General features: G+C 35.5%; 47 protein-coding genes, 1 other RNA gene and 1 pseudogene (1 of these 49 cut by a window edge). 11 read left to right on the forward strand and 38 right to left on the reverse strand.

Annotated elements, in window-relative coordinates:
* Nucleotides 1-156 precede the first annotated feature (156 nt).
* Nucleotides 157-1,845 (forward strand): Rqc2 family fibronectin-binding protein, encoded by a 1,689-nt coding sequence (locus tag DLD54_RS04390; RefSeq protein WP_109918369.1) that lies wholly within the window; start codon nucleotides 157-159, stop codon nucleotides 1,843-1,845.
* Between the two features lie 38 nt (nucleotides 1,846-1,883).
* Here the strand turns inward: DLD54_RS04390 and DLD54_RS04395 are convergent, their stop codons facing one another.
* The 10 genes from DLD54_RS04395 to DLD54_RS04445 all read right to left on the reverse strand — a co-directional run bounded on the left by DLD54_RS04395 (nucleotide 1,884) and on the right by DLD54_RS04445 (nucleotide 13,683).
* The gene (locus DLD54_RS04395; RefSeq protein WP_109918370.1) at nucleotides 1,884-5,060 is read right to left on the reverse strand and encodes a carbamoyl-phosphate synthase large subunit; all 3,177 of its coding nucleotides are present in this window, start codon (nucleotides 5,058-5,060) and stop codon (nucleotides 1,884-1,886) included.
* A 2-nt stretch (nucleotides 5,061-5,062) separates the two neighbouring features.
* On the reverse strand, nucleotides 5,063-6,118 hold the full coding sequence (locus tag DLD54_RS04400; RefSeq protein WP_038522593.1) for a carbamoyl phosphate synthase small subunit: 1,056 nt from the start codon (nucleotides 6,116-6,118) through the stop codon (nucleotides 5,063-5,065).
* Nucleotides 6,119-6,122: 4 nt separating this feature from the next.
* A complete protein-coding gene (locus DLD54_RS04405; RefSeq protein ID WP_109919005.1) occupies nucleotides 6,123-7,028 on the reverse strand; it encodes an RluA family pseudouridine synthase in 906 nt (301 codons plus the stop codon).
* Entirely contained in the window at nucleotides 7,021-7,485 is a 465-nt protein-coding gene (gene lspA, locus DLD54_RS04410; protein WP_109918371.1) for a signal peptidase II, read from the reverse strand. Before lspA ends, DLD54_RS04405 begins: the two co-directional genes overlap by 8 nt.
* A gap of 8 nt (nucleotides 7,486-7,493) precedes the next feature.
* On the reverse strand, nucleotides 7,494-9,170 hold the full coding sequence (locus DLD54_RS04415; RefSeq protein ID WP_109918372.1) for a formate--tetrahydrofolate ligase: 1,677 nt from the start codon (nucleotides 9,168-9,170) through the stop codon (nucleotides 7,494-7,496).
* A 557-nt stretch (nucleotides 9,171-9,727) separates the two neighbouring features.
* The gene (locus DLD54_RS04425; protein WP_109918374.1) at nucleotides 9,728-10,957 is read right to left on the reverse strand and encodes a metallophosphoesterase; all 1,230 of its coding nucleotides are present in this window, start codon (nucleotides 10,955-10,957) and stop codon (nucleotides 9,728-9,730) included.
* Nucleotides 10,944-12,077, reverse strand: coding sequence for a THUMP domain-containing class I SAM-dependent RNA methyltransferase (locus DLD54_RS04430; protein ID WP_109919006.1), 1,134 nt, complete (start codon nucleotides 12,075-12,077; stop codon nucleotides 10,944-10,946). The genes DLD54_RS04425 and DLD54_RS04430 overlap by 14 nt, the downstream gene beginning before the upstream one ends.
* A gap of 66 nt (nucleotides 12,078-12,143) precedes the next feature.
* An RNA gene (rnpB, locus tag DLD54_RS04435) (RNase P RNA component class B) lies at nucleotides 12,144-12,555 on the reverse strand.
* 26 nt (nucleotides 12,556-12,581) lie between these two features.
* On the reverse strand, nucleotides 12,582-13,022 hold the full coding sequence (locus DLD54_RS04440; RefSeq protein ID WP_109918375.1) for a DivIVA domain-containing protein: 441 nt from the start codon (nucleotides 13,020-13,022) through the stop codon (nucleotides 12,582-12,584).
* 94 nt (nucleotides 13,023-13,116) lie between these two features.
* Complete coding sequence (locus tag DLD54_RS04445) at nucleotides 13,117-13,683, reverse strand: SLOG family protein (RefSeq protein WP_109918376.1); 567 nt, start codon at nucleotides 13,681-13,683, stop codon at nucleotides 13,117-13,119.
* A gap of 69 nt (nucleotides 13,684-13,752) precedes the next feature.
* On the opposite strand from DLD54_RS04445, the gene recU reads away from it, so the two are divergent.
* Both recU and DLD54_RS04455 read left to right on the forward strand, forming a co-directional pair.
* On the forward strand, nucleotides 13,753-14,385 hold the full coding sequence (gene recU, locus DLD54_RS04450) for a Holliday junction resolvase RecU (protein ID WP_038522619.1): 633 nt from the start codon (nucleotides 13,753-13,755) through the stop codon (nucleotides 14,383-14,385).
* Nucleotides 14,375-16,750 carry a transglycosylase domain-containing protein gene (locus tag DLD54_RS04455; RefSeq protein ID WP_109918377.1) on the forward strand — a complete coding sequence of 792 codons (2,376 nt, stop codon included), beginning with the start codon at nucleotides 14,375-14,377 and terminating at the stop codon, nucleotides 16,748-16,750. Before recU ends, DLD54_RS04455 begins: the two co-directional genes overlap by 11 nt.
* Before the next feature lie 39 nt (nucleotides 16,751-16,789).
* On the opposite strand, the gene DLD54_RS04460 is transcribed toward DLD54_RS04455, so the two are convergent.
* The 8 genes from DLD54_RS04460 to DLD54_RS04495 form a co-directional block, all read right to left on the reverse strand.
* Nucleotides 16,790-16,990 (reverse strand): DUF3923 family protein, encoded by a 201-nt coding sequence (locus DLD54_RS04460; protein WP_038522621.1) that lies wholly within the window; start codon nucleotides 16,988-16,990, stop codon nucleotides 16,790-16,792.
* An 87-nt stretch (nucleotides 16,991-17,077) separates the two neighbouring features.
* Complete coding sequence (gene nth, locus DLD54_RS04465; protein WP_038522625.1) at nucleotides 17,078-17,707, reverse strand: endonuclease III; 630 nt, start codon at nucleotides 17,705-17,707, stop codon at nucleotides 17,078-17,080.
* Nucleotides 17,707-18,348, reverse strand: a complete 642-nt coding sequence (locus DLD54_RS04470; RefSeq protein ID WP_109918378.1) for a DnaD domain protein — start codon at nucleotides 18,346-18,348, stop codon at nucleotides 17,707-17,709. The genes nth and DLD54_RS04470 overlap by 1 nt, the downstream gene beginning before the upstream one ends.
* A gap of 73 nt (nucleotides 18,349-18,421) precedes the next feature.
* Nucleotides 18,422-19,720, reverse strand: a complete 1,299-nt coding sequence (gene asnS / locus DLD54_RS04475; RefSeq protein ID WP_046327125.1) for an asparagine--tRNA ligase — start codon at nucleotides 19,718-19,720, stop codon at nucleotides 18,422-18,424.
* A gap of 66 nt (nucleotides 19,721-19,786) precedes the next feature.
* Complete coding sequence (locus DLD54_RS04480) at nucleotides 19,787-20,269, reverse strand: hypothetical protein (protein WP_109918379.1); 483 nt, start codon at nucleotides 20,267-20,269, stop codon at nucleotides 19,787-19,789.
* On the reverse strand, nucleotides 20,259-23,045 hold the full coding sequence (locus DLD54_RS04485; RefSeq protein ID WP_109918380.1) for a helicase C-terminal domain-containing protein: 2,787 nt from the start codon (nucleotides 23,043-23,045) through the stop codon (nucleotides 20,259-20,261). The genes DLD54_RS04480 and DLD54_RS04485 overlap by 11 nt, the downstream gene beginning before the upstream one ends.
* A 24-nt stretch (nucleotides 23,046-23,069) precedes the next feature.
* Nucleotides 23,070-26,696: a helicase-exonuclease AddAB subunit AddA gene (gene addA, locus DLD54_RS04490; RefSeq protein WP_109918381.1), complete on the reverse strand. Its 3,627-nt coding sequence runs from the start codon at nucleotides 26,694-26,696 to the stop codon at nucleotides 23,070-23,072.
* Nucleotides 26,697-26,698: 2 nt separating this feature from the next.
* Nucleotides 26,699-30,178 carry a PD-(D/E)XK nuclease family protein gene (locus tag DLD54_RS04495; RefSeq protein WP_109918382.1) on the reverse strand — a complete coding sequence of 1,160 codons (3,480 nt, stop codon included), beginning with the start codon at nucleotides 30,176-30,178 and terminating at the stop codon, nucleotides 26,699-26,701.
* A 75-nt stretch (nucleotides 30,179-30,253) separates the two neighbouring features.
* Between DLD54_RS04495 and mvk the strand changes: the two genes are divergently transcribed.
* Genes mvk through fni form a run of 4 tightly spaced genes read left to right on the forward strand, consistent with a single transcriptional unit; the run spans nucleotide 30,254 to nucleotide 34,274 of the window.
* Complete coding sequence (gene mvk / locus DLD54_RS04500; protein WP_109918383.1) at nucleotides 30,254-31,162, forward strand: mevalonate kinase; 909 nt, start codon at nucleotides 30,254-30,256, stop codon at nucleotides 31,160-31,162.
* Nucleotides 31,163-31,166: 4 nt separating this feature from the next.
* Nucleotides 31,167-32,126, forward strand: a complete 960-nt coding sequence (mvaD, locus tag DLD54_RS04505; protein ID WP_109918384.1) for a diphosphomevalonate decarboxylase — start codon at nucleotides 31,167-31,169, stop codon at nucleotides 32,124-32,126.
* 36 nt (nucleotides 32,127-32,162) lie between these two features.
* Complete coding sequence (locus tag DLD54_RS04510) at nucleotides 32,163-33,245, forward strand: phosphomevalonate kinase (RefSeq protein WP_109918385.1); 1,083 nt, start codon at nucleotides 32,163-32,165, stop codon at nucleotides 33,243-33,245.
* A 15-nt stretch (nucleotides 33,246-33,260) separates the two neighbouring features.
* Nucleotides 33,261-34,274 (forward strand): type 2 isopentenyl-diphosphate Delta-isomerase, encoded by a 1,014-nt coding sequence (gene fni / locus DLD54_RS04515; RefSeq protein WP_109918386.1) that lies wholly within the window; start codon nucleotides 33,261-33,263, stop codon nucleotides 34,272-34,274.
* 50 nt (nucleotides 34,275-34,324) lie between these two features.
* Here the strand turns inward: fni and DLD54_RS04520 are convergent, their stop codons facing one another.
* The 4 genes from DLD54_RS04520 to DLD54_RS04535 are packed head-to-tail and all read right to left on the reverse strand — an operon-like array spanning nucleotide 34,325 to nucleotide 38,216.
* Entirely contained in the window at nucleotides 34,325-35,110 is a 786-nt protein-coding gene (locus DLD54_RS04520; protein ID WP_109918387.1) for a Cof-type HAD-IIB family hydrolase, read from the reverse strand.
* A 20-nt stretch (nucleotides 35,111-35,130) separates the two neighbouring features.
* Nucleotides 35,131-36,516: an RsmB/NOP family class I SAM-dependent RNA methyltransferase gene (locus tag DLD54_RS04525; RefSeq protein WP_109918388.1), complete on the reverse strand. Its 1,386-nt coding sequence runs from the start codon at nucleotides 36,514-36,516 to the stop codon at nucleotides 35,131-35,133.
* The gene (locus DLD54_RS04530; protein ID WP_109918389.1) at nucleotides 36,500-37,474 is read right to left on the reverse strand and encodes a hypothetical protein; all 975 of its coding nucleotides are present in this window, start codon (nucleotides 37,472-37,474) and stop codon (nucleotides 36,500-36,502) included. The genes DLD54_RS04525 and DLD54_RS04530 overlap by 17 nt, the downstream gene beginning before the upstream one ends.
* Nucleotides 37,464-38,216 (reverse strand): SAM-dependent methyltransferase, encoded by a 753-nt coding sequence (locus tag DLD54_RS04535; protein ID WP_109918390.1) that lies wholly within the window; start codon nucleotides 38,214-38,216, stop codon nucleotides 37,464-37,466. The genes DLD54_RS04530 and DLD54_RS04535 overlap by 11 nt, the downstream gene beginning before the upstream one ends.
* A gap of 84 nt (nucleotides 38,217-38,300) precedes the next feature.
* Here DLD54_RS04535 and lepB point away from each other — a divergent pair, with 84 nt between their 5' ends.
* Both lepB and DLD54_RS04545 read left to right on the forward strand, forming a co-directional pair.
* A complete protein-coding gene (gene lepB / locus DLD54_RS04540; RefSeq protein ID WP_109918391.1) occupies nucleotides 38,301-38,879 on the forward strand; it encodes a signal peptidase I in 579 nt (192 codons plus the stop codon).
* Between the two features lie 62 nt (nucleotides 38,880-38,941).
* Nucleotides 38,942-39,133: an LBP_cg2779 family protein gene (locus DLD54_RS04545; protein WP_038522674.1), complete on the forward strand. Its 192-nt coding sequence runs from the start codon at nucleotides 38,942-38,944 to the stop codon at nucleotides 39,131-39,133.
* Between the two features lie 312 nt (nucleotides 39,134-39,445).
* On the opposite strand, the gene DLD54_RS04550 is transcribed toward DLD54_RS04545, so the two are convergent.
* From DLD54_RS04550 to DLD54_RS04605, 12 genes and pseudogenes are all read right to left on the reverse strand, one after another.
* Nucleotides 39,446-40,285, reverse strand: coding sequence for a hypothetical protein (locus tag DLD54_RS04550; RefSeq protein WP_109918392.1), 840 nt, complete (start codon nucleotides 40,283-40,285; stop codon nucleotides 39,446-39,448).
* Nucleotides 40,285-40,992, reverse strand: a complete 708-nt coding sequence (locus tag DLD54_RS04555) for an ABC transporter ATP-binding protein (RefSeq protein ID WP_109918393.1) — start codon at nucleotides 40,990-40,992, stop codon at nucleotides 40,285-40,287. Before DLD54_RS04555 ends, DLD54_RS04550 begins: the two co-directional genes overlap by 1 nt.
* Nucleotides 40,985-41,356 carry a GntR family transcriptional regulator gene (locus DLD54_RS04560; protein ID WP_046327141.1) on the reverse strand — a complete coding sequence of 124 codons (372 nt, stop codon included), beginning with the start codon at nucleotides 41,354-41,356 and terminating at the stop codon, nucleotides 40,985-40,987. The genes DLD54_RS04555 and DLD54_RS04560 overlap by 8 nt, the downstream gene beginning before the upstream one ends.
* 124 nt (nucleotides 41,357-41,480) lie before the next feature.
* Entirely contained in the window at nucleotides 41,481-42,326 is an 846-nt protein-coding gene (locus DLD54_RS04565) for a hypothetical protein (RefSeq protein ID WP_109918394.1), read from the reverse strand.
* 73 nt (nucleotides 42,327-42,399) lie between these two features.
* A complete protein-coding gene (locus DLD54_RS04570; protein WP_109918395.1) occupies nucleotides 42,400-43,239 on the reverse strand; it encodes a hypothetical protein in 840 nt (279 codons plus the stop codon).
* Nucleotides 43,240-43,313: 74 nt separating this feature from the next.
* Nucleotides 43,314-44,135 carry a hypothetical protein gene (locus tag DLD54_RS04575; RefSeq protein WP_046327144.1) on the reverse strand — a complete coding sequence of 274 codons (822 nt, stop codon included), beginning with the start codon at nucleotides 44,133-44,135 and terminating at the stop codon, nucleotides 43,314-43,316.
* Nucleotides 44,135-44,839, reverse strand: coding sequence for an ABC transporter ATP-binding protein (locus tag DLD54_RS04580; protein ID WP_109918396.1), 705 nt, complete (start codon nucleotides 44,837-44,839; stop codon nucleotides 44,135-44,137). The genes DLD54_RS04575 and DLD54_RS04580 overlap by 1 nt, the downstream gene beginning before the upstream one ends.
* Nucleotides 44,840-44,848: 9 nt before the next feature.
* Nucleotides 44,849-45,201: pseudogene (locus tag DLD54_RS08985) on the reverse strand (GntR family transcriptional regulator).
* Between the two features lie 488 nt (nucleotides 45,202-45,689).
* Complete coding sequence (gene pepT, locus DLD54_RS04590) at nucleotides 45,690-46,931, reverse strand: peptidase T (protein ID WP_109918397.1); 1,242 nt, start codon at nucleotides 46,929-46,931, stop codon at nucleotides 45,690-45,692.
* Nucleotides 46,932-46,944: 13 nt separating this feature from the next.
* Nucleotides 46,945-47,742 (reverse strand): Nif3-like dinuclear metal center hexameric protein, encoded by a 798-nt coding sequence (locus DLD54_RS04595; protein ID WP_109918398.1) that lies wholly within the window; start codon nucleotides 47,740-47,742, stop codon nucleotides 46,945-46,947.
* Nucleotides 47,735-48,418, reverse strand: coding sequence for a tRNA (adenine(22)-N(1))-methyltransferase (locus DLD54_RS04600; RefSeq protein WP_109918399.1), 684 nt, complete (start codon nucleotides 48,416-48,418; stop codon nucleotides 47,735-47,737). Before DLD54_RS04600 ends, DLD54_RS04595 begins: the two co-directional genes overlap by 8 nt.
* Nucleotides 48,419-48,489: 71 nt before the next feature.
* Nucleotides 48,490-50,079, reverse strand: coding sequence for an ATP-binding cassette domain-containing protein (locus DLD54_RS04605; protein WP_109918400.1), 1,590 nt, complete (start codon nucleotides 50,077-50,079; stop codon nucleotides 48,490-48,492).
* Nucleotides 50,080-50,259: 180 nt separating this feature from the next.
* Between DLD54_RS04605 and DLD54_RS04610 the strand changes: the two genes are divergently transcribed.
* Together DLD54_RS04610 and DLD54_RS04615 are read left to right on the forward strand one after the other, a co-directional pair.
* Nucleotides 50,260-50,700 carry an 8-oxo-dGTP diphosphatase gene (locus tag DLD54_RS04610; RefSeq protein ID WP_109918401.1) on the forward strand — a complete coding sequence of 147 codons (441 nt, stop codon included), beginning with the start codon at nucleotides 50,260-50,262 and terminating at the stop codon, nucleotides 50,698-50,700.
* Nucleotides 50,701-50,712: 12 nt separating this feature from the next.
* On the forward strand, nucleotides 50,713-51,945 hold the full coding sequence (locus DLD54_RS04615) for a CPBP family intramembrane glutamic endopeptidase (RefSeq protein WP_109918402.1): 1,233 nt from the start codon (nucleotides 50,713-50,715) through the stop codon (nucleotides 51,943-51,945).
* Nucleotides 51,946-51,991: 46 nt separating this feature from the next.
* Here the strand turns inward: DLD54_RS04615 and rpoD are convergent, their stop codons facing one another.
* The 4 genes in view from rpoD to glyQ are tightly spaced (at most 14 nt apart) and all read right to left on the reverse strand, a layout consistent with a single transcriptional unit that may run on beyond the window.
* Nucleotides 51,992-53,113 carry an RNA polymerase sigma factor RpoD gene (gene rpoD / locus DLD54_RS04620; protein WP_038522729.1) on the reverse strand — a complete coding sequence of 374 codons (1,122 nt, stop codon included), beginning with the start codon at nucleotides 53,111-53,113 and terminating at the stop codon, nucleotides 51,992-51,994.
* A 13-nt stretch (nucleotides 53,114-53,126) separates the two neighbouring features.
* A complete protein-coding gene (gene dnaG / locus DLD54_RS04625) occupies nucleotides 53,127-54,935 on the reverse strand; it encodes a DNA primase (protein ID WP_109918403.1) in 1,809 nt (602 codons plus the stop codon).
* Nucleotides 54,936-54,949: 14 nt separating this feature from the next.
* On the reverse strand, nucleotides 54,950-57,016 hold the full coding sequence (gene glyS, locus DLD54_RS04630; protein ID WP_109918404.1) for a glycine--tRNA ligase subunit beta: 2,067 nt from the start codon (nucleotides 57,014-57,016) through the stop codon (nucleotides 54,950-54,952).
* On the reverse strand, nucleotides 57,009-57,671 hold the 3' portion of the coding sequence (glyQ, locus tag DLD54_RS04635) for a glycine--tRNA ligase subunit alpha (RefSeq protein WP_046327155.1). The gene runs 255 nt beyond the window's last position; 663 of the gene's 918 nt are visible here — the last part of the coding sequence; its start codon lies beyond the right edge, outside the window; the stop codon is at nucleotides 57,009-57,011. The genes glyS and glyQ overlap by 8 nt, the downstream gene beginning before the upstream one ends.

The following is a 57,671-nucleotide window of genomic DNA, read 5'->3' on the forward strand; positions in this document are numbered from 1 at the left end:
AATGTTTTCTTTTTTGATGCGTTATAAATTAATATATTAATAGCAGTACTCTATTTTAAGTTTGAGGCATTTTTGTAGTTTACAAAATGTAATTTGTCCCTTATACATATCAGCAAATAATTGGTATAATAGAAAACGTGTTTTGAGGTGATAATTATGGCTTATGATGGCTTATTCATACATAGTCTGTTAAATAGTGTTAGACCTTTAGTTGTAAACGGCAGGCTTTCAAAAATATACCAGCCTTTTGCCCAGGATTTAATATTAACTTTTAGAAAAGAACGCAAAAACATTCAACTCCTGCTTTCTGCTAATGCGCAATATCCACGTTTTTATGTGACGAAGCAGGCTATAGTTAATCCGGACAAGGCCCCTACTTTCGTAATGGTCTTACGCAAATACTTAGAAGGCTCTGTCTTGCAATCGATTGATCAGGTTGGCGTTGACCGTATCGTCAATTTTAATTTTAGTAATCGTAATGAACTTGGTGATCAAGTTCAACTGGTTTTATCGTTAGAGCTAATGGGTCGTCACAGCAATGTTATTTTGTATGATAAAAAAAGTGGACAGATAATAGATCTGCTAAAACGGGTTAATCCTGGTGAAAATCGGGTGCGCTTGTTGCTGCCTAAAGCAAAATATGAATTACCTCCTCTTATCCCGGGAATTAATGGTTTTAAGATTACCGAGGCAGAATTTAATTTAAAAGCGACTGGTACAGATCCTGCAACATTAGCCAAGCAATTTGGTGGCCTTGATCGTGATGATCGCCAAGAGCTTGAGGGCTATTTAGAAGATGATTTATCATTTTCATCTTTTAAAACTTTTATGGACCAGTTCGATAAAAAAGGTGCTTTTATATTAAAAACGCCGAAAAATAAACGAAAAATTTTCCCTTATTTGCCGTATCATTTGGACTTAACAAAAGAAGCTTCCGATCCTGATTTCAACCACGCGCTAGACGAATTTTATCAGTATCAGTCAAATCAGGACTGGGTCAAACAAAAATCTAGTCAAATTGAGCGTGTCATTAAAAATGAGCATAATAAACTGACCAAGAAAATTGTTAAGCTGAAAAAGCAGTTGGATCAAGCAGAAAATTCCGAAGGCTATAGGATTCGGGGTGAGATTCTTAATGCGAATTTAGCTCAAGTAAAACCAGGAATGAGTCAAATAGAATTACCTAATTATTACGACAATAACAAACCAATTAAAATTAAACTTGATACCGCACTCTCTCCTGCTCGTAATGGTCAAAAGTACTTTACTAGGTATAAAAAGCTACGTGATTCAATCAAGCATGTTAAGGAGCAAATCAGTATTGCCCAAACTAATTTAAACTATTTTGATACAATTCAAACAGCTATTGACAACGCGGAACCCCAAGATATTGACCAAATTACTGATGAATTAACGAGTCAAGGCTATTTGAAAAAGCCACAAAAACCGAAGCGCAAAAAGAAAATTACGGAAAAAAATCTTAATAAATTCCGCATTTCATCGGGCAAGACCGTTTTGGTCGGTAAAAATAATTTACAAAATGATTGGTTAACTTTGAAGAAAGCTAATAAAACTGATATTTGGTTCCATGTCAAAAATATTCCAGGATCACATGTCATATTACAATCTAGTGAAGCAACTGATGAAGACATTAAAGAAACTGCAGAGATTGCGGCCTATTTCTCCAAAGCTAAGAATTCAGCCCACGTTCAAGTAGATTACGTGACCGACAAGCGAGTTAAAAAACCTAATGGCGCAAAGCCGGGTTTTGTAATTTATACTGGGCAAAATTCAATCGAAGTTACTCCTGAAAAAGAACGTGTTTTAAGTAAAAGAATCAAATAAAAACGAGGATGAACAGATCATCCTCGTTTCTTTTTCTGTTAAATCGGTTGCGTTGTTAAAGACAGTGATTCTAAAACAGATAAAATGAGTTCGGAAGTTTCAATACTAGAAAATACAGGGATATTTTGATTGAGAGCTTCATCTCTTATTCTAATGGCATCATCACTGGCAGAATCTGATAAATTAGTAATGTTAATAACCATGTCAATTTTATGCTGTCTTATTTTACTTAATAGACTACTTGAACCACAGTTAATTTTTGATGCAATTCCCGTTGTGATACCAGCTTCAGCTAAGCAATTAGCCGTCCCCTCCGTCGCAATTATTTTAAAACCTAAACGGTAAAATCGTTGAGCCAATTCCGTCACTTTTTTCTTATCCTCGTCTCGAACTGAAATAAAGATCGTGCCAAAACTGGGAATACGTAAACCACTAGCTTCATAGCCTTTATACAAAGCTTTCGCTAGCTCAGTGTCTCGGCCCATAACTGATCCCGAAGACTTCATCTTTGAATCGAAGGTATTTTCACTTTGGTAGTCAATATATGAGAAAACGGGCATTTTGACAAAAATAAAATTATTTGAATGCCACAGGCTATTCTTAAATCCTAATTCGGGCAAATTACCACCAATAAGCACCTCTGTAGCACACTCAGTTATGTCTTGACCGAGTGCTTTAGAGAGAAAAGCGACGTTATGTCCCGCATAGGGCTTAATTTGAAGTAGATAAATTTTCTTTTCTACAATCAAAAAATGAAGTGTAAAAATGCCCCGCATTTTCAAACGTTTAACTAGCGCAATGGTAAAGTCGGTTAAGTGCTTTTTACCAGTTTTTGCTAGATTTTGTGGTTTAAAAACTGCAATGGAATCAGATGCATGAGATCCGGTTTGTTCTAAATGCTCAATAATACCGGGAATAGTTACATTCTGTTCATCGGATATAGCCGTAATCTCATATTTATTGCCTTCAATAAAATGGGATAAACTAACTTTAGAAAGCTGATTTTCGTGCAAATACTTTTTAAGAGCAGGTAAATCATAAACTACAGCAGACTTTTGTTTAACCCCCATATTGTTAAAACCGCCAATTAAGATTGGAAAACCATGCTCATTAATAAATTTTTTAGCCTCAGACTTATCTACTGTGGTTAAAAGCTTATTTTGGTTTAAGTTCTTTAACGGCTTATTAAGTATCTGTTCAATTCGATCTTTAGGATTAATATCACCGCTACCTATGATGTTCAATCCATTTTCAATCAATTTTTTACATAAAGCGTTAATTTCTTTTCCCGAAAATTGAATTAACACGTCTTGGATATGCTCTTTTTCGGCGATATGGAGAATACTTTCAACTGTAATTGGTTCAAAATAGACCTTGTCTGTCCTTTTATAACTAATAGCAACAGATTCGTCGTTATTTGATAGTAAAACAGTGTCATAATTATTTTTATGTAAAGTATCTAGAGCATGACTAATCATATAGTCGAATTCACTCGTAACTGAAACTTGTGAAGGCAGCATACCGACCACTAGCACCTTCTTGCGTGCTGTGAGTGGAATGCTTTCGTCTTGAACGCCAAAAGCACCGTAATATGCGTTTACCAAAGGCTTAATGGTTCCTGCTGTACCATCTATTTGCTGGTAGGCTGGCTTTAAGTGCAGTTTTTCCAGACGTTTTTTAATGGCACTAACACTGATATGAGCCACTTGAGATATTAAGACGTTGCGAAAACCCCTTTTTTTCGCTTCAAGCAATAAATTATCCGTTAATGCCTCATCGGCCAGTTTCTGAGCAATTTTAACTATATTTTCAAGCTTTTGAAAATATACTGGATGAATATGGATAATGTCCTGCAATTCATTGTAATTAAAGCCTTTAGCTATTGCGGCTAACAACTTAATTAAATGTAATTCATCGGGATGTCTTAAATCATCTATGATTTCTGACTTGTCTTTAGCTTTTTCACTGCGAAAGACGTTAATTGACATCTTGACGTTAACAGTTGAAGCTAAGCCTTTTAAAAAAGCTGATTCAAAGTTAGTACCTATTCCAATTGCTTCACCGCTGGCCTGCATCTTTGTTCCTAAAAGATAGTGATTACTACCTGATTGTGTTAGTGACCAGAAAGGCATTCTAATGGCTACTTTATCTAAAGTAGGTTCTACTGCAGCATTTAATCCTGATAACGGATCTGTAATTTCATCTAAACGATAACCTAGTGCGATTTTGCAGACAATGTAGCCTAAACTATATAGTCCTACTCTTTTGGACCAAATTGCACTGCGCGTTAATCTGGGTTTGATTGACAAAATTTTGACCGCAAACTTGGTACCCTCATGTTTAACAGCAAAATGAATATTTAAAATTCCCAAGATTTGAAGATTGTTAGCAATTTTTTTAGCAATTGTGCGAATTTGCTGTACTTGATCATTGTTGAGTGTCAAAGCCGGCATTACTGTTGCCGAGTCACCAGCATTAATGCCTACAGATTCAATAGTATCTGCTAAATTAGTAAAAAGAACATTGCCGGAACTGTCACGAATGACATTGGCAATGACTTCGCCCCAAGTAGAAAGGTCTTCAGATAAATGATAATTGCTATATGAAAAAAGCTCTTTTTGTTGCTCTTTCTTCAGGTAATTCAGCAAATCAACCAGATTTTCAAAAACAATTTGCTCATTATGAGATGACTGATTTTCTTTGATCAGCATGAGTGGGAATTGAACTTGTTCAGAAATTTGTTTTTCTAAGTTATCAGCTCTAAAGTCAGTTAAATTCCAATATTTGTTAACTTCAATATTATTAGCTGTTAAAAAAGCATTCATTTTCTGATGGTTGTCCATCATCAGAGTTTGGTTATTGAGAGTTAGCAACTTAACTCCCATTTGTTGTAATATACCGTCTTTAACCAATTCACGTGTTATTTTTAAACCTGTTGTAGAACCGTATGCCGAAATTATAGCATTAGGTTCTTCCATACGGATTATGCGCTTAAGAAATTCCAACGTCATTGGTTCAAGATAAACGGTTAATCCCGACTTTTTGTCAGTAGAAACAGTTGCTGGATTAGGATTAACTAAAACAATCTGAATGTCTTCTTCAAAAAGTGCTTTGATTGCGTCATTAACTAACAAGTCAGTTTCGGAAACCTTGCCAACTAAGGTTGGACCAGATCCAATAATTAACACTTTATCTAAATCATTTGCTAAAGGCATAATTACACCATCATCTTTACGAAGTTATCAAAAATTGGCAGAGCATCGAGACTGCCTGGAGCTCCTTCCGCATTAAAAGCAGTTCCAATCACCTTATTTGCTTTATTGCTAAAACCTGCCAGCAGTTCGCTGTGGAGATCATAAAATTCGTTTTCCATGGCGAATTGAACACTGCTAGGTAAAACTAACTGGTCAATATTCATAGCAACCTGCCAAATTTGATTTGAATTTTGCTCTATTACGGGAAAGTTAATTCCGTTATATACTTGCGGTAAATCAACTAATTCGAATTTCAAAAAATCACTTAATGCCAAGAAACCCAAGCCAATTCCCCATATAGGGATTTGACCATAAAAAGCATTCAAGATCGGTTCAAGATCTTCTCTAAGCTCGTCTACTCTGCCGGGTCCACCAGAAATGATTATACCCTGCGGACGTAAATTTTTAATGTCAGGAACTGACACATTATAAGGCAAGACGGTGGCGTTAACTTTACGCAAAGACAGCTCTCTGAGCATTGAATGTTTTAAACCCAAATCAATAATGGCCACGGTTTTGCCCACATTAGGAACAGCATAAGCATTTTTAGTAGAAACACTAGCTGATTTATTTTTTGGTAAAACCAATGCTCTTATTTGATCAAAGGCATGCTCATCATTGGTATCCATAATTGAAGCTTTGATAGTTTTCTCTTTATTTAAAAGATGAACTAAAGCCCTCGTATCCACGTTATAAATAGCAGGAATATTTTTTTCTTTTAAAAATGAGTCCAAATCTTGAAAATTTTCGCTATCAGAAATATTTTGAGCAACATCATTAGCAATGATACCTTTTACGGTCGGGTTAATACTTTCATAATCAATTGCATTAATGCCGTTTCCCCCAATCATTGGAGCAGTGTACACTAAAATCTTACCGGTATTGGTTGGATCTGTTAAAGCTTCCTGATAACCAAAATTACCTGTTTGAATGGCTAGTTCGCCGGTCGAAATAATCGAAGCTCCTAGCCCTTCTCCAGGGAAATAATTGCCATCTTCAAGAATTAAATATCTTTTCATTTAGTCACTTTTTTCTTAATTCCGTCAGTCTTTCTAAAAAGATTTGCGGAGGCTCAACCTTAAATTCGAGCCATTTACCTGAATGTGGTTGCTTAAAACCTAAAATTTGAGCATGCAAAAATTGTCCGTTGCCTTTTAAACTATGCTGAGGACCATATAGTGGATCACCAGCAACAGGATGACCAATGTATGAAAGGTGTACCCTGATTTGATGGGTACGGCCAGTCTCAAGGCGACACTCAATTAGACTATAATTTTGAAATTGTTCTAGAACAGTGAAATGTGTGACAGCCTCTTTACCATTTTCAACCACTGCCATCTTTTTACGGTTAAAGTGATCGCGTCCAATAGGAGCGTTTATTACCCCCGATTTTTCAGAAAAATTACCGTGAACAATTGCCAAATATAACCTTTTATTAGTTTTATGTGCTAATTGATTTTCTAAGCTCTCACGTGCAAAACTGTTTTTGGCTACCATTAATAAACCCGAAGTATCTTTGTCAATGCGATGAACAATTCCAGGACGAAAGCCTTCGGGACTCTGTGCTAAATTTTTGGTGTGAAATAGCAGCGCATTAACAAGCGTATGGTCTGGATGTCCAGCCGCAGGATGAACCACCATTCCCTGAGGTTTGTTAACCACAAGAACATCTTGATCTTCATATATAATATCGAGCGGTATATCTTCCGGTGTCATAGCTAGTGGTTTTAGTTGCGGAATAGTGACCGCAATTAAGTCATTTTTTTGTACTTTATAAGACGGTTTAACTACCTTATCATTTACCAAAATATTTTTATCACGCAATAATTCCTGGATTCTTGTTCGCGATAAGTTTGGAATTTTACTTGCAAGTAAACTGTCTAATCTACCATGTTCGTCTTGGATTATGAATTGGTATTTATCAGGCATTATTTTTTTCACTTTCATCCAAAAATAAGAGATAAATAAACACCATAATTATTCCAATCGTGATGGCAGAGTCAGCAATATTAAAAATGTTGAAATGAATAAAGTCGACTTGGATCATATCAATGACATACTTTAAGTGTATACGGTCAATTAGATTCCCGATAATACCACCTAAAACTAAGGCGACTCCAGAGCTGAAAATCTTGCTATTAAAATTTTTTCTTAGCAGATAATATAAACAAACCACAATGGCAATTGCACTAATCAGGTAAAAAAGTCCCATTTGACCAGGTAAAATATTCCAGGCAGCTCCCTCGTTTTGAATATATGTCAATGAAAAAATGTGCGGAATAACCTGATGAGTTTCTCCCAGTTGATAGTTATTGACTATAAAAAACTTTAAAGCTTGATCTGAAGCAACAACTAGTAATGAAATTAATAAATAAAAAAATTGCATTGATAAAATTAAAATAAACCGCTGATTTTACCATTATTGTCTACATCAATATCTAAAGCAGCTGGGTGTTTTGGTAAACCTGGCATGTCTAAAACATGCCCTGTCGTTATAACTATAAAACCAGCACCATTTTTCAAACTGGCTCCTTTGACATGCAAAGTAAAATCAGTCGGTGCACCCAACAATTTTTGGTTGTCAGTAAATGAATATTGAGTTTTGGCAATAATTACGGGTAATTTATCCTTTCCCATTTTTTCAAGCTCTTGAATATCTTTTTCTGCCTTTTCACTATATTCGACCTTTGAGGCATGATAGATTTTTTGAGCTATTTTTTCAATTTTAGTTTTTACATCATCATCTTTTTGATATGTAGGTATCAGTTTCCCAACGTCAGAATTTGCCAGTTTAACTACAGCTTTTGCGGCCTCTACTCCACCTTTTGAACCTTGTTCGTGGTAATCAACAACAACAGAATCAATTCCTTCATCTTTAATCAATTGCTGTAAGAGTGAAATTTCATTTTCACTATCTGTTGCAAAATGGTTAATTAGAACAATAACGGGAATGCCGTAATTTCGCATATTATTCATATGTCTCTTAAGATTTGCAAAACCGCTACGTAAAGCAGACAGATTTTCAGTACTTAAGCTATCTGTAGTACCTTCAGCTTGGTATTTTAAGGCACGTACGGTAGCAACCACTACACTGGCATCGGGCTTTTTATCTAAATGACCCGAAACAAAGTCCATGAACTTTTGCCCGCCCAAGTCGCTGCCAAATCCTGCCTCGGTCAATACATAATCACTTAAGTGCAAAGCCAAGTTAGTGGCAATGACAGTATTAGCGCCATGAGCAATATTAGCAAAAGGACCGCCGTGAACCAAAGCCGGTGTATGTTCAATAGTTTGCACAAGATTAGGTTTAAGTGCATTTGCAAGTAAAGCGGCAATCGCACCTTCAAAGCCAAGGTCACTAACGTAAACTGGTTTATCTTCCTTGGTATAACCAACCAACATCAAACCAATTCTTTTTTTCAAATCGTCAATATCGGTGGCCAAACATAAAATAGCCATTAACTCGTTAGCAACAGTAATTGCAAAACTTGATTTGTGCTCCACGCCGTTAAATTTGGAGCCTTGACCTACAGTAATGTTTCTTAAACTACGGTCATTAACGTCAATTCCGCGCTTTAATAAGATTCTATCAGGATCAAGACCGATTGCATTTCCTTGATAAATGTAGTTATCAACTAAAGCAGCCAATGTGTCAATAGCAGCTGTCAAAGCATGCATGTCACCCGTAAAGTGAAGGTTAATATCTTCCATAGGAATTACTTGCGCTTGTCCGCCGCCAGTTGCTCCGCCTTTTAAGCCGAAAACCGGTCCCATGGATGGTTCTCTTAAAGCAATCATGGTCTTTTCATGTAACTGGTTGTTGATGGCATCTGCTAGACCAATTGTCATAGTCGACTTACCTTCTCCTGCAGGAGTAGGTGAAATTGAAGTAACCAAAACAAGTTTACCCAAGTGCTTAGTTGCTAATGTCTTTTTAATTGCCTGCCAATTAATCTTAGCTTTATCATTGCCGTATGGCTCAATATCTGTGCTACTTAAACCAACTTTAGCAGCAATTTCGTTAATGGGTAATGCGTGTGCTTCTTGTGCAATTTGAATATCTGTTTTCATTGCGCATGCCTCTTTCTGTATATTTAAATTTTAAAATTATTTTTCCATTTTAAGTAATACTCTTTTCATATTAGAATTTAGGTCCCACCTTTTAATTAATCATTTCAATTATAACAAATATTGCATGATTTTTATTCATTACTAGCCATAAATTAAGAATAACGCTAACTTTCCTCTTAGAAAGTAAAAAAGCGGGCTAAAGCCCACTTTTTATTTTTCACATCTTAATAAGTAATATTGCCCTACTTCTGCAACTTTTATTTTATAAATTTTGAAACAATGCCATTGCAGCACAATCTGTGGTGTTGCCACCTTTTTTATCCGTGTGCGAAATGGTAATTTCAAAATGTTCTCATTCCAATAAGAATAAAAATATGTATAAAAAAGCAGCGTAACAAAGGCTAAGGCACAAATTAGTGCTGGCCAATTAAAGACTTTAGTACTTTCATATAACAAGATTAGGCTTAAAAGCAATACAATGAAAACCCAACTGAAATAAATCAAGCCGCACCGTCCCAAAATGACAAAATGTTTCTTTTTCATACGATCTTCTTTCCTCAATATTTAATTTTAGCTTTTAGGTTACTATGATCAGTGGTATCAAATAATGTCTTCATATACTTACTAAATCTTGGTCTTTGACTGATTAAAATTTTAAACTCAGGAGAATTGTAAAGCTTTTTAAGCTGCTTTTTTTCAATATGATTATGTCCAGTAAAGTACTGGTAGTTCATTTCAATAAAAAGATGGTTAACTTTTTGTAATAGCTGAGATTCTTCAATCTTTAAATGATCTTTTTTATTCGTGTTACCAGCTAAATTCCTAATCTGAATTTCTTTTAAATACGAATGAAAATGGGTTAACTCTTTATTTTGCCTCTCCTCTGCGGTCAAATAAGGACTCATATCAAAAGTTTTGCGTTCATAGCTAACACAATCGGGACTGACTTTTACATTGCCATAAGCCTGATCATAAGAACAGAAGCTTGAAGTTACTATTTCGGTTGCCGGAACTTTTTCCTTAGGACCAACAATGTTTTGCGCGTGAATATGCCCGGAAAAGACAATCTTAACATCATAATCTTGACACAAACGACCTAATAATTGGGCATTGTTTAAAACAAATCCGCGATTAACCGCTGGATTATGAACGTAAAGATTATGGTGCAAAAATAGCAGTGGCCGCAAGCTCTCTTTTTTTGCCTTCTCCAATTGTCTTTGAAACCATAAAATCTGTTCTTCCCCTAATTGCCCTTCTGTAGTTGGGGCACCACTTGCTTCGTGGGTACCATAAATATTGGAATCGAGTAAAAGCAAAAGATATTGGCTATTTAACTTAACGCTGTATGCTAATGAATTGGGGTCTTTACTGAGTGCACAATCGTAAGATTTTTTGAAAATATTTCGCCAATCTTCTGGACTTATTTGATGAGCATATAATTGATTATTCCCACGAAAAGATCTGGCCCAACCATCATAAATATCATGGTTACCAGGTAGCACCAGTAATTTTGTCTCTTTTAGCCTGTCAAATATTTCGGCAAACTTTTGCGCAGAAATAAGTTCACCATTGAATGTGACATCACCTGTGACTATAATAGCAGCAGGCTTTTTTTCGTTGGCATAATCAGAAAAAGCCCGCAAGGCAGTTTCCTGGTAATTTAAATCCTTACCTTGGCTGGTACCTTGGATAAGCTGAAATGCCTTACCATCATCATGTAAACTGTCAGCAATCAGATGTGTATCGGTAATAACCCAGAATTCTGTATTTGCTTTATTTGTGATCATTTTTCTTAGTCCAATATTGGTAAAAGTCAACTCTTAAATTACCGTTGAACAATTTCCGCTTTTTAGTTGCCTTTTTACCAAAAAATTCTTCAAACTTTGGATCTCCAACCAAATAATATTGACTGAAACTATCGTATTTTAAAAGCGTTTCTCCCATTTGTTGATAAAGATCTTCTGCTGATTTGCGGTCCTTTAATCTTTTTCCATAAGGTGGGTTGGCAATTATGACGCCATTTTCCAAATCTGTAGCAAAATCTTTCACAGCAACTTGCTTAAAATAAATATCCTGTAAAACACCAGCATTATTGGCATTTAATTTTGCTATTTCTAAGATAGATTGGTCAATATCACAAGCCCAAATTGGCTGTTCAAGAGGCTTGATTTGGCTTTTAGCTTCATTCACCATGTCTTGGTGCAGCGAATGATTAAACCAGTCAAAGCCATCAAATGCAAATTGGCGCCACATTCCAGGTGCGATATTCTTGCCAATTAAAGCCGCTTCAATTGCTAAAGTCCCAGAACCTGTCATAGGATCAATCAATGGATGAGTACCGTCATAAGGTGTAAGTTTGAGCAAACCAGCTGCGAAGTTTTCTTTAAGCGGGGCGCCGCCATGTTCTATTCTATAGCCTCTTTTAAATAAACTTGAACCGGTTGTATCAAGTGAAATTCTGGCAGTATCCTTATATATATGTATATCAAGTGGATATTCATTGCCACTTTCAGGCAAAAAGCCGCGCCGATGATATTGATCAGACATTTTATTGACAATTGCTTTTTTTACAATTGACTGTATTCCGGGCTCAGAATGCAATTTTGATCTAACGGAACGACCGCTAACTGGGAATTTAGCGTCAACTGGCAGCAATTCAGCCCAATCAATATCATAGACCTGGTTATAAAGCGTATCAAAGTCAGTGGCAGAAAATTCTTTAAGCAGAATTTTAACGCGGTCTGCTGCTCTCAACCACAAATTTGTCTTAACGATATCACTTTGATCACCATTAAAGAAAACACGACCGTTTTCAGTTCGCGTTTTATAACCCAGTGCTTGCAGTTCTTTAGCAACAACGCTCTCGAATCCAACACCCATTGTTGTATAAAGTTGATATTTTCCCATCTTCGACTCTTTCTTTTTAAAAAAAGCGTTGAGCCCTTTGAAAAGCTCAACGCTGCCAATGCAAATTTCTATAAGCCACGTTCTGTTCAGGTATTTGCGGCATAAATACCTTTAGCAGCCATCTATCTTTGTTAAATAATAACAATCCAATCTTTAGTTCAATTTCTTAGATTGAAACGCCCCCACCAAGTTTGGGTTGCACGCTCGCAGGGTTTACCTCGTTCCACCAAAAATGTTTTCATCTTTGCTTCGTCACTGTGGCACTTTTCAGAATATTCATGCATATCCTTAGTAGGACTTAGCATTTTTTTCGCCGTAATCTAAATTTTTAAGCTGTTAAATTTGTTATTTCTGCTCAAAATTGTAGATTCTTTAGCTTATTGGGCTAAATACGATCACTACAAGCATCGCAGCTTGTGCGTGCGTGGACTTTCCTCAGCTTGATCATTTACATGTCAAACCGCGACTGCTCAAAATTTGCACCATTAAAAATTATAACAAAGCTTATTCTTTTTGTAACCCATAAACTCGTTGTTCAAGGTTATAAACTTTGCGCTCAAGTGTAGAAATTCTCTGAATAATAGCCATGTTAGTGGAATTTTCAGCTTGAGAATTTTCTTCATTCATTGAACCGAAGTTTTGACTTGCTCGCTGCTGACTAGGTATATATGTGCGTACATTTTCAGAAGTGGAAGAAAGACTTTCTGTTCTGGTTCTTTGATTCTGAAGGGAGTTTTCTTTATGTTGGTCTTCCATCAGTTCACCCTGAAGTTTACCAATTTGACCATAAAGATCTTCAATTATTTGTTCAAAGGTATCATAATCAGCGATCACTTTATCTAAAAAAGCATCTACTTCATCTGGGTCTAAACCTTTAACTTTAGTTCTAAATTGTTTTTTTAATATATCCTTCGTGGATAGTTGAATATCATTTAAATCTGCCATGATAATATACAACTCCTTTTCCAATCCCCCTTATTCTAGCAAAAACTAATCACGCTTAAAACTAAAATGTTAACTTTTAAACAAAGTTATTTTTTTATTCATCGAATTTGTCTTCTTGATTTGCTTGATATTCTTCAGCTTCATCTTGCAGATCATAAAAATCAATTAATTCGAGGGGATAATCTGTCGTTTTTTGATAATCTCTGATTAAATTATAATCAAACTTAGGTTTACCAGGATTTTCCGTATCATATATCATTAAGGCACCGTCTGTATGCATTAACATGAAGTTTTGATAATTTCGCAGTTGCACTGGACTATGATACGGTTCTTTGGAAGTTGAGGCAAAGAAATCAACTTGACTTTTTAAGGTCAAAAACTTTTCTTGATTGTTTTCATTCCATCTGCTGGCAAATTCTTCATAGGGAATGATGATAGAAACACGCACAGGAAATTTATCACGTAATTCAATAGCAACTTCACTTGCCCACTGCTCGACTCCTAAATTTGCCCCAGTAATTATCCAATCAAGCTGACCATTTTCCAGCAAGTTAATCATATGCTTTTTTAAAACTAATTTAATGATTTTAATTTTAGGATCTTTATCACTATATGTATTTAATTCGTAATTGCGGTATCCAGTAATCCATAGTCTTTGCATAATGAAACAAATGGCTCCTTGTTCAAAAACTTTTTCTTTATTGCTATAATGCTAGCAGGAGTGAGATTGATGGTCAAATATCCAACCGGCAGCTCAGCTGCTTTTCGCAAAACAGATTATAAGTCTCAAAGTAAACGTCAAAAAAGAAAACATAAGAATATTAATTTTTCTGATCGAGGAATGAACCTTGAGCAAATGATTAATGAATCTAATAAGTATTACCGTGTTAAAGAAATAGCTGTAGTACACAAAAAGCCGACACCAGTTCAAATTGTGAAAGTTGATTATCCTAAAAGGTCACGGGCAGTGATCAAAGAAGCTTACTTTCGTCAAGAATCAACGACTGATTATAATGGTGTTTATAATGGCTACTATCTAGATTTTGAGGCTAAAGAAACTAAGAATAAGACCAACTTTCCTTTAAAAAACTTTCATGAACATCAAATAGTCCATTTAGCAGAATGCTTGAAGCAAAAAGGAATTTGCTTTACAATAATTGGATTTACGAGCTTAAATCGCTATTTTGTTACTCCGGCAAGTGCAATTATCAAAGCCTGGTGGACAAAAGATAAGAGCTCATTAACATTAAAAGAAGTTGAGGAATGGTCAATAGAGATTAAGAGCGGCTTTCAACCAACCCTTCCCTATTTGCAAGCTGTAGATCACTTTATCTCGGATAGGAAAATGAAAGATGACGAATAAAAACTTTAACTCAAATAATGGTCGTGAATCACGAAAGAATTATCGCCAGAATTTACCTAAACCATTATGGCGCAGAATACTCAAATGGGCTTTTTTAGGAATTTTTCTCCTATTAATTGCTGGTGTCGGGCTCTTTGCTTTCTATGCAAAAGATGCTCCTAATATCAGTAGAGCTGATTTAGAAAGCGGTGGTTCATCAGGTATTTATAATACTAATGGCAAATTCATCATGTCGCTTGGGACTGAAAAAAGGCTTTATGTTAAAGACAGCAAAGACTTACAGTTGTTGAAAGATGCTATTGTTTCAGTTGAAGACAAGCGCTTTTATAGGGATAACTTGGGTATCGACCCTATCCGTATAGTCGGATCGATGCTTACTAATGCTAAAAGTAAAAGTATTTCTGCTGGTGGTTCGACTATTACGCAGCAACTCGTTAAGCTAACCAAATTTTCAACTTCCGCATCACAGCGTACCCTGCGGCGCAAGGCACAGGAAGCTTGGCTGGCTATGAGGGTACAACGTGAATACAGTCATGATGAAATCTTAGAGTTTTATATTAATAAGGTTTATATGAATTACGGCAATACTGGTATTGGTACGGCTGCTAATTTCTATTATGGTAAAAAAATTGGCGATTTAGACTTGGCGCAAACAGCAATGTTAGCGGGAATGCCTAATAGACCAACCGTTTATAATCCTTATACTTATCCGCAATATGCCAAGTATCGCCGGGACATAGTCTTAAAGGCAATGTTAAACAATAAAAAGATTACCCAGGAGCAATACGATCAGGCAGTTAAAGAAAGCGTAAAAAAGGGGTTAAAACCTCATAACAAGCGTAAACAATCGAATTTACGTAAAATTAATGATCCTTATGTTAAGGAAGCAATTGCTGAAGTCAGGGCCAAAGGTTTTGATCCGTTTCGTGATAATTTAAAAATTACTATTAATATGGATCAAAAAGCGCAGAAAAAACTTTACGAATTGGCCAACAATGGTACTATTCCATTTACTAATGATAAAATGCAAATTGGTGCGTCAGTAGTTGACCCAAGCAATGGTCACGTAATTGCGATTTTAGGTGGCAGACACTTACCTTCTTCAGTTCAGTTAGGTTTGGATCGTGCCGTACAAACTTCGCGCTCAACGGGATCATCAATTAAGCCTGTGTTAGATTATGGCCCGGCAATTGAATATCTTAATTGGTCGACTGCTAAAATGCTGGACGACAGCAAATATGTCTATCCGGGCACTAATATTCAGTTATATGACTGGGACAATAAATATGATGGCGTCATGACTATGAGACACGCCTTGGAACAATCACGTAATGTTCCGGCAGTTAAAACTTTGAGGGATGTCGGCATTAAGCGCGCGGCTAAATTTGCCGGTAAAATGGATATTAATATTCCTAAAGACTCTGGTCTTTCTGTTGCTATCGGTGCTAATGCTTCTAGTCTACAAATGGCTGGTGCATTCAGTGCTTTCTCTACAATGGGCGTCTACCATAAGCCGCAATTTGTTTCGAAAATTGAAACGCCAGATGGGTTAACAAGAAATTACGATTCCGAAGGAATTCGAGTAATGAGTAAAGCCACAGCCTATATGATTACAGATATGCTTAAAGGTGTCATAAAGAACGGTTCTGGAAAGAATGCGCAAATTAAAGGATTGCACCAAGCTGGTAAAACCGGTTCTGTTAAATATTCTGAAGAAGAATTAGCCCGTTACCCTAATTACAGGTCAACTCCGAAAGATTCATGGTTTGTTGGTTACACTCAAAGCTATTCAATAGGAGTTTGGACTGGTTATGATAACTTAAAGGACGGTACAATTTCTGGTATCGGTCAACAATCTGCTCAATTGTTTTATAAGAATATGATGTCTTATTTAATGAAAAATAAAGAAAATGTTGACTGGCAAAAACCTGATTCTGTCATCAGAGCTAGAATTGCTCGCAATTCCAATCCGCCTGAAGTATCATCAATTGGCGACTGGCAATTATTCGTGCGGGGTCACTCTCCTATTGGTATTGTTGATGACAGTAGTGATTATGATGAAGATGATGAAAAAGCCGATAATAATAATTCTTCATCGACTACAAATACCCAAGAAAATAATTCAACTCGAAATGAGCAAAATGGTACCGCTAGACAATCAAATAAAAACCAAAGAAAGTCTAAAAGTAAGAAGGAAAATCAACAGTCTACTAACGGAAATGAAAATAACTCCGAGGATTCTGGTCAGAATAATAATCAAAATGATTCTAATTCTGGCAATTCCACCGAAAATGAGCAAAAGCCTAATAAACCAGGTGGTGACAATTCAAATTCATCTAATGGCGAAGGTAGCCATCATCACTGAGTAAAAAAAGAAACGTCGAAAAATTCCGACGTTTCTTTTTTATTTTCTTACTATCAAATAAACTAATAGTTCTACTAAAAGAATAAATATAAAGAAGACAATTAAAACAGCTAAGGAAACTAATTTAACATTCATGGTATTAACAGCGCCAGTTCCGTCATAAGGACGTAGCCAGAGAAATATTGCTGTGATTATGAAAAGGATTGTTAGAACTACGTTAGTTATGTGCCACTTATTCATCAAGTTTACCCCTCAAGCAAATTGTATTTGCTTAAAATAATATTATATTTTTCATAAAATTATACCATTATTTTCTAACAATTAATATTATTTACACTTTAAATATGAATAAGGATCGTTTTTATCGCGGGCTGTCATAGAATAACGTCCAAATAAGATCATCGCATGATGAGTATGAATCCATTCATCGCGAGGAAGAATTTCCTCCAGTCTTTTTTCAACCTGCAGCGGCTTAGCATCCTGCGGTACAATATGAAAACGTTTGGAAATACGAGACACATGAGTATCAACTGCAATAGCTGGAATGCCAAAGCCTTCAGCTAAAACAACGTTAGCCGTTTTCTCTCCTACCCCTGGCAAAGAAATTAATTCATCTTTATCTTGAGGGATTTGGCTATGATATTTTGTTACTAAGATTTCGGCAGTAGCTTTTAAATGCTTTGCTTTCGAATGGTACAACCCGATCTGTGAAATATGCTTCTCAATTGCACCAATAGTCGCTTGAGCTAAATCTTTAGGTTCAGGATAGTCTGCCATAAATTTGGGCATTACTTTATTAACCATTTTATCAGTAGTTTGCGCGCTCATTAACACGGCACACAGCAAATGAAAATTATTATCCCAAACTAATTCACCCTTGGCATCCGGATACATGTGGTTAATACATTCCAAAACTTTTCGTGCTTCTTTTGTAGTTAAAATTTTTTCTTGCGTCATTAGTGATTCCTTCTTAAAAATTTTTGTACTTCACTACTTGTTTTTAAATTATGTCTTTGCCAATTAAGCAAAACACGATCAACGTATTTTAAGCTATATGCTTGAGCTAGAACTGCTTCTCTCAAAGCCATTTTGATAAGTACCGGATCATAATGATCAACGTTTAGCCAAGAGGCAATTTCTTCACGTTCAATTGGACTTAAATAACGTCCAAATTCAATTTCAAATTGACGCACCAATTGTGTTAGTGGACTATTATCAACACTGGAAGTAGAGCTATTATTGCCGGCTTTTTTATTACCTGATTTAATTTTATCTTCCAGCAGCACGTCTAACTGATTATACAATTGGTCTAAATTATACTTATTGCCAATCTTGCCACTTTTGTCGGAAATTTGATCAATACTAAGAAAATTCTGTTCAATTAGCTTTTGAATTAGAGCCGTAATTTCGGAAACTGATAAATTAGTATTTGCTGCCAGTTGCTCATCAGTTGGGAAAAAGTTCCCCTTTTGAGCAAACATTTCCAACTGAATAATGACTATCATCTCAGCATCATCGATTTTAAGTTGCGGATAATATGCAAGCAGGCCATTTGAAAAAGTAGTCGTACCTAAAGCGCGGTAATCATTGTACTGCATGATAAATTCTCCTTTAAAAAAGTTGAACTAAATTAACTTTAGTTCAACTTTTAACTGTTTTATTAACTTTGAATTAAGGTTGCAAGCGATTAATCATTCTTGGAAATGGAATAGCTTCGCGGACGTGGTCTAATTTACAGATCCAGGCAATTACCCGTTCAAAGCCCATTCCGAAACCAGAATGAGGAACACTGCCATACTTACGCAAGTCTAGATACCAACCGTAATCTTCTTTGTTTAAGCCAGCTTCTTCTATCTGTTTAAGTATAGTATCGTAGTCACTTTCTCTTTCAGAACCGCCCATAATTTCGCCGTATCCTTCTGGAGCTAAAACATCTGCGCAGAGATATTCTTTTGGATTATCAGGGTTTTTCTTCATGTAAAATGGCTTAATTGCAGTTGGATAGTTGACAATGAAGAAAGGACGGTCAAATTTTTCAGAGATAAAGGCTTCATCAGGTGCGCCAAAGTCGTCGCCCCACTTGAAATCACGTCCGTCATCCTGCAACATTTTTACTGCATCGTCATAAGACAAACGGGTATAGTTTCCTTGAGCGGCAGGTTCTAATTTCTTAGGATCACGTCCTAATATTTCTAATTCATATTGACAATTTTGTAAAACCTGACCAGTAACGTAGGATAAAAACCGCTCTTGCAGATCAAGAGATTCATCTTGATGCATCCAAGCCATTTCAGGTTCCATCATCCAAAATTCCGTCAAGTGCCGTCTTGTTTTAGATTCTTCAGCTCTGAAAGTTGGACCAAAGGTAAAAATTTTACCGAATGCGGCGGCTCCTACTTCACCATAAAGTTGTCCAGATTGTGAGAGGTAGGCGTCACCACCAAAATACTCTGTATGGAATAATTCTGTGGTTCCCTCTGGAGCAGAATGCATGAAGATAGGGGCATCAAACTTTATAAAGCCTTCTTTTTCAAAAAAGTCAACAGTCGCCTTAAAAATTGTGTTTCTAATACGCATAATTGCAAAAGGACGTTTGCTTCTTAACCATAAATGGCGGTGGTCAAGTAAAAAGTCAATTCCGTGTTCCTTGTTGCCAATTGGGTAGCCTTCATTATTGGTAATAAGCTTTAGATCTGAGATTTGAATTTCATAACCAAAATGGGAACGTTCATCTTGGTGAACAGTACCGGTTATGTAAAAACTGGCTTCCTGATGTAACGATTTTGCAATCTCAAAAACTTCATTAGAAACCGCATTTTTACGCACTACACCCTGAAAAAATGCAGTACCATCACGTAATTGCAAGAACACAATTTTACCACTTGAACGCTTGTCAGTAAGCCAAACATGCATTTGGACTTCTTCGTCAACGTGTTTGCGGCAATCTTCAATTGAAATTAATTCTGTCATAAACTTTTATTCCACTTTCCTTATCATATCAAATTAATAATACCAAAGTTTTATCGATTTAGCGACTTAACCCACTAATTTTCCATTTTTAAATTCATATAGTTGGTAGTGATATTCACCTACTAAGTTTTTAGAACTGACTTCCCAAACAGCTTTTCCTTGATACCAGCCTAAGTTAACTTCGGTAATTTTCTCATCTGGTCTTTTAGATTCGTATTTATGACGAATCACTTCTTCGTTCACACCTTTATTTGCCGGATATAAATAAGCTTTTTTGGAGCCTGGAAGATAAATAAAATAGAAAGTTTTACGCTTCTTATCTAGACCTTTAAGCGCGTAGCTGTTTATACCGCGATCTAAGTGGTAGTTTTTTTCGGTATACTTAATTGGCGTTTTTTGTAAAGCAATTCTATTAAGTTCACGTATTTGTGTTCTTTCGGGATTTCCGGCTTTATAAAAAATTATAATGAAAGCAAAGTATAAAAATACTATCAATATTAAAATGTAGGTTAAAAACTTAAGGGTTTGTTTTGTATCATCATTTATCATAGTTATCTAACTTTTCTTCCAATTCGTTTAAATTTATTCTTTTGACTTTAACAGGGATAGCAGCTAAAAAGACTTGCCCATAATCTTTAGTCCAAAGCCGCGAATCTAAGATTAAAAACTGCCCTCTATCCTGTTCACCGCGAATTAATCTGCCCATTCCCTGCTTGAAACGAATAATTGCTCGCGGCATAGTGTCGGAATGAAAAACATCAACGCCGCTATCAACAAGTTGCTTTTGGCGCAATTTAACTTCTGGTAAATCTGGTGATTCAAATGGCAATTTAGTTGCTATTACGAGATCAACACCACATTCATGGAAATCAATCCCTTCCCAAAAACTGTCTGCTCCAAGGATAATAGCTTTTTTTGCTATTGCAAATCTTTTGATAATACGGTTATTTGAGCCGGAAACGCCTTGAGCTAAAATTTCAAAATCTCGTAAGTGCGGTGAGTTAATGATTGCACTGTAAACATTCTTTATTAACTCCAAATTAGTCATTAAAACTAAAACATGATTTTTGGTTTGCAAGTCATGCTCTAGAATTTGAATTAAAGTTTTTGCAAAAGCCGGTTCGTTGACATCAGGTAAATCATTAACGGATAAAACTTCCAGATGATCAGCGAGTTTAAAGGTGCTCGTGCCAACATATTCTTGTGGTGTCAGGTCTGTCAAACCCAGTTGCTTAACAATAAAATCAAACCCATTTTCACTAGTCAGTGTTGCACTAACAAACAGAATATGATCGAAACGATCATATATTTTACGTAATTCTGGAGTAGCATCGAGCATTAACCAGCTTAAGTTGGCACTCAATGGATCTTGGGGGTTGGTTAAAGAAACTATAAATCCTTCGAGATCAAGATAAGTCCTTTTCCGCAATAAATCTGATAATTGATAGCTTTTAGTAATGTAGTAGTCTAACTGATCTATTTGGGCAGAAATATCACTCAAAATAGCATCCCGATCAATATTAGAACTGTCAGTTTCATTATAAAGTTTAAATAAGATCTGGTTAGTTTGCTGCCTGACATTTTCTAATTTGCGCTGCAACTCAGCTAGTTTTACTAAAAATTGATTATTTTTCGGAAATAAATCTGTGCCTTTAAAGCTGAGAAGTAAGTTACCATTAGGCAAAACACTTTGACTGACGGCTTTTTTCTTTTTAGAGCATAACAAATGTTGCAAATGATTGATTACTTTAATTAAATCTAATATTTGGGGGTCTAACTTTTCCAGTAAAAAATTAAATTGGACATCATTGCCATATTGGTTAAACACACTGTCATCAGCGTAGAAAAGCAAATTACGCAAATGAGTTAGCGCTCCCCATAGGGATTCAAATTGAAAAGAATCATTGCGCGAAGTAATAACATTGTCAACAAAGCGATGTGCTTCGTCAATCACCAAATAGGGATTTTGTCCCCAAATAGTGTCATTATAATGGTTAGCTAAAAATGCGTGATTGGTTACTAGAATATCAGCTTGTTCTTGACGTTGTCTTGCCAGATTCCAAAAGTCCACTTTCGCAAAACTGCTCCCGACACGAGCATCCCCCGGATGAGCTATTTGCGCAAACAAAGGTGCTCGATAATTAGTTAACTGCAATTCATCCAAATCACCCGTATTCGTTTCAGTTAACCAAACCAAAATTCGCATCTGCAAAACCAGAGTTAATTTATTTGGTGTATCCTGGTATAAACTTTGATAAAAACCATCTAAATCAAGATAATGATTGCTGGCCTTAACTTCTTCTGCTTTTAAATCCAAGTTTGTCACATTTAATAACTGAGGTATCTCTTTATTAATAATTTGTCTTTGCAAAACTTTAGTCGGTGTGGCAATTACTAATTTTCTACTGGTATAAAGCTGATAAGAATATGCGCATAAATATGAAAATGTCTTTCCGGTACCGTTTGGTGCTTCAACTAGCAAAGCTTTTTGGTCAGGAGTATTAATGAATTGCTCAATCCGGTTAATCAGATCAACTTGAGGCTGCCTATAATTGATTTTCTTTTTAAAAAGCTTTCTTTTTGCCTGATCACTTTGAGGAAAAGTAGTTGAATGCTCTTGCTCATTATTAGCTACGCTTTTTTGTTTTCTCAAAATTATTTGACGTACCTGCTGATATTTGGCAGGTAAAGGACGCTTTTCTTTGCGAGCGTCATCAGCGATCGTGGTAAAAATCCATGACGTATCACGAATTAACCCGTGTGCTAATGAACTAAGTGTGTTAAGAGTTGCTTGCGGTAATTTTTCCAAGCGGCGAATAATTTTTATTAGCAGCACAGCAGTTCCGTAAGCATCAGAATCAGCCTTGTGCGGATTTAAGTGTTCAATCTGTAATTGGGCAGTCAAATCACTCAACTTATAGGATGGTTCGGTGGGAAAAGCTATTTTAGCCAGCTCCACCGTATCAATTGCCCGGTTAGTAAGAGGCTCGTAGCCATGCTCTACCAATTCATAATTTAAGAAAGGCAAATCAAAGTTGACGTTATGAGCTACAAAAACTGTATCTTTGAGAATCTTAATAATTTGAGGAGCATAATATGAAAAATCCTTCTGGTGAGCAACATCTTTATCATGTATGTGCGTTAAGTTTTGAACAGCTATAGGAATTTCACGGTGAGGATTAATCAAAAAAGAATATGTTTTTACAACTTTTAGATTTTTTATTATGGCACAACCAAACTGAATAATATGATTGTTATCTTCACGCTGTGTCCCGGTAGTTTCCAAATCTACTACAGCAAAAACAGTATTGGCAAATGACTTCATTTTTTAACTTGACCCTCCTTTCATCTATTTCACTTCTACAACTTTTTGAGCATCTAATAAAATCAAATATTTGCTTTTAACTTTGGCATTAGCAAAGGAATTCAATGCCCTTTCATAAAGGCGCAATTGTCCCCGGTATTTCTGCTTAATATTTTTGATTGCCAGATCTAAATGTGTAGGATCAATGTGGTCAGTTTTATAGTCGAATAATATTATGCCATCTTTTTCAATAAAGTAACCATCAATTGTTCCGTGAATTAAAATTTTAGCATTTGGATCGTCAAAATGCTCAAAAAGAATACTAGCAGGCAATAAACTGGAAAATTCAATTTCACGTTTTAAATTTTGTGGTTGTTGCCAAAACTTGGCAGCAAAGTCACTGTGAACAAACCAATTAATTTGGTTCAGGTCAAGACTCGAAACCAGATTACTGTTCAATTTGTTTTGCTTAACTAGTTGTTGAACTTCTTCTTCAACCTTCTGCGGCTTTCCCTGACCGTGATAGTCATAATATTGCAAAATTAAGTGCATTGCCGTACCGATTTCGGCACCAGTAAACTTAGTTTTGAATAAAAAATTAGGCTTGGTATCAATCGGTTGCAAATACCTATTTGTTGATGAGAGTAAGTGGGCATTTTCAAGTTCATTGTCAAGTGGATCATTAAAAGCCTTTTTTATTTCAGAAACTGATTGGTAGGCTGTTGTTTTACTTGCATCCTTAAAAGGATAATCAAGCCCATACAAATCTTTAATTCTTGATAGTAAATAGGAGTTTTCTGTATCTGCTTGTTCTTGAACCTGAGTTTCCGTAACATTGATTGTTTCACCTTGATAGTCAATGTATAACAATTCTTGACCAGTTTCAGAAGCAAAATTAATATCAGAAATTTTTTGTGCGATCAATTCGTCAAATTTAATAGATGGTCCAATTAGATCCATTGGGTTTGTAGAATTTAGCTTACTATTAAGAGAAAGTTGGTTTTGCCATTTTTGCAATGTTTTCTGTAAATCATTGATATCCGCTACTAAAATTAGTTTTTGCCTTGCACGGGTCATTCCTACATACAAAATCCGTGCTTCTTCTTCTAGAAGCTGCCTTCTTTTGGCGACGTTATCAAATGCTTTAATTAAAGTATCGGCACGATAATGCTTACATCTAATAGTTAAACCAACTGAATCAGAGCTGATAATATAATTATTGCTTAGGTCACGCAGCTGAAACCGGTGTTCTAGTCCAAGATAAAAAACTATTGGAAATTCTAACCCTTTAGAGCCGTGAACTGTCATAAGACGGACGGAATTACCAGCTTCTTTAGTTAATAAGGGCTGGGCTAAATCTTTTTGGCTGCGTCTCATGCGCTCAATGAAATTGATAAATTGATATAAGCCTTTAAAGCCGGCGCTCTCATATGAAGCCGCTCTTTCATACAAAGCTTCGAGATTAATTCTGCGTTGCTTGCCATTTGGCAAAGACGTCATAATTTCCAAAAGACTGGTTTTTTCATAAATACTCCACACCAATTCAGAAATTCTATGTGTTGTCGCAAATTGGCGCAATTCTTCCAGTTGATTTAAAAAGTCCTTTATTCTTTGACTTAGTTGATCACCGACTGCAACGTAAGCTGTCAACGCACTATAAAAACTGGCATTTGGCGTATGGATTCTAATCCGGCTTAAATCAGGTTCTTTAAAGTTAAAAAGAGGCGACCTTAAAACTGCTACCAACGGTATATCTTGATCAGGATTATCAATAATCCGCAGGTAATTTAAAATAATGGTTAATTCCAATGTTTGAAAATAGTTTTTAGCATCCGTAACCATGATGGGAATATTATTTTTAGCAAACTCCTGCATAATTTCAAGATTATTGCTCCGGCTCCTGGTTAAGATCACAATATCGCTATATTTAAAAGGACGGAGTTTGTTTGGTTCTTGAGAATGTTGGTCATAAACTAGCAAGTTTTCTTTTTTAAATTGTTTAATTCGGTTAATCACCATTGCGATTTCTGCTGAATCAATGTCTTCCTCATTCTCATTTTGAGTCTTATCAGTCTCTTTACTTTTATCATGAAGAAGTATTTCAGTGGCGTCCGCCAAATTTTCGGGCTGATTCTTGGAACCATACTTTAATTGCCCTTCTTTAGCATAGTCAATACCACCAAAATCAGGGGTCAAAATGTTGGCAAAAACCTTATTAACAAAATTAATGACGGGTTTAGTCGAGCGGAAATTATCGGATAAAAGAATTCGTTCCTCTTTTGCAGCATTTTCTTGACGGGCAGCTTCTTGATATTTATGTAAAAACAAGCTTGGTTCAGCCTGCCTGAAGCCATAAATCGATTGCTTAACATCCCCCACCATAAACATGTTGTTATGACCGTCTTTTTTAATTAATTGCAAGATCTTTTCTTGTAAGGGATTAATATCTTGATATTCATCAACTAAAATCTCGCTAAATTTATCTTGATAAAATTTGCGGGCCATTGCCGAAGCAGAAGTATCTTGACTCAATATGCGATACGCTAACTGTTCCATATCACTAAAATCAAGTAAATTCTGTGCTCTTTTTAGTTCTTCAAAACGGTCGATTAAAGCCAATTCGGCTTTTATAATTGCCGCCATTATCTGAGAGCCCTTTTGCAAGAGATTAATTTGTTCTTTTTCTTCAGTAGCATAGAATGAAGTAAATGTCGTAAAAATTTGATCTCCTGCTTCGTTTTTTAAATTAACGCATTCTTCATAAAAAGCAACGAGATCCTCATCCCATTTACTGGACCTACGTATATTTTTTCTAAAAATACAAGCTCGCAATTTTGCTCTCTGATCATCATAAGCAGCGTCATGTTTAAGACTATCTAAATAACCGGCTAAGCACTCATTAAACAAAGTAAAGGCTTCTTTTACTTTGCCAAATTCTTTAGTATTCATGATTGCGCTTTGCAGTAATTGGTCTATCTTATCTTTTAAATCATCAAATAGCGTAATCAAATACGGCTTGATTTCTTTTTGCCAAATAGCTGATGTCACTATGCTTTGGTCAATTTGATATTTTTGTGGCAATTGCTTAAGCCACTCACGGTAATCGGGCTTGGCCATGGCGTAATTATATAAATCTAATAATAGATTTTGAGGTGTTTGGGCATCCCTGTCGCTAGCGAAATTGTCATAAAAAGCAATAAAACCAGTATCTTTTTCTGTTAAAAACTCACTTTCGACTTCTTTTAATGCCCGCTCTCGCATTAATTCCGCCTGAGTGTCATCGGTTAAAACACTGAAACTGGGATCGATGCCGACAACGTAATAGAACCGATGGATCACGTCTAAACAGAATGCGTCAACAGTAGAAATGTTAGCCGAATCAATTAGATTTAGTTGCTGGCGGAAATTAACCTTGGTGTTGCCATTGCGGTATTCTACTAAAAGTAATTCTTTAATACGTTTTTTCATTTCTGCGGCGGCTGCCTTGGTGAAAGTAACAACCAAAAGCTGGTCAATACTGGTGCCGTTCAATATTGCTCTTAACAAGCGGTATACTAAAACAGTAGTTTTACCACTGCCGGCAGACGCAGACACTAAAATATCTCGGTTGTCATCTGCAATAGCTTTTTTTTGAATATCAGTAAATGGGGGCTCAGTAGTATTTTTTGCCATGTTTAGTCGTCCTCCTGTAACCGTTCTGTGATTTTTTTGATTAATTCTGGTTTATCCATACTGCCAATTTGGTGGTACCTATTTTCTTTTAACATGGCATCGAAAAAGAAGATATCACGAAAATCGGAATATGTGAGTGCGCTATTGCCATTACCGTACTTGTAGGGATTGAGCTTTATTTGACCCGACAAGATTTGGCTAGATGCATCTTTAATTAGTTCTTCGTCATATTTGAGCAGCAACTTCAGTTCATCATCCTTAAAAGCACTTCCGCTGAAAGAAAGCGAACCGTCCTTCTTTTTGCTTTTAACTCCTGTATAAAGACTGGAACTAGTACCAGGTTCCTTTAATTCCGGTTCAGCCTCAAGTAACAATAGTTGGTCGTCATTGATTAAGCCGGTGTATTTAAGACGGTATTGGCCGTCAAGATAAGCCTTGTTAAGCTCCAATTTTTTATTATATATTTTCGTGCCATTAATTCGTTCCATTTGCCTAGTGACAGTTTGATAAAAAGCACCTAAAAGTGATAACGGCATTTCTGATTGAGTGAAAAACTTTTGATTGCGGGCCAATACGTCCAAATACGAAACCATTTGTAGCGAAATGCCATGGTAAAAAAGCCCCAGATTAAATTTCTTGGCGGAGGACTTATAGTCGACTACCTGTGCCATAATTTCATTTTGATCGGGAATTTGGGCTAAATCAACGCGGTCCATTTTCCCTCTCAAATTAACATAATGATCCCCTGAAATATTAGGTACTTTTAATTGCAAGCCTTGTACTTTTTCAGTATTGCCAAAACTTAATTCTGAATATTTAGCTTTTAGCGGCGTTTTTTGAACTGCCTTGTGCCAGTTATGAGCCACATTACTAGTAGTATGATCAAGGCACTTAAAAAGAAACTCATTGAAGGGATCATTCAATAATTGCTGGTACTTTGGTTCACTTTTCATTTCACTGCGGGCCAGGTCAAGCAATTGCTGTAACTTAACTTCTTCAATGTCTTTTAAATTAAGGCTTTGCTGGTTTAATTCTTTGACTAACCGGTCAAAAGTCTCATGAAAATAATTTCCAGCTTGAATTACATCCAATTCATTTTCGAATCGTTTATGAAGTCGCAATCCGTAGGTAAGAAAATATTCGTAGGAATTTTCATAAAAAGTTTCAAGTTGCGAAACAGAAGAATCTAAGTTTTCCCCATACAATTGTTGCGCTAATTTAGGACCAATATCTTCCGGTTCGTTAATAAACTGACTGGCAGCTATTACCTTATCCGTTCTTTGGGGCAGGTACTTCTTAGTTAATTTTAAAATATTGTCAACATCAAGCTCTTTATTAGTCCTATTAAGATAGCTCAGGTAGCCCAAGCTTGCTTGCGGATTGGTAATAAAACTCAGCAATTCTCCCAAATTTTCCGGTAAATTATGTTGGTTATATTCAGGAGCACCAGCGTTTTTTAAACGCTCATAATAAATTGAAGGTTGCACTGTTGCTGCTTCATCATTGGCAATGGAATAGCTCAAATAAAATTTGTCATGTGCTAGTGCCATGCAGTTGCCAAACTGATAATTTTGGTCCAAATTACTTAGTTGTTGCCTATCTTCAATATATGAATCTTCACCAAAATCATTTTTCAGTTCCGTCAGATTTTCTGTACTCAGAAACCCCGGTGTATTTTGAATTTGGGGTAGCCCATTGACTGTAGCACCCATAACGAAAACTTGTTTATAGCCACTAACTTGCACAATCCCCATTTCTGACAAATTGACAGCATCCAAAGTGGCGGGAATTTGGGAAAAAGTAGCTTCTTTAAAGCCGTTGATTAGGACGTTAAAAAAACTTGCCGTTTCAAAATCAGTCGGATTAATTAACAGATAATCATGCAGTAAGTTGATTAGTAAATCCCAAACTTGTTCGGATTGACGGGCTTCTTGCAAATTACCTTTATTCTGTGCAGTAGTGCGCCACTTTTCCAGAACAGTATTAACACCATTTTTTAGTAAAAAATTAAAAAAGATAGTAATAGCTTTTTGAGTATCCTTTTCAGCCTTTAAATTTGTAAAAAGATGAGAAATTTGGTTAACAAAGTAATCCTTGAGCCTGTTTATTTTACCTACTTCATCTGGAATTTTATCTAAGCCGATAACTTCAGCAGCCATATATTTAGTAAAGTCTTTGCGCCAAAGATTATGGTTTATACCATGTGCAAGCACAAAATTTTCCAGCTGGTCGACATCATAAAGGTAAGAGGCTTCATCTTGATACCACTTGGGAATGATAAGACGGGTTTTCATAATTGCCAACATATTATTTGTCTGCAATGGTCTGGTCAAAAGCTGGGCGATATTTTCTATTAATACTACTATTGGATGGTACTTCATTTCCTGTTGCAAGTCGTTAAAAAATGGAATCTCATTTTGGCGCAAAATAGGAGTTAAATAAGTTTCATATTCGTGCAGATTTGGAGCTAACACCAAAAAGTCGCTATAACGATAATGCCCTAAAGTTACCTGCTGGTATATTGTATGGGCAACATAATAAGCTTCTGCATAGCGATTATCAGCGCGGACAAGTTGGACTTGATCGCTGTTTTCCAGTCTGTCAATTTCCCCAGTCCAAAATTCGTTAAGCAGTTCTCTTTTTGAAGGTTTATGATCAACATTTGTTGAGCTGACTTGATATTCTAAATTTTTGCTTTTAATATAGCATATTAGCTTGTTAATGGTATTTTGAATAACATAATCATAATCACCTGGTTGCGCTTTTGGCTCAATTTCACCTAGTTCAGTCTTAAACGCCAGTGTGACGCTGTGCGCTTTTGTCATTAATAATTTTACTGTGAGACATTCCTGTAAAGAAAAATGAGAAAAGTCGCTAAAATAAAAGTCAGTTTGACTTAGGTCAATTTCTGAATTCAAATACTCATTTAACTCCAGCTGAACTTCGTTAGTGGTAGAAAACTTACCGGCAATTGCGGCAATGAAATCAGCATAGATAATCTTGAGATCAGCGATTTTATTTTTAGTTTCCAGTGTTAGGGATTCGGTAGTAATATCATTTAGGTCTAAATTGCCTTCCCGAATTTGTAAGATTGTGTCATATAGCTGTTTAATTAAGCCGGGATTCAAGTCTGTGGTTTGAAAAAGATGCAGCTGTTCTTTTTTTTGCGCAATAATTTTGGCTAGCAGCATTGAAGCTGCAGCTTCATCAAGCTCGGTTGGCAAGCCCTTTTCGGCATCCTTCAAAAAAAACCAGGCTAAGCGGGAAAAAGATAAAACTTGCAAATTTTTAACAGATTGTTCAGAATGCCCCTGACTAATGGCAAGCTTATTTATTGCTCTAACTTCTGTGGTAAACTTAATGTGGTTAGGGACGATGACAAAAGTTTCGTGTTCTGGATAATTTTGATAATTTTGCACAGCTTCTGTTAAAACCTTATCCTGCATCGGATCGGTTTGTCGACCCAGTAATATTTTGATCATCGTTTCTCTTCTCCTTTGTCATTATTTTATCATAGGAGCAAAATTTTTTTATATACATTAAGGATCTTAAATAAAATGAAAACAAGCTTTTTAGCACATGGAAAAGTAATTTTAATTGGAGAGCACTCGGTAGTGTATGGCTATAATGCATTGGCAATGCCAATTATGTCTTTGCATATTAAAACCACGGTTGAACCTGCAGCACAAATGTGGATGGATACAGCTCATTATCAAGGCTCTTTTTTTATGGCTCCATCTGAATATGACGGCTTAAAATATGTTGTCAAAACTATGCTGGAAAAAGCAAATAGCACCGAAACGCTTAAAATTACGTATACCGGAGAAATACCTATAGAACGCGGGCTTGGTTCTAGTGCTACAGTTGCTTTGGCTACTACGCGTGCTATGAATGATTACTTTAAACTCAACCTGAGTGAAAATGAGATTATTGCTATTACCAATCATGCCGAAATGATTAATCATGGCAAGGCTTCTGGCTTAGATGCTGCCACTGTTAATTCGAATTATCTAGTTTTCTTTAATAAAAAAGCAGGCCCTACAGCGCTCAGAGCTAAATTAAACTCTACTTTACTGATCATGGATACAGGAGAATTAGGCAGCACTAAAAAAGCTGTCAGCTTGGTTCATGAACAAGTTGAAAATGACCCAAAAGCTGCAGCCAAAATCGCTAAGCTGGGTAAATTAGCTGATGAAGCCAAAAATGCCTGGTTAAAAAAAGATCAAGCACAAATTGGCACTATCTTTAATCAGGCTCAGACTATTTTGCATTCTTTTAGCCTTTCAACCTCTAAAATCGACCAATTACAAAAAATTGCTCTGGCAAATGGTGCCCTAGGTTTTAAATTGTCTGGTAGTGGCTTGGGCGGAATAGTGATTGCGCTTTGCCATAACTCTGAAATTGCACAAAAGATAGCGGTTAAGTGTCAAAACATCATAGCTAACAGTTGGATTGAGGAAATATAGTTATATGGTTAAAACAATTCGTGCTCATACAAATATTGCATTAATTAAATATTGGGGCAAAGCCGATTCGCATTTGCGCTTACCTCTTATGTCTAGTTTGTCAATGACCCTTGACCAGTTTTATACCGATACTAAGATTTCTGCTAGTGACGAAGATTGTTTTGTTTTAAATGGTATCAGGCAAAAAAACGTGAGCGCTCAAAGAGTCTTTTCCTTTTTAAAAGTTTTACAGCAGAGGTTTGGCGTAACTGGTCACCTCTTAGTTGAATCCACCAATAATGTCCCTACCGCTGCCGGTCTAGCTTCCTCCAGTTCAGCTTTTGCGGCTTTAGCTGGTGCTTTTTGTGCTCATTATAATATTCAACTGACTCCAATTGAACTTTCTCGTATAGCGCGTTTAGGTTCAGGATCAGCCTGCAGATCAATTTATGGCGGCTTTTCTGTATGGCAAAAAGGCTCAGATGATAAGTCTTCGTATGCCTATGCCTTGGATGAAAATCCCCAATTAGATTTACAACTGCTGGCCGTCGAATTAAATACCAAGCAAAAAAGAATATCATCAACTGCTGGGATGAAAATGGCACAAAGCTCGCCTTTTTTTCAGCCCTGGCTGCTGCGTAATCAGCAGGAATTAGAGCAAATGATTTCTGCTGTTAAAGCTCAGGATTTCACGGCAATTGGTAGTCTAGCTGAATTAAATGCGACTGAGATGCACGCCGTTAACTTAACCGCACAACCTTCGTTTACCTACTTCGAGCCAGCAACTATCAAGGCAATCAAAATGGTATCAGAATTACGTCAAAACGGTATAGAATGTTATTTTACAATTGATGCTGGACCTAATATAAAAATCTTAAGTCAATTAAAAAATGTAAAAGATATTACTAATAAGTTTGTAACAGAATTCGAGAATGTTAAGATAATAAATGCAAGTTTCGGTCCAGGTATCTCATACTTGAACTAATTAATGTAAATTAATTGATTAGGAGATTTATTTCTTTTGATAACAGAACAAGCACCCGGAAAATTATATATTGCCGGCGAATATGCGGTTTTAGAACAAGATTGTCCCGCTATCTTAGTCGCAGTTAACCAATTTATCCGTGTTTCAATTATTAAGTCAAAATCTACCACCGGTTTAATTCATTCAAAACAATATTCCCAAAGTTCTATACATTGGGTTAGGCGGGGAGCTAAAATGGTTATTGACAACCGGGATAATCCATTTGAATACATCCTTGCTGCGATTTCTTACACAGAACATTTTTGCTTGGAACAAAAAGTAAAAATGCAAGTTTACGATTTATACATCAATTCCGATCTTGATTCCTCTGATGGCAAAAAGTATGGTTTAGGTTCAAGTGCTGCGGTAACCGTAGCCACAGTTAAAGCCATTCTACGCTTTTACAATGTTCCGTTTAGTAACGAGTTAGTTTATAAGCTTTCAGCTATTTCGCACTATTCTGTTCAAGGTAATGGATCAGCAGGCGACATTGCTGCCAGCGTCTATGGCGGCTGGATTGCATATCAGACTTTTGACAAAAATTGGTTAAGTAACGAATTAGCCCAAAAATCTCTATCAGAAGTCGTCAATGAGGCTTGGCCTGGATTAAGAATTCAACTTTTGACACCGCCTGCCGGATTAAAATTGATGATCGGCTGGAGCCAAAAGCCAGCTTCTACTTCTCGACTAGTAGACGAAACTAATGCTAATAAAGCTGCTTTAAACGGCGAGTATCAAGAGTTTCTCAAGCTTTCCCGCCAATGTGTTTTGAAAATGATTGCCGGCTTTGAACGCCACGATATTCGTTTAATTAAAAAGCAGATTCGAGTTAACCGTAAACTACTGCAGCATTTTGCTCAAATTAATCAAATTGCAATTGAAATTCCCCGGCTATCCAAATTAATTAACATCGCCGAATCATTTGGTGGTGCAGCTAAAACTTCCGGTGCTGGTAATGGTGACTGCGGTATTGTGATTGCCGATGACCATACTGATACTGATTTTCTGGAAGAAAAATGGCGGCAAAACGGCATTATGCCTCTTGACTTCCACGTACACCAAATTAGATTAGCAAAATAAAATAAAGGAAAAAATATGACAATCCGATCTAAGCGTAAAGAAGAACATTTGCAGCTGGCACAAAAGTTTTATCAAAAAGAAAAAATGAATAGCTTTGACCAAGTCCATGTCATTAGACCAGCCTTACCTGAAACTGAAGTCGATTTAGCTACAATTAAAACAACGATGTTTGGCAAAAAAGTTGCTGCCCCCTTCTTCATCAACGCAATGACTGGTGGCTCTGCTAAATCTTATATTGTTAACAAAGCTTTGGGTCAAGTTGCCCGCAGAACAAATATTGCCCTAGCACTAGGCTCTGCAAGTATCCTAAATAAAGAACCTGAGCAGCTAGACAGTTTTCTAATTGCTCGTGAAGAAAACCCTGATGGCGTTTTAATTGCTAATATTAATGGTAAAACTTTGCCAGAACAGGCACAAAAGATTATTACCGAATTAAATGCAGACGCTTTACAAGTTCACCTTAACGCAGTGCAAGAAATTGCTATGCCAGAGGGAGAACGCAATTTTTATTGGCTGGATAATTTAAAAGACTTGCGCCAGAAAATAACGGTACCCATTATTATCAAAGAAGTTGGCTTCGGCTTAGATCCCAAAACTATTTGCACGTTAAAAAAGGCAGGCTTTAAGCTCTTTGATGTTGCTGGTAGCGGTGGTACAAATTTTGCTCAAATTGAAAATGCCCGCAATCCCAAAGATTTGTCATATCTAAATGATATCGGCTTGCCCACAGTTGCTTCAGCTCTAGCGGCAGCAAAACAGCAAGTTGAATTTATTGTTTCTGGTGGTGTGCGCAATCCACTTGACGTTTTTAAGGGACTCTGTTTAGGCGGCAAGTATGTGGGTATTTCCAACCAATTTTTGCAAATGCTGCTTAATCACGATGAGGAATATTTGCAAAAAACAATAGTAAATTGGCAACAAGAACTGGCTGGTTTACTGGCAATATACGGACAACACAGTTTAAGCGATTTGAGCAATATTCCTAAATATTATGATTTAGAGCTAAAAAATATTATTGAACAAATATAAAAACAATCCCAAAAGTGTAATAACTTTTGGGATTATTTTTATTTAAACTATTAATTTAACATGTGCCAGATTTCTTTTTGGACGGCGCTATCGTTACTTGAACCAATAACATGGTTGGCTGCCCTCTTGGCAATTGGCAGAGCCGTACCTGTCGCATAACTGTTGCCAACGTATTTTAACATGCCCACGTCATTACCACTATCGCCAAAAGCAACCATTTCTCGCGGATTAATTTTATATTTACTACCGAGATATTTTAATCCTTCAGCCTTATTCATTCCTTTAGTTGACATATCAATTGAAGTAGCAGAACCAGAAACAAAACCGATTTGAGGGTATTTTCGCTTCAATTCGTCAAGCAGGTGCGGCATTTTCTCCGCAGAAACATCGAAAGTTACTTTGAAAATCTGATCATTTAAATTATCAAAATCATCTACTAATAATAATTTTTCATAGTATTTCTTTAATTCTCGCGCAAAGTCTGGTCCGTTTTTTCTTAATGTATAAGCACTAGCTAAACCAGAAACAGTTGCTTTTTCATCGTATTGCTGCGTAATTTGTAAAATTGTCTGGAGATCTGAATGAGAAAGTGAATTAACGTGAATGACCTGTCTGCCTTTAGCCACCAAAGCGCCATTATCGGCAATATAATATATCTTATTTGCTACGTGAGGAAAGCGTAAATACAAGTTTTCAAATTGATTGCCACTTGCAACCACAAACTTGATATTTTTTTCTGTCATGATCTTAAATTCACGCAAGAATAAATCTTCATCGTATTCTTTTTGGTCGTTTAACCAAGTACCATCCATATCTGTCGCAATTAATTTAATCATTATAAATAATAGTCTTTCCTTTAAAATCTTAATCCTTTAGGATAATAGTTTTTTAAAACTTGATTAGCAACCTTACCAAAACCCAATATCAAGTTATGGTAACTGACTAACACAAACCCTTTTAGATCGGTGTTCACTTTGATTGCTTCTCCATGTAAATAGCTAGAGTAGGAATTGGCAGTGAGATTGATTACTCTAGTTTGTTTCTGTGCTGCTAATACCATGGCTAACTGATGCCCTGGTTCAAACCGATTCTTTTTAAGCAAGCCCAATTCTGTCCCATTAGCGAGAATTCTTACATGTAAGCCTGTAGTATCTTGCGCCGGTATAAAAACGTGATTGTTTCTGATTAGGCAATCTGACCGCCAATTTAATAATGCAGGAGGTAAATTAAATTGATCCAAAATAGCGGCAATTAATTTAATTTCAGCTTTATTGGGCGCAATATTAGCTAAACGTCTTGTTCTTTTCTTGTTCTCCTTTCTTGAACCAGTCATACTCATCCATGGCTTTGCTGGTAATTTAAGTTTTGCGACAAATTGCCCTTCACCTATCGCAGCAGTTGGCCAAAATCTTACTGTGTTAGCTAATTCCTTGTTGTGGTCCGCCCAATCAGGTTGCCCTTTAGCCACTTGATTAGTACTGAGTTCAATTGGCAAAATTTCAAGGTCAAACTTTTGGCTTAGCCATGATATTATTGCTTCATTTTCTTCTGGTGAAAAGGTACAAGTTGAATAAACCAATGTTCCTTCCGGCTTTAACATCTTAACTGCCGCTGTTAAAATCTTTTTTTGCCTTTCTTGACATTTCATGACATAGTCTTGCGACCAGTACTCTATCGCCTGTTGATCTTTACGGAACATTCCCTCGCCACTACAAGGAGCATCAACTAAAATTTTATCAAAAAAACGGGAAAATTGACTGGTTAAATTTTCGGGTTTGTCATTGGTAATTAAAGCGTTGGTAACACCCCAACGTTCGAGGTTTTCACGCAATACTTTAGCTCGACTAGGTGAAATTTCATTTGCTACTAGCAGCCCGCTACTTTGCAGTTGTTCGGCAATGGCAGTACTTTTCCCGCCGGGAGCTGCGCAAAGATCAAGTACGCGTTCGCCCGGTTTGGCGTTAATAATGTAACTTGGAAACATTGCTGAGGGATCTTGCGAATATACTGTGCCACTAATCCATTCGGGATCATGACCGCTAATTTCACCGTAAAAAGCGTTGGGAATTACCGGAATATGAGATTGGGTATTATAAGATACTTGTTTATTTTCTTTAAGTGAATTAATACGATAGCCTTTTTTGGGAGGCTGAGATTTTATTGCAGTAAAGAGTTTGTTTGCTTCATCCTTTCCTAATAGTTTTTGATATTTTCTGACAAAGTCGTCAGGCAGCTTGATCATTTTTTTGATCCTTTCTTAATTGGTGTATGACGCAGAAACTATATGCTGCAGCAATGATAAGCCAGCTTAATGCAAGAAGCCAAATTAAATGTTGCTTGTTTGAAATAAATGTCCGCCAACTTAAAAAGAAATACGCACCAAAAGTCACTGTGAGTTCAATCAATAGTATTCTAATGCCATGATTTATCAGCCAGTTGCGCAGCAGAGGGCCGTTTAAATGGGTTTGCTTCACAGTTTGCCAATCCATATAGGCTAAAAGCAAATTACTTAAAAGAGCAATAATTAAAAAGACAGTTATCAGCGCTATTTCACGTAAAAATGAAAATTGATGAATTTGATGATTTTTTACAAATAGTGGTGTCTTCACTTTAGCATGATAATGTTTCGCTATTTGACGTATGGTTTTACTTGAACTGTCGATTATTATGATGTAATTTTTTAGTTTGAATTTTCCAGTTGGCTGCTTAGGACCGGTGGTTAAATAATAACCATTCTGCTTCATTTGCCGGTAATGCTTTAAGATACCGATAACAGAATAATAAGTTTGATCAAGGTGAACATATTGATTACCCTGAACTTTTAAGGTTGGTACCTTAGCATTTAAACCCAAAACAGCAAATGAAACTTTACCTTTAAAATCAGCGGCCGTAAAATATCTGCCAAATTCAGTGGGTAAAGTCACTACTTCATGGTTAGACCACACTAAAGTTTGATTATCCTTAGATTTACTTGCCAAATGAACCTGAATTTTATTTTTAGGGTAATTTTTTTGTAAATACGTGATAAATGAACCAACATTTTGGTTGCTTTTTACATTGATATAACGGGTATTATTACTAAGTCCATAAGCCTCAAGAAGTTGATCAGCCTCTCTTGATTGAACATTGGACAGCATGCTGCCAATACCTAAAAGTGATAAAAATATAACGATTACTAAAATAATTTTCTTAATTTTCATGTGCTATCTCAAAAATGTGCTCTTCAATAAAATCAAAACTAGCAAAAGATCTGTTAATCTGCATCATTTCTTTTGAATGAACAAAATGTTCATTTCGCCAAAAAATTGGAGAATTCGTGGCGCCATTTTTTTCGCCAACAAAAAGTAGATGGTTGGTAAAATTGCTTTTACGCCAATTTAAAACTAGTTTTTCATCATGTTGACCAAAGTTTGGTGCCCAGGAACAAATAATTAAATCGACATTGTTTATTACGCTTAGAGCTTTTTCCGCATTCAAATTTTGTACCCTAATAAAAGAATTTGTGCCAGTTTTAGAGGTCTTCGACCATTCAAAATTATCGGTTGCGGTCATTTCAACACCAACTTCCGCTAAAGCTTTGCTCCAATAGGCATTACCTGCCATAATCTCTAAACCGGTTTTAACGTTTAACTTGTTTTTGATCAATTCCGCAGTAGTTAAGTTAGGCACTGACCAAATACCAAATTCTCTTGCTAGAAATTCTCTTAAATTATTAATAAGCTGGTTAACGGTCTGAAACTGCTTAACTTTCTTAATGGGAAGATTAATACATATTTCTTCAGCAAAGTCAGGCAAAAAGCCCAGCTTTTCAGGAGCTCTTGGCAAAACCTTTTTTTGCTTTATACAAGAAACTATTTCGTTTATTTCCCTTACTTGCTGATGAACAGGTTCTAGTTCTAGTTCATCATCTAATTGGTTAATTTTACTTAAAAAATCTGTCATTATCAAATACCTATAATGATTTTAACATTCAAAAGACAAGATTTCAGTTATAATAAAAGGTAACATGATAAAGGAGAATATTTTATGGCAAAAAAAGTTATGAAAAAACAGGATGAAGAAGAAGAAAGTTTAGGTAAATTTCTCCTGGATGTAGTCATAATGATGGCAGTAATTCTGGGTGTGTTCTATGTTTTATTTCACTTTGTTCTTTCGAATGATAGAGTTTCGGGACCATCAATGCAGCCCACGTTTGAAAACAATGATCGTTTGATAGCTGTACGCAATTTCACTCCTAAGCGTAATGACGTAGTAGTGCTCCTTGCTCCAAAAGCCGCAAATGATACCCCCGGTGCTTATTACATTAAGCGCATTATTGGCTTACCAGGAGATAAACTGGTTTCTAAAAACGACAAAATGTATGTTAATGGTAAGCTCTTACCTGAACCTTATCTTGAGAATCACTTCAAAAAGGCTAGTAACGCTCAGGGCCAACCATATACCAATAATTTCACCTATAAGGTACCTAAAGGGTACTATTGGGTAATGGGTGATCATCGGGATATTTCCAAAGATTCACATATCTTTGGCCCCGTTAAGCGGCAAAATTTAATTGGGAAAGTTAAATTCAGGTATTGGCCATTTAATAAAATTCAAGGTTTTTAACTTTAATTTCCTTTAAATTTTAGTATTTTTCCGTTAAAATAAATTGTAAAGGAGAATTTAATATGAATCACCAGTTAGAAGAATTATCCGATGCAATTATTGACTTTCAGGTCAAACATCATGTTACTGATACTGATTTAGCTTTTGCCAGTCATTTGTCAGTTGAAAAAATTCACGCAATGAAGACTGGCGAAGGTGAATTTACTCCTGAAGAAATTAATCAGCTGTACGATTACCTTGCTGCAAATCATTAAAAAGTTAATTATAAAATTTTACCTGCAATGACTTTTATTTCATTGCAGGTTTTTATTTTACGTGATTTTAGAAAAATGTTAATCATAGGATTAATTATAGGTATTGTCTTGCTTTTGAGCAGTTTAATAGCGCTTATTATTTCAAGACAACCCAAAGTCTAACAGCAAAGAACATTGCTTTTTTGACTTTTATTGCCTTTTGTCTTTTATTTGGATTGGCATTTTTATTGTTTGTCTCATGGGTCTTTTTTGGCTGTTAAAAAGACGCTAAAAATTTTCTAGCGTCTTTTAGTATGTTTAGTATGCGAATTTTTATTTTCCTTCTCTAGCCTCAAAGAATTTACTGAAAAGAATTGTATCTAAAAACCAAAAAAGTAAATTGATTGCAAGCATTAAAACGAGAGCGAGAGCCAAATCATTATTTGTTCCTGTGGTTTCCCCTATCATAAATCTAAACGGGAACGAAATTATTTGTAGACCAATATCACTTGCTTTGATTGCAAGCCAGGCTACTAAAATAATTACAAAAACTGCAATTACCCGAAAGTAAGCTTTGCTGAGAGCTTCCGGAAGAAAATCCAAAAGAGCACGACTGGAATAATTTAAAAAGCTGATAATGAAGTAACCAAAAAATGCGCAGAGAATAGTCATCATGATTGCTCCAAAAAAGTTAAACATAATTTCCAGATCAACTTGTTGTAAATGTCTGCCAATATCGGCAAACATTTCGATTATAGTGGTATGAAACTGACTGTCGAAGGTAAATGTCACTACGCCTAAAACAAGAGTGCAAATTATTTCCAGTAGGACAAAGAATAGCAATGCGCCAAACGAACTCAAGATGTTATCAAAATAGAGTTTTTTGTCATCAATTGGTACTAAACGCCAAGTTTGGTTACCACTAACGTGTTCATTTTGGTAACAAGTAGATAAATAAAATATCCCAGTGAAAAGCCATGCAAATACTATAAAAATAGCCAACCATAAAGTTAAAAAATTGGAAAAAATGCTTCTATTAAGGTACAAATGACCGTTATGATAATTGAAAAAAGTTATTGCAAATGTTGCTACTGTCTGAATAATTAACAATAGTGAAATCCATTTAGTTTTTAATCTGAAAAGCACCGTAAAATAGCGATTAAAAATTGCCATTATTCTTCCTCTTCCCTTTGATAAAAACTCTCATAAAATTCCTCCACACTTTGATTATCTGCTCTAATTGCTTCTGTAGACTTTTGCATACAAACAGTTTTATTTTTAATAATTACCACTTCATCTAATACTGCAGCGATTTCATTTACAAAATGGTCTGAAATTAAAATGGTAGATTTTTCTTGTTTCCATAAAATTATCGACTTAATAATTTTTTTGCGAGCCATAGCGTCGATACCAGAAAAAGGCTCATCTAAAAGGTATAAGTCAACTCTTCTGGAAAAAGTTAATGCAATAACCAACTTCTCTTTCATACCCTTTGATAATTCAGATAAGCGCAGATCAGGTTTTAAGTTCATAAAATCTCTTAATTGTTCAAATTGCTTGAGATTAAAATCATGGTATAAAATTTGGTAAAATTTGACGATATCATTGATTTTAGTTGAATTAGCAAATCCTGTCAGGCCATCAGTAAAAGAAAGATGGCCTTTTCTGTCAGCCTCCTTGGTAAAACCAGCAACTTTAACGCTACCACGATAATTTTTGGCAACACCACTGATAATTCGCATCAAAGTGGTTTTGCCCGCACCATTTTCACCTAAAAGAGCAACAATTTTTCCGGGTTTAAGTGTTAAATCCAGATCAGTTATGATTTTTTTCTGATTTTTTTTGTAAACTAAGTCTGTTATTTCTAAGGGATTAGTCATCACTATGCTCCTCTTTAAGATATTCAGATAAAGATTTGAGAATTTGCTCGTCAGAAACTCCTAAAGAGTTCATGCTGTGAACGAATTTATCTAGTTCAGCATTAATTAATTCCCTTTTCGTTTTTTCAAGTAAAGTAGTATCTTCAGTGACAAAATTGCCTTCGCCCCTTTTGGTGTACAAAATACCCTCAAAATTCATTTGTTGCAAAGCACGTTGGACAGTATTAACGTTAACGGTTAATTCAACTGCTAATTCACGCACAGAAGGGATTTTTTTGCCAGGCTTTAATTTGCCGGTAATTATTTGTCGATATAGGTATTGCTTAATTTGCAAGTAAATGGGAATATTATCTTTAAATTCCACAAGTCCACCATCCTTTGGCCGTAATACACCTATAATACACTATCATAAACTAGATTGCTTTTTTCCGCAAACCATTGCAATTTTGCAGAACTTTTTAATCTTTTTAACTGGCAAGAATAGACCATTATTTATTTTGTTCACTTGCTTCAAAAAAATGATTGATCAAGAAAATGTTAAGGAATAACAAAATTACGTCGCTAATTGTGTTTGCCAAAATTGCAAAAGGTAATTCACTGTAATAATCAATTCTGAAATCCATTTTTGTAATCAAAGAAAAAAGAACATTACCGATAAAAATGCTATTGATTTCAAAGAAAAACCAGATCAATATGCAAATTATAAAAATGTGCAGTATTTTTGTAATTGCCCCATTTACGTTAGCGGGAACAAAATCTATTATTGCTTGGCTAGCAAAATTAAGAAAGCTGATAATGAAATATAAAAAGAAACAGCTTAAAATGGCTAACATAATTGTACCAATCACTATGAAAAATACCCTGGTATCAAAGCTGGGATGAATTGCCTGCAGTAACTCATGAAACCCTTGTTGAAATGGCTTGTCAATAAAATATGCTAAAAAAGCTAGTACAATTGCCGGTATTATTTCAAGCACAATAAAATAAATGAAAACCACAAAAGTGCTTAAAACATTAGCCAGATAAAATTGACCGTCGCTAATCGCTGCTAAACGCCAAGTTTGGCTGCGATTATATCTTTCACTGTGTATTGGCGTATATATAAGAATAAATGATATAAGCAAAAAAGCTAAAATACCAAAGATTAATAACCATTCTGGAACGAAACCTGCACCATTATTTTCTGTGTTTCTTGTAATCTGCCAATTAGCAACATTAAAATAGGAAAAAAAAGTAATTACTAGGGCTGAAATTAGCTGAAACAAAATTATAATATAAAAATTTTTTGTTTTTGTTTTAAAAAAACTGTTAAACAGTCGGTTGAATTCTGACATTTTGAGCTCCTTATTATTTATTCGGCTTATAACTTATAAAACATCGTCTTTTCCATTTGATAAAACAAGCAAATTACCTACTTTTTTCGTCCGCTTCATAGAAATAGTCAAATAGAAATATATTAACTCCCAGCAGGATCAGGTTAACTATCGAAATAATTATATTAGCATATAGTAAATTGCTATCATAAGCTGGCTTAAAGTTTAATAAATTAAGAATATTACCCATAATCTGATTTGCAAAAAATATTTCCATTCTAGCAAAAAGCATAGCTATTATAATCACGATGATTAAGTGAAAAAAGCTGACAAGTAAACGGCTAGAAAAAGAGGGTAAATAATCCATGATTGCCTTACTGGCAAAATTTAAAAAACTGATCAGAAGAGATAGGAAAAAGCAACACAACATAACCAATATGATGATGTTAATAATAAAATGTACTGTGTTTACATCAAAAGCTGGATTAAGTTGTTTAATCATTTTTTGCCAACTGCTTTTGAAGTTTTGATCAATCTGATAAGAAAAATAAAATAAAATTCCTGCAACAATTATGTCAAGTACAATAAAATAGATAAATGTAACAAAAGAACTTAAACTGTTTGCCAGGTAAAATTTACTATCGCTGGTTGCTGCTAAACGCCACGTCTGATTGTGGCTAAGCCTTTCATTTTTTACAGCCATATATATGAAAAAGTAAATTATGCAAAAGAAGCTTAATATTAAAAAGCCCATTAGCCAGTCTGGCAGGAGTTCAGTGTAAAGATTTAAGAACCCATAGAAACCACCTGTACCAATTAACAAGCCACAAACAGAAAATGCCAAGGTACCAATTACTTGCAGTATTAAAAGAGAATATGCATTCTTAGCTTTTTTTACGAAAAATCTGCCAAACAAACTATTAAACGAGGTCATGTTTTTCTCCCTAATTAAAAATATAAAACTGTCTAGCAGTTGATAAATTAACTAATTCTAGCTCCCACTCTGTATTACTTTTTTTCTGGCTCAAAGAAGTGATTAATTAAAAAAAGGTTAAGCGCTAAAATTACTAAATCGATGACAAACAGTACTATCATTAAGTTTTCTAATTCAACCAAACTGTTAAGAGATGTAACTTTCAGATTGACCAAATTGAAATTTCCAGTGAAAAAATCATAAAAAGAAAATACGCTGTTTATTTTCCAAATGAATCCGATAATAACAATAATTATTAACAAGCGTACTAAAAATAAAATAGTACGATTTGATCCTTGTGGTAGAAAATCTGAAATTGCGATACTAGAAAAATTTAAAAAACTGGCTATTAAAAACATAAAGAAGCAACTTAAAATTGCAACAATGATTACGTAAAAGAATTCCAAACTGGGATGGATATTTATTCCTAAATTTTGTCGAAATTTGCTATTAAATAAAACACATATTAGTAAGAGAATAAAAACAATTATTACATTCACTAAGACAAAATAAATTAGTGAAATAAAAGAACTGAATATATTTTCAATGTAAAACTTGCCATCTGTGATAGGAATTAAGCGCCAAGTCTGGTCTCTATTCAATCGCTCGTTTTGGGAAATGGTTAATAAAAACAAGATTAAACCAAATACGAAGAATAATGAGCCAAAACATGCGAGTATCTCCGTTAAAAAGCCTGCTGGATTAGTCAGTCTAGTATGAATCATTCCTAAATTTATACTAAAATTGGTAAAAAAGGCAAGTGCTATTGCCGAAACGAATTGAATAGTAACAATTATATTGACTCTTTGAATTTTGCGCTTCAATAACTCTTTAAATAAATGAGTTGCCGGGGTCATTATTCTTCCTCCGCTTCATATAAGCCTTCATAGTAATCTTCAACGCTCTTATGATGTTCACGGATCTCCTCAGTTGATTTGTGTGTGTAAATGGTTTTGTCTTTAATAATGACGATTTCATCTAGCATACTAGCTATCTCATTGACAAAGTGATCAGAAACCAAAATAGTAGAATTTTCTGGCTTCCACAAAATAATTGAGTTAATAATTTTCTTACGTGACATGGCGTCAATCCCAGAAAAAGGCTCATCTAATAAATAAAGATCTACTTTGCGCGAGAAAGCAAGTGCAATGATTAATTTTTCCCTCATTCCCTTGGATAGTTCCGACAAGCGCATTTCAGAATCTAGCTTCATAAATTGACGTAATTGCTCAAATTGTTTTTCATCAAAATCCTGGTAAATAACTTCATAAAAACTACTGATGTCTTTGATTTTAGTTGAGTTGCCAAAACCTGTTAGACCGTCAGTAAACGAAAGTCTAGCTTTCCTTTGGGCTACTTTGCTTTCACCAGAAATAATCACTGTTCCGCGGTAATTTTTAGCCATACCGCTGATAATGCGCATTAAAGTTGTCTTCCCAGCACCATTCTCACCTAGAAGGGCTACAATTTTTCCTGGTTGTAAATTTAAATTGATATTATCCAAAATTGTTTTTAAATTTTTCTTGTAAGTTAGATCTCTTATTTCCAATAGATTTTCCATTTTTAACTCCTACTTTAAGTGTTCAGTTAAAATTAAATTAAGCTGTATCGTTGAAACCCCTATGGCTTTCATATTATGCACAAATTTACTTTGTTCAGATTTGATAATGTCTTTTTTAATTTTTTCCAGTAATTTTTTATCATTAGTCACAAAATTACCCTCTCCTCTCTTAGTAATTAAAAGCCCTGATGTAGTCATTTGTTTGAGCGCTTTTTGAATAGTGTTCACGTTGACCATTAGGTGAGCTGCTAAATTACGGACAGAGGGAATTTCTGACTGGGTTTAAGTTTTCCGGTAATTATTTGGCGACATAAATCTTCTTGGATTTGAACATATATCGGCCTATCATCTTTAAACTTCATATTCCCCCTCTAACTGTATTACATATATAATACACTATAATATTACAATAAAATTAAAGTTTATGCAATTAATAGTTTAAAATCTTTTTCTGCGAAAAATTAAATAGCCAGCATAAGTACTAACTTTATTCAGTTGTAAGATAATAATATTTTTCATTTTCACTCACCTTTCCCCAAAAATTTTTATTAGTGATATACCTTTATAATACACTAATATAATAAAATAAGTAAACGATAATGGCAAGTGCATCTTTACAAAAAATCTTAGAATTATTTAAGTGTTCCACAATACGTCCAAAAAATCTTAAAAAAGCAAAAAAAGCGGATAAAACCATTTTTGACAATGATTTATACGCTTTTTCTTGTCTTTGTATTAGTTGTGCATAATTTTACTAACTTTTTGATAGCTTAATTAACTTTATTACAGCAACTTTTAGCCCTTTATTTATTTTTAATTATGTGAGTTATAAATAGTCAGTTTTGTTTCACTACTTGTTATCAGCAGCATTCATTTGCACCATTTTTATCATGACATCTACAGCTTTTGCCATGGATTCCAGTACTGTGTACTCGAAGCGTCCGTGCATGTTTTCTTGACCAGAGAAAAGATCCGGACAAGGTAAACCTCTATATGTCAGAAGTGAACCATCTGTCCCTCCCCTTACGGGGTCTTCATTGATGGTTAAACCTTCAGCTTGATATGCTTTTCTCGCTAAATTAACAATTTCCATGTGATCTTTAAGAATATCAGCCATATTGTAGTATTGATCTCTCATGTTAAGCTTAATTCTTTCTGTGCCGAAATCCTTATTCATTTGATTGACAATAGCTCTGACTTTATTTTTACGATCTTCAAGACCATCTCTTTCAAAGTCACGCACGATGTATTCCATTTGTGCGTTGTCTACTGTACCAGTAAAGTTGGTCAGATGATAAAAGCCATCTCTTCCAGCCGTCTTTTCAGGAACTTCGTTTTGCGGAAGTTGATTTTGGAAGTTAATACCAACCTGGATAGCATTGATCATTTGATCTTTAGCCACTGAAGGATGCACATTTACTCCTTGAATATCAAGCGTAAAAGTAGCAGCAGAAAAAGTGCCCCAATCTAACTTACCTGGAGCCCCGCCATCGACTGTGAAAGCAAAATCAGCACCAAATTCTTCGATATCAAAATGCTGAGCACCCATACCGATTTCTTCATCAGGAGTAAAACCAAAGCGAATCTTGCCGTGTTTGATTTCTGGGTGGTTTAACAAATATTCTGCTACAGTAACTAATTCTGCTACGCCACATTTGTCATCCCCGCCCAGCAAAGTATCACCAGATGCTGTAATGATAGTCTGTCCCGCATATTTCTTTAAGTTGGGAAACTCGGCCGGATCCAAATAAAAATTAGAGTCGCCTAATTGAATTTTAGATTTACCGTCATAATTTTCATGAACTTGCGGCTTAACATTTTCGGCATTAAAGTCTGCGGTATCACAGTGTGCTAAAAGTCCCATTACAGGAACATCATAATCTACATTAGCTGGAATTTCGGCAATAACACAGCCTGATTTCTGATTATAATGCACATCAGATAAGCCTAATTTTTCTAGGTCAGGTAGAATTACTTCTTTTTGAAAGACTTCTTGGCGTTCAGTTGAAGGGAAACGATCTGAATGTTCATCTGAGCGTGAATTGACTTTGACATATTTTAAAAATCTGGGCAATAAATTTGGATATTCCATTTTTTCTCCTTACCTAAAATAAATCTTGAAATGGATTGGTTGAAACTTTTGATTCTGCGACTTGGACATCCCATGAATTTTCTTCATTCCAACGTACTAATTTCTGGTAAATTTTTTCTTTAAAAATCTTTTCAGTATAGTGTCCCGGATCAACGACTGTTAAACCCGCTGAAATCATATCATGGCCTGTATGGTAATAAACATCGCCAGTAATAAAAGCATCAATTTTTTCTGCTACAGCTTCAGGCCAGTATTTACCGCCATCGCCGCAAATAAAACAAACAGATGAAATAGTTTGCTTATTATCAGCAGTAATTAATCTTACCATTTTTACCTGCATCTTGTCTTTAACATAATAGGCAAAGTCTTGGGCAGACAATGGTTGCGGCAATCTGCCTTTGCGTCCAATTGCAATGCCATCTTCATCAGGACAAAAAGGTTCAATGTCTTTTAAGCCTAATTCTTCGGCCTGCCAATCACTAGAGCCATCTTCTGCTTTATCTGAATTAGTGTGAATAGAATAGACTGTTATGCCATGAGCAATAATTTTGCCATACATGGCATATTGCGGATTGGCAAAATTCAGATTTGGCGCCGGTCGGAACATTAGCGGATGATGACTGATAATTAAGTCAACTCCATTTTGCACTGCCTCGTCTACTACTTGAGGTCTAACATCTAATGTTGTCAATATTTTAGTGACATTCTGCTCAAGAGAACCTATTTGAATACCAACTGGATCACCCTTGCTGGCAATTTCTTCAGGAAAATGCTTTTTTAAAACGGCTACTACATCTTTAACTTTAGTCATTTAACTCCCCTTCAATCATTTTTATTTCATCTTCAATTTGCCTGATATGTGTCCTATCTTTTTCTTGGGCTTTATTTAAATTAGACAGCAGCCTTTGATGATAGGCTAATTGATCCTGCCATTTTTGATAAAAAACCTGATTTTTTTCTTTTAAAATTTCTGGGCCAAAAAATATTTGCCGGTCAGTTAACCTGATAGTACTTTCTACCTCTTGTGCCTTGATCAGCTCATATATATGCCCGGCTTCAGCGATAATTTTTTCATCAATAATTTGATACTTATGTGTTGAAAGCCATTCACGCACACCAGATTCGCCTACATTAGGTTCCAAAATTAAAGTCGCAAAATGAAAATTTTCTGACCAAGCTTTATCTAAAATATTGGTCATTAATTTACCACCCATACCAGCAATTACCACTGTATCAATTCTGTCTTGGGCGCTAACTGTTTCAAGACCGGATCCCAGACGGGTTTCAATTTTGTCTTTTAAGCCGGCCGCAACGATATCTTTTTCCGCATTTTGTAAGGGACCGGCTGCTACGTCACTGGCAATAGCATAATCAACTTTACCCTCTTTAACTAATTGGATTGGTAAATAAGCGTGATCTGTTCCGATGTCAGCAATTCGGGCTCCTTGATCAACCATTTGTGCTAAAGTACTTAATCGTAAATTCATCTTTATCCTACTTTCTTTATAATAGAATTTTAGCATAATGCTTTTTATAAGATAAAAATAAAATAACGAATTTAGTTACTCTTATTATTAGTTTCTAAATCAATCTGACGGTCAAACATGCTTACCTCGTCTTTAGCTATGTGATGAGCAACTTCAATTACTGTTCCGGGAAATTCTTTTAAGAAAGCGGCGTGGATTTTTTGAGACAATTTTGTGTCCAATGAGGAAGTAGCTTCGTCTGCTAACAAAATTTGTCTTTGTTTAAGCAGCGCGCGGGCAATTTCTATGCGCTGATTTTGCCCTCCTGACAAATTTTCACCTCCAAGACCAACTTGATACTGATACCCTTTTTTTCTGACCAGTTCTTCTAGGCCAGCTTTAGAAACCGCCTTATTCAGTTCTTGTTTGGTAACCTTTTGCCCTAAAGTAATATTGTATTCAATCGTATCATTTAATATAAACGGTTGTTGATTGATTAAAGCAAAGAGTTCATGGTCTTTATTCCAATTGCCATTAGCTTTTTCTCCATTTATTAGATAGGTGCCTGAATCCAGCTTATATTTTCCTAGCAAGACTTTGAGCAAGGTTGATTTTCCCCAACCCGAAGGAGCTTGTAATAAAATTTTTTCGCCCTGTTTGATTACCAAATTTACTTTTTTAAAAATAGTTTGGTTATCAAAATGAATTGTGGCATTAGTTAAACTCAAATTATTGAAAACTGGAATTGAACTATTATCGCTTGTTTGTTTTGGTTTTTTATACTTTTGTATTTTTATAAATTTAGTCCAAATGGGAGTAGTTGTTTTAATATCATTAACGCACATAAAAATATTAACTATCGGATTCACAAAATTATTCGATAGCTGCACAATCATCATAAAAGTACTCAAGGTAATATTTCCCATAGTTATCAAATAAACTCCAACACTAAATGGAATAATCATGCCAAAACAATATGCGGCAAAAGAGGTTAATTCGTTTGCAATGCCCTTGGATAAATTCGTTGATTGTAAGGCGTCCTCCATTTTGCGAGCCCTTTTTATTAAGCGCTGAGCAATAGAATTCTCTGAATTATATAAAGAAAAAATGGTTGAGCCGTTAATTGTTTCCGTAACGGTAGTGGTATAATTACTATTTGCTTTTTCCCATTTTTTAGAATTAGCAGAAATTTTTTTACCGGCAAAATTTTGCACTAACGCTGGAATTATTGCTGCAATAAAAAAGATCAGGGAGATAAACCAGGATGCAATCACTGCAGTGATAATAGCAGTCAAAAATTTTAGGATGTAATTAACAATTTTTAATTCGGCTACAACTTTGCTGGTCTCAATTTGTTTAAGGTCGTTAGTCATAAATGACGTATCAAGATTAGCTTGATCATTAATATCAATGATCTGATCGGTTGCTATCTCTTTAATTTTGATGTTAATATCATGGATCAAATTTAAAAAGGAATATTGAAATAGTATTCCAATTATGCTAAAAAAACTTAATCCGCTAATAGCGAATAAAGTTAATCTGAGCAAGCTTCCTGCAGGCTTTTGAGCAAAGGAGATGAATACTTTTAAAAGATAAGCTAAAAATACTGATTGAAATGAATCAAGAATTGAAATAAATAGAAAAAGAAAAAGTTTCCATTTCTTTGCATATTTGAGAGCCATGTTATCCTCCTAAAACTTAAAATAGTATTACAAGTATAATGGAACAAATTAATAAAAGCCACAAAATTTCTGGTCTAATTTAAATTTGCTGGCAAAAAAGTGAGAAAAATTTTCTTTTTCTTTCTAAATCGCTATTTTATAATTGATAATAAGATTTAAAAGAAAGAGATTTTTTACTTAATGGATAGAACTGAACCAGTTACTTTAACGAATATGTGTATGATTAAAAAAAACAATAATATCTTAGTTTTGGATCGCAATGATCCCTATTGGCCAGGACTTACTTTTCCAGGAGGCCATGTTGAAGATCATGAATCTTTTCATGACTCGGTAGTACGGGAAGTTAAGGAAGAAACAAATTTGGATATTAAGAACCCGCGTCTATGTGGTATTAAGCAATTTTATGATGAAAACGATCACCGTTACCTTGTTCTTTTTTACATAGCAACTGAATTTACCGGTACAGTCAAAGCCTCAAGGGAGGGCGAATTGACGTGGATGACTGAGGAAAAACTTTTGCAACATAAGTTAGCTTATAATTTTGACCGTGACTTACTGGTGTATTTTAATGAAGAAATTGGTGAACACATATTAGATGGTAAGCGGGATGAATTATTTTAAGGAGAATTTGAAATGCTTTCTGAACAAGCAATTAAGCGTTGGCATCTAGGACAAATAATAGTCCAAGAAATTCTGATCATTGTGGCGCTTGTGTTATTTTTTAAAATTAACCCCTTGTCCAAAAGTAAAATTGGGGCAATGGTAGTTCTGCCAGTTTTGTTTATACTAATACTTCTACAACTAACACTCCTAAACGAAAAACATCCTGCACGAAAATTAGTCCAATTTAATCATTATTTTCAAGCTGCTAACATCCAAATATGTTTTTTAGTACTTCTCACAATCGGAGCAAGTTTTATCAAAGTTTTAAATACTAAGAACCTTATCTGGTTATTAATTCCACTTACTTTGTACGAACTAGTTATGCTAGTTCCTATGGCAGAACTGGCCTGGGGAAAGATAAATAGTGTAATTGGGCAAATCATAACTTTATTATTATTCTCAAGTCTGATAGTTGCTATTTTAGAAATGTTGACTATGTATAGCTACCCTTCTTGGCTACAAATGCTTAATGAAACTGAAATTACTGGAGCAATTTGCTTTGTCATCACTTCAGTAGTTGTCATGAATAAATGGGGCTATCAAACTCCCGGCCTGAGATTGAGTTCAAAAGCTAAATATGCAGTTGTGGGGTTTATTGCTTTATTTATTATTATTGACTGCTTGTTTAATGCTTTTAATGTGGCAGATAACTGGGGACAACTGCTCACGAGCTGGGATTTTCAGATCACTACGAAGCATATAATAAAGTTCATTTGCGAAGGCATAGCAGCTGGTATAGCTGAAGAATGGTTGATGCGTTTTTGTGTTTTAAATATCTTGCTTAAAACTTTTAAAAATGCGCAACATCAAATCTTATGGTCGGTTGTATTAGACGGTTTAATCTTTGGAGCACTTCATATTGTTAACCTGATAGAGCAGCCAATACCGGCCACAATTTTACAAATGATTAATGCAAGTGTAGCTGGTATTACTTTTGCAGCAATTTATCTTTATACTGGGTCTTTTTTCATAAATATGGGCTATCATGCAGTATTTGACATCCTAGCTTTCCTAGCTTCCGGTACCACGACCATGACTAATCCCACTGTTTTTGAATGGCAGTATTTGATCTTAACAACCCTAGCTTATCTGGCTTTTTCATTTTTCTTATTGTCAGGTAAACGCAAAAATGTTGTTGAATACAACATGGAGCAATGGGGATTAGCTGATAATTATGGAGTTTACGGCTTAAACTTTAAATAATAAAAAAGACAAGATTTTTTGAAATCTTGTCTTTTTGTTTAGCTATTTAATCTAAGAAATCACGTAGTTGATTTGATCTACTTGGATGACGTAATTTACGCAAAGCCTTTGCTTCAATCTGACGAATTCGCTCTCTTGTAACTCCAAATACTTTTCCAACTTCTTCTAGAGTTCTAGTGCGACCATCATCTAAGCCAAAGCGTAACCGCAAAACATTCTCCTCGCGATCAGTTAAAGTATCAAGAACTTCTTCTAATTGTTCCTTGAGCATTTCATAAGAAGCATGTTGTTCAGGACTAGTTGCATCTTTATCTTTGATAAAGTCACCTAAATGAGAGTCATCTTCTTCTCCAATAGGAGTTTCCAAAGAGACTGGTTCTTGAGCAATTTTCAAAATGTCGCGAACTTTAGCAGTAGGCATATCCATTTCGGCTCCAATTTCTTCTGGAGTTGGTTCGCGTCCTAAATCCTGCAATAGTTGTCTTTGAATCCTAATTAACTTATTGATAGTTTCAACCATGTGAACTGGAATTCTAATAGTTCTGGCTTGGTCGGCAATAGCACGTGTAATTGCTTGCCTAATCCACCAAGTGGCATAGGTTGAAAATTTGAAACCTAAACTGTAGTCAAACTTGTCTACGGCTTTCATCAGTCCCATGTTGCCTTCTTGGATTAGGTCTAAAAATGACATGCCACGACCAACATAACGTTTTGCAATCGAAACTACCAAACGCAAGTTAGCTTCAGCTAATTCTTGTTTAGCTTCTTCGTCACCTTTTTCAATCCTTTTTGCCAAAGAAATTTCCTGATCAGCATTTAGTAATGGTACCCTACCAATTTCTTTAAGATACATTCTGACAGGATCATTCATTCTAACGCTCGAAGGAGCAGACATATCCTTTAATTCAGCTTTTTCAACATCTTTTTGTTTCTTCAAAGCCAAACTAGAAGGATTGCCCTTTTCATCAACGATACTAATCCCGTTATCTTCGAATTCCTGAACGAGTTGGTCGACTGCCTTTCCTTGGAGTTTATAAGGCTTAATCAATCGATCAACAAATTCATCTTCGGTAATTGATTTATCTTTTTTAACTTCTTTAACAACTTTTTTGACCATCTTATCTAAAGATAATTGCTCGTTGTTCTCAGTCTTTTTATTCTCTGCCACAATAAGCCCCCCTTTAACCCTGAATTCTCTTTAACTGCAAAATTTTACGAGTAATACTTATTATTTCATCATTATCTGCTTTACGTTTCGCGTCTTGTAAATCACCCATCAGTTGTTGGAGCTGCACTTTAATTTTTCGCATGTTTAAAGCATTAATTTGCTCATCAATTTCGCGGTCTGAAAAATCCTGAGGCATGTCCGTCATTTCAGCATTTATTATTATACCTTGAAGTTCGTTAGGAATAAAATCTAAAAAACTATTAACTGTCGGATTTTCTTGATTTTCACTAAAATTTAACCATAATTCCGCTAATTTTTGATAATTTGGATCAGGAAATAAAAATTGATGTGCTAAAAGATATTCTCGTGCATGATCAGAATGAATGAATAAGTATAATAAGCGCGTTTGAACCGGGTCATTTATTGTACTAGTTTGTTCATCTTCAATTGGAGCATCAGGATAATCATTAATTGGTTCAGGTTCCAGCGGAACAGGATTACCCTGATGTCTCTTTGCAGTGTTTTGCTGCCTACGATACTTTGTCAAATTAACCTTAAGCGAATCTATTGAAACACTTTGTTCTTTAGCCACTTTGTTTAAGTACAAATCTTGTTCAACTGGATTTGACAATTGTGCAATTTCTTTGGTTGCTTCATCAAGATATGCTAATTTTTCGCGATCGTTAGCTAAATTATATTTTTGTGCCAGTCTTTTAAGGAAGAAATCCGTTGGGGTTAGTGCACCCTTAATTTCATCTTGGTATTTCTCGATACCATATTTTTTAACGTACTCATCTGGGTCCAGTTTTTCTGGTAAAACTACAATCCCTAAATTAAAGCCGCCAACTTGATTAAACATCTTAGCAGCACGTTCTTCAGCATGAATGCCAGGATCATCCCCGTCATAATTAATAATTATATTATTGGTAATCCTGCGTAACATATATATTTGCTGATCAGTCAGACTGGTTCCCATTGAGGCAATACCTGATTTAATACCAGCTTTATAAGCCGCAATGACATCCATATAACCTTCATATAAAATCAAATGCTTTTCACTACGAGCCGCTTTTTTAGCTTCTGCAAAATGGAAAAGTGTCTTAGACTTAGTAAATATCTTTGTTTCTGGACTGTTGATATATTTAGCTTCAGTTTTATCTGTTGAAAGACGTCTTCCCGAAAAACCGACAACATAGTCCCCTTCATTACAGAGAGGAAACATCAGCCTGTCTCTAAAGCGATCGAATAATTCTCCAGCTTGCGACTGGACAAACAACCCAGTATTAAGCAAGTCTTCGTCTTGATAATTATGTCCCCGTAGATATGTTAATAACAAGTTATCTTGCTTAGGCGCATAGCCAATCCTAAAGTGATTGATGATTTCGTTATTCAAATCGCGGCTTTGCGCATATTCCAGACCGCGCTTTCCCGCATTAGTCGAAACTAGGACCCGATGATAAAAATCAGCAGCTTCTTCATTTATTTTGATCAAAATATTGGAAAACCGAGGTCTCTTTTGAGTGTATTCTCCAATATCAATATGAGCAAAGTTGGCAACCTTTTGGACACTTTCCGGGAACGTTAAATTTTCCTTGTACATGAGGAAGGAAAACACATTTCCCCCTTTGCCACAACCAAAACACTTAAAGAACTGTTTACCTTCATTCACTGTAAAAGAAGGAGTTTTTTCTTGATGAAATGGACAAAGTCCAACATAATCTTTACCCTTCTTTTCGAGTGAAACATATTGGCTTATAACATTAACTATATTGACGTTATTACGTACTTTGGCAATTGTTTCCTCGGGAATCAGACCAGCCATATTGCCACCTACTTTTATTTAATAACTAGCTTGCTTAAATCACCAAGACGATTGGCTAATTGTGCCACGCTATTCAACTGTGCCAAACGATTATTTTTAACTGCTTCGTCCTTAGCCATAATCATATTAGTATCAAAATATAAGTCAATTACGGGTTGCAATTTAACAAAACCATCATAAAGTGCTGCAAGGTCATTGACTTTGCTTAGTTTCTTAACCCCATTAGCCAGTTCAGTTTCTGTTTCGTTATCAAACAAGTCACTTTTGACCTCATTTTGACCTTTGTATTTGGCTTTCTTTAAAATATTATTGATTCTAGTCAAGCTTTCAACTACTGGTTTGAATTTATCATCATCATGATGCAATTGCAAAACTTTTGCTGCAGTGAGGATTTGAATAGGATCTTGCTGGCTTGAAGCCAAAACGGCATCAATAATATCATATTTATAATTATTTTTCTGCAAATATTGGTTAATCCGATCCCGAATAAATGATGAAATTTGTTCTTCTTGTTCGGCTGTCTTAGGCAGTTTGGCAGGAGTTTTCTTTTCCAAAGCGGATACGATTTCCGGTAAGACTTCGTTAAACGGCAATGACCATTTTTGCTCTAATAAAATTCGGACAATACCATAAGCATAGCGCCGCAGTGCATAAGGATCATTTGAGGAGCTCGGGATCATTCCTGCTGCAAAGAAGGTAATGATTGTATCTAATTTATCGGCGACTGATAATAATGAGCCAACGATAGTGGCAGGTAATTTTCCTTCTGAAGTAGTAGGCATATAGTGTTCTTCTATTGCCTCAGCCACATCATCTTTTTCACCGGCAAGCTTAGCATAATGCTTACCCATCACACCTTGAAGTTCAGCAAATTCACCCACCATTTGGGTGACAAGGTCAAATTTATACAGCTGGCTAGCACGGTCAAAATTCTTAATCGTTTGAGCATCTAAGTTCCACTTATTTGCCAAATAATCACCAATAATTTGTACTCGTTTCATTTTCTCAGACATGGAGCCGATTTTATCGTGGAATGAAACGTTATCTAACTTTTGTACAAAATGACTGAGTGGGTATTTACGATCCTCATCATAAAAGAATTGGGCATCATCTAGGCGAGCGACTAAAACTTTCTCATTGCCCGAAACCACATTTTCCAAATAGTCTTTATTACCGTTGCGGACAGAGATAAAGTGATTAATCAGTTCACCATTTTGATCATAAACTTCAAAGTAACGCTGGTTGTCTTTCATAGAAGTAATTAGAACTTCTTGCGGCATTTGCAAATACTTTTTAGCAAACGATCCTGCAAAGACAGTCGGGTATTCGACTAGATTCGTCACTTCTTCAAGTAAGCTCTTGTCTGGTTTAATTTGCCAGTTGTTCTTTTTAACGAGCTTATTCATTTGGTCTACGATCATATTACGACGTTTAGTAGCGTCTACAATTACAAATTGATCTTTTAAAGCATCTTCATAATCGGAACTGTTAGCTAGCACAACACTATCTCCGAGAAAGCGGTGACCCTCAGTTTTACGACCAGCAGTAATATCAAGAATTTTTACAGGCACTACTTCGTTGCCAAATAATGACACAAGCCAGTGAATAGGACGCACAAATTCAAAGTCGTTTGAATCCCAGCGCATTTTTGTAGGAAAAGTCATTGCTTTAACAATTTCGCTCATCCCCAAAAGAATAGAACTGGTTTTTTTACCTTCTTTCTGCACATGAACATAAGCATATTCGGTACCTTTTAATTCTTCAAAGTAAATGTCATCTGTTGTCATTCCTTGACCACGGGCAAAGCCTTGTGCAGCCTTAGTCCAGTTTTTATCTTGATCAAGAGCTATTTTTTTAGCGGGGCCTTTTTTAATTTCATCAATATCATCTTGTTTTTCAGCTAATTCTTCCACTAAGATGGTCAATCTGCGGGGCGTTGAAAAAGTCTTAATACATTTAAATTTTAAGCCATTTTCTTTAAGAAACTTCTGCGTTCTGTCCGCCAGTTGCTTAACACTACGTTCAACAACGTGTGCCGGCATTTCCTCTGTGCCGATTTCAAATAAATAATCTTTAGCCATTTTCTAATCCCGCCTTCTTATCTTCTGCGTTCTTCAATAACGGAAATCCTCTTTTTTCACGTTCCTCTACAAAGCACACTGCTACTTCATGAGCCAAATTTCTAATTCTGGCTAAATAGCCAGCCCGTTCGGTAACAGAAACTGCACCTCTGGCATCAAGTAAGTTAAAAGTATGAGAACACTTCAGGATATAGTCATACGCTGGCTGAACTAAATTTAATCCAATTAATTCTTTCGCAGTTCTTTCGTAAACGTCAAAAAACTGCAATAAATCTTTTTGATTAGATTCTTCAAAAGCATATTTCGAATTCTCATATTCTGCTTCTTTAAAAATATCGCGATATAAGACTCCGTCTCCCCACTCCAAGTCAAAGACAGAATTAACGTCTTGAATGTATGAAGCAAGCCGTTCTACACCATAGGTAATTTCACTCATTGTTGGTTTAACATCAAGTTCACCCACGACTTGGAAATAAGTAAATTGACTGACCTCCATGCCATCAAGCCAAACTTCCCAACCAACACCGGCACAGCCCATTGAAGGATTTTCCCAATTATCTTCTACAAAGCGAATATCGTGTTCAAGCGGATTAATTCCTAGCTCTTTTAGGCTATCAAGGTAATATTGTTGAATGTCTTCAGGAGCAGGTTTGAT

It is taken from the genome of Lactobacillus helsingborgensis (assembly GCF_003173695.1).
Taxonomy (GTDB): domain Bacteria; phylum Bacillota; class Bacilli; order Lactobacillales; family Lactobacillaceae; genus Lactobacillus; species Lactobacillus helsingborgensis.

Coding starts and splice junctions, on each gene's coding strand:
- DLD54_RS04390 (WP_109918369.1), top strand. CDS start 157: ATGGCTTATGATGGCTTATTCATACATAGTCTGTTAAATAGTGTTAGA.
- DLD54_RS04395 (WP_109918370.1), bottom strand. CDS start 5,060: ATGCCTTTAGCAAATGATTTAGATAAAGTGTTAATTATTGGATCTGGT.
- DLD54_RS04400 (WP_038522593.1), bottom strand. CDS start 6,118: ATGAAAAGATATTTAATTCTTGAAGATGGCAATTATTTCCCTGGAGAA.
- DLD54_RS04405 (WP_109919005.1), bottom strand. CDS start 7,028: ATGCCTGATAAATACCAATTCATAATCCAAGACGAACATGGTAGATTA.
- lspA (WP_109918371.1), bottom strand. CDS start 7,485: ATGCAATTTTTTTATTTATTAATTTCATTACTAGTTGTTGCTTCAGAT.
- DLD54_RS04415 (WP_109918372.1), bottom strand. CDS start 9,170: ATGAAAACAGATATTCAAATTGCACAAGAAGCACACGCATTACCCATT.
- DLD54_RS04425 (WP_109918374.1), bottom strand. CDS start 10,957: ATGATCACAAATAAAGCAAATACAGAATTCTGGGTTATTACCGATACA.
- DLD54_RS04430 (WP_109919006.1), bottom strand. CDS start 12,077: ATGGGAAAATATCAACTTTATACAACAATGGGTGTTGGATTCGAGAGC.
- DLD54_RS04440 (WP_109918375.1), bottom strand. CDS start 13,022: ATGGCAGATTTAAATGATATTCAACTATCCACGAAGGATATATTAAAA.
- DLD54_RS04445 (WP_109918376.1), bottom strand. CDS start 13,683: ATGCAAAGACTATGGATTACTGGATACCGCAATTACGAATTAAATACA.
- recU (WP_038522619.1), top strand. CDS start 13,753: ATGGTCAAATATCCAACCGGCAGCTCAGCTGCTTTTCGCAAAACAGAT.
- DLD54_RS04455 (WP_109918377.1), top strand. CDS start 14,375: ATGACGAATAAAAACTTTAACTCAAATAATGGTCGTGAATCACGAAAG.
- DLD54_RS04460 (WP_038522621.1), bottom strand. CDS start 16,990: ATGAATAAGTGGCACATAACTAACGTAGTTCTAACAATCCTTTTCATA.
- nth (WP_038522625.1), bottom strand. CDS start 17,707: ATGACGCAAGAAAAAATTTTAACTACAAAAGAAGCACGAAAAGTTTTG.
- DLD54_RS04470 (WP_109918378.1), bottom strand. CDS start 18,348: ATGCAGTACAATGATTACCGCGCTTTAGGTACGACTACTTTTTCAAAT.
- asnS (WP_046327125.1), bottom strand. CDS start 19,720: ATGACAGAATTAATTTCAATTGAAGATTGCCGCAAACACGTTGACGAA.
- DLD54_RS04480 (WP_109918379.1), bottom strand. CDS start 20,269: ATGATAAATGATGATACAAAACAAACCCTTAAGTTTTTAACCTACATT.
- DLD54_RS04485 (WP_109918380.1), bottom strand. CDS start 23,045: ATGAAGTCATTTGCCAATACTGTTTTTGCTGTAGTAGATTTGGAAACT.
- addA (WP_109918381.1), bottom strand. CDS start 26,696: ATGGCAAAAAATACTACTGAGCCCCCATTTACTGATATTCAAAAAAAA.
- DLD54_RS04495 (WP_109918382.1), bottom strand. CDS start 30,178: ATGATCAAAATATTACTGGGTCGACAAACCGATCCGATGCAGGATAAG.
- mvk (WP_109918383.1), top strand. CDS start 30,254: ATGAAAACAAGCTTTTTAGCACATGGAAAAGTAATTTTAATTGGAGAG.
- mvaD (WP_109918384.1), top strand. CDS start 31,167: ATGGTTAAAACAATTCGTGCTCATACAAATATTGCATTAATTAAATAT.
- fni (WP_109918386.1), top strand. CDS start 33,261: ATGACAATCCGATCTAAGCGTAAAGAAGAACATTTGCAGCTGGCACAA.
- DLD54_RS04520 (WP_109918387.1), bottom strand. CDS start 35,110: ATGATTAAATTAATTGCGACAGATATGGATGGTACTTGGTTAAACGAC.
- DLD54_RS04525 (WP_109918388.1), bottom strand. CDS start 36,516: ATGATCAAGCTGCCTGACGACTTTGTCAGAAAATATCAAAAACTATTA.
- DLD54_RS04530 (WP_109918389.1), bottom strand. CDS start 37,474: ATGAAAATTAAGAAAATTATTTTAGTAATCGTTATATTTTTATCACTT.
- DLD54_RS04535 (WP_109918390.1), bottom strand. CDS start 38,216: ATGACAGATTTTTTAAGTAAAATTAACCAATTAGATGATGAACTAGAA.
- lepB (WP_109918391.1), top strand. CDS start 38,301: ATGGCAAAAAAAGTTATGAAAAAACAGGATGAAGAAGAAGAAAGTTTA.
- DLD54_RS04545 (WP_038522674.1), top strand. CDS start 38,942: ATGAATCACCAGTTAGAAGAATTATCCGATGCAATTATTGACTTTCAG.
- DLD54_RS04550 (WP_109918392.1), bottom strand. CDS start 40,285: ATGGCAATTTTTAATCGCTATTTTACGGTGCTTTTCAGATTAAAAACT.
- DLD54_RS04555 (WP_109918393.1), bottom strand. CDS start 40,992: ATGACTAATCCCTTAGAAATAACAGACTTAGTTTACAAAAAAAATCAG.
- DLD54_RS04565 (WP_109918394.1), bottom strand. CDS start 42,326: ATGTCAGAATTCAACCGACTGTTTAACAGTTTTTTTAAAACAAAAACA.
- DLD54_RS04570 (WP_109918395.1), bottom strand. CDS start 43,239: ATGACCTCGTTTAATAGTTTGTTTGGCAGATTTTTCGTAAAAAAAGCT.
- DLD54_RS04575 (WP_046327144.1), bottom strand. CDS start 44,135: ATGACCCCGGCAACTCATTTATTTAAAGAGTTATTGAAGCGCAAAATT.
- DLD54_RS04580 (WP_109918396.1), bottom strand. CDS start 44,839: ATGGAAAATCTATTGGAAATAAGAGATCTAACTTACAAGAAAAATTTA.
- pepT (WP_109918397.1), bottom strand. CDS start 46,931: ATGGAATATCCAAATTTATTGCCCAGATTTTTAAAATATGTCAAAGTC.
- DLD54_RS04595 (WP_109918398.1), bottom strand. CDS start 47,742: ATGACTAAAGTTAAAGATGTAGTAGCCGTTTTAAAAAAGCATTTTCCT.
- DLD54_RS04600 (WP_109918399.1), bottom strand. CDS start 48,418: ATGAATTTACGATTAAGTACTTTAGCACAAATGGTTGATCAAGGAGCC.
- DLD54_RS04605 (WP_109918400.1), bottom strand. CDS start 50,079: ATGGCTCTCAAATATGCAAAGAAATGGAAACTTTTTCTTTTTCTATTT.
- DLD54_RS04610 (WP_109918401.1), top strand. CDS start 50,260: ATGGATAGAACTGAACCAGTTACTTTAACGAATATGTGTATGATTAAA.
- DLD54_RS04615 (WP_109918402.1), top strand. CDS start 50,713: ATGCTTTCTGAACAAGCAATTAAGCGTTGGCATCTAGGACAAATAATA.
- dnaG (WP_109918403.1), bottom strand. CDS start 54,935: ATGGCTGGTCTGATTCCCGAGGAAACAATTGCCAAAGTACGTAATAAC.
- glyS (WP_109918404.1), bottom strand. CDS start 57,016: ATGGCTAAAGATTATTTATTTGAAATCGGCACAGAGGAAATGCCGGCA.